A 56,368-nucleotide genomic window follows, 5' to 3' on the forward strand; every position below is an offset into this window, starting at 1 on the left:
GCGACCGGCCGACCGGTCCGCGCCGAGCGCGCGATCAGTCCTTGGCGAGCGTGAACGAGGCCGGGAGAACCTTCGCGCCCGGCATCGTCGCCTCCACGAGGTAGGTGCCGGGGGTGGCCTGGCCCGCCGGGGCGGTGGCGCACCGCGGGGCGCTGCGCCCGCGGTCCCACTCCACGGTGTGGGTGACGGTGGCGCCCGCGCGGACCCGCAGCAGGATCGGGTCTCCGGGGCGGGGGCAGTCCGCGGAGGACCAGATCTCGTCGTCCTGCTTGTCGCTGATCGTCAGGACCGCGGCGCGGGGACCGAAGTCGGCCTTGCAGTCGGCCTTCGAGGCGTTCCTGGCGACGAGGTGGAAGCGGGGCTTCTCTCCCGCCTCGTAGCTGACCTTGGTGCTGCGGAGCGTCAACTGCAGTGACCCTGAGGGGCAGTTCGGGAGCGGGGAGTCGGCCGGGACCTGCTGGCCCGCGCCGGTGCCCGCGCCTCCGTCGCCGCCCGCGCCGTCGGTGTCGCCGTTCTTGCCGCCGTCGGTCCCGGCGGCCGTACCCGCGTCCGTGCCGGCGTCGGCGCCCGAGCCCGGATCCGTACCGGAGCCGCCCGGGCCGCCGTTGCCCCCGGGGGCCTCGCCGGAGTCGCCCGACTCGTCGCGGCCGCCCGGCTGTTGGCTGATCGCCTCGCCGGTGCCCGAGGGGCCCGGAGTGATGGAGGGAGGGGTGGGAGAGGCGCCGTTGGCACCGTCGTTCGTCTTCTTCCCGCCCCCGTCACCGGAGGTGACGGCCCATACGGCGAGGAGTGCGAGAAGCGCCACCAGGCACGCAGCCACCGCCCTCCGTCGCCAGTAGATGGTGGAGGGAAGCGGCCCGACCGGATTGCGCAAAGATCCCACGACCCGAACCTTACGAGAGATCCGGGCCAACTCCCGCCCCACCCGCCGCCCGAGACATCAAGTTTTGCCGATGATCACATCCGTGGGTTCCGGGAACTTTTCCCGGAACGGTGCTCCCGTGCTCGCGCGGCCCCGACCTAAACCGGCGGGAACCGGAGCGAATCGTGAACACCCCCACTTTCGTCGGGGGTCGCTCTGGCCGTTGGCCCGGGGCGGGGCACTCCGAATTCCGGTTAGCGTCTTTCACCATGAACACCCTCCTCGACCTCTCCGACCGGCTCTATCTCGATGTCGCCGACTTCGCCCACGCGACACCCCACTGGTTCCAGTGGCTCGCCGAGGTCTGGACCGAGGCCGGACTTCTGCTGTTCGGCGTGCTGTTCCTGGCCGGCTGGTGGCGCTCCCGCGAAGGGTCGAGCCGGATGATGGCGCTCGCGCTGCTCGCCCCGCTCGCCACGGCCTTCGGGTACGTGGTGAGCGAGTCGCTGAAGTCGCTGGTCGACGAGGACCGCCCGTGCCGTGCCGTCCTCGGGGCGCCCGACGCCCTCATCACCTGCCCGCCGTACGGCGACTGGTCCTTCCCCAGCAACCACTCGGCCATCGCCGGCGCGGCAGCGATCGCGCTCGCCCTCTCCTGGCGCGGGATCGGCTGGCTGACCGTGCCGATGGCGCTGCTCATGGCCTTCTCCCGGGTCTTCGTCGGCGTGCACTACCCGCACGACGTGACCGTCGGTCTGTTGCTCGGCGGTCTGGTCGCCTTCCTCGTCATGCGGACGGCGGTCCGGCCGGTGGGCGCGCTGGTGGAGACGGCCCGGTCGAGCCGGAGCTCCGCAGTGGTCTGGTGCGCGGGGCGCGGGCCCCGCGCTCACGCCCCCGCGCGCGCCGAGGACACCCCGCGCGCCCGCCACGGCGCGTACTGATCACGTCGGGGACGTGCCAGGATCGGAGGTGCCATGACTTCCATCGACGCTCCCCACACGCCTGCCGCCCCCGCCGCCGCCGAAGCCCCCGGGGCCCTGGAGGACGCCGGGGCCCCCGCGGCGTCCGCGGCCCCCTCGCTCCCCACTCCCCCCGCCGAGCTGCACGGGCCGGTCCTCGCCTGGTTCGACCGGCACGCCCGCGACCTGCCCTGGCGCCACCCCGAGGCCGGGGCCTGGGGTGTCATGGTCAGCGAGTTCATGCTCCAGCAGACGCCCGTCGTCCGGGTGCTCCCGGTGTACGAGCAGTGGCTGGCGCGCTGGCCGCGCCCGGCCGATCTGGCCGCCGACGCCCCCGGTGAGGCGGTCCGCGCCTGGGGCCGGCTCGGTTACCCGCGCCGGGCCCTGCGGCTGCACGCGGCGGCCGTGGCCATAAAGGAACGGCACGGCGGCGACGTACCGAGCGATCACGGGCAGCTGCTCGCGCTGCCCGGCATCGGCGAGTACACGGCGGCCGCGGTGGCCTCCTTCGCCTACGGGCAGCGGCACGCCGTCCTGGACACCAATGTGCGCCGGGTCTTCGCGCGGGCGGCCACCGGCGTCCAGTACCCGCCGAACGCGACGACGGCCGCGGAGCGCCGGCTCGCCCGCGCGCTGCTGCCGTCGGACGAGGCGACGGCCTCCCGCTGGGCCGCCGCCTCCATGGAGCTGGGCGCCCTCGTCTGCACGGCGAAGAACGAGGACTGCGGGCGCTGCCCGATCTCCGGGCACTGCGCCTGGCGGCTGGCGGGGAAGCCCGCGCACGACGGCCCGCCGCGGCGCGGGCAGACGTACGCAGGGACCGACCGGCAGGTCCGGGGCCGGCTCCTGGCGGTGCTGCGGGAGTCCACCGAACCGGTGGCGCAGGCGGTCCTGGACACGGTCTGGGACGAGCCGGTGCAGCGGGCCAGGGCTCTGGACGGTCTGGTCGCCGACGGCCTGGTCGAACCGCTGGACGGCGGGCTGTACCGGCTGCCCGTGGCCTGAGCCGGGCTCGGGCCGGACGGATCCGGGGGCGTCGAGCACGCGCCCGGCCCGGCCGCCGCCGGCCGGCCCCGGACCTCCCGCAGCGCCTCCCCTCCCCTGTTACACAACCGATGGGTAGCCGTGCGTCCACCGACGGCTGCCCCGCACAACCCCGTGACAACCGCTCCGTAGCGTCATCGACGACACGAGGAACGAAGCAGGTCACGGGGTTCGGAGGCGGTTCGGATGAGGCATGGCGAGGTGCTCGATTTCGAGGAGTACGTACGCACGCGGCAGGACGCGCTGCTGCGCAGCGCACGTCGTCTCGTGGCCGACCCCGTCGACGCCCAGGACCTCCTGCAGACGGCCCTCGCCCGTACCTACGGCCGCTGGGACGGCATCGCCGACAAGTCCCTGGCCGACGCCTACCTCCGCCGGGTCATGATCAACACCCGGACCGAGTGGTGGCGCTCCCGCAAGCTCGACGAGGTGCCCACCGAGCAGCTGCCCGACGCCCGCGTCGACGACGCGACCGAGCAGCACGCCGACCGGGCCCTCCTCATGGACATCCTGAAGGTCCTCGCGCCGAAGCAGCGCAGCGTCGTCGTCCTGCGGCACTGGGAACAGATGAGCACCGAGGAGACGGCGGCGGCGCTCGGCATGTCGACCGGTACGGTGAAGTCGACGCTCCACCGGGCGCTCGCCCGGCTCCGCCAGGAGCTGGAGAGCCGTGATCTCGACGCCCGCGCCCTGGGGCGCACCGGAGAGCGGACGACCGTACGAGGCGACGAACGGGGGCGGGAGCGGTGCGCGGCCTAGACGGCGAAGCCGACGGCAGAAGACACGACGGCGAAGGCGACATCGACGGCGAAGGCGGCCCCGGCGGCGGCGACCGGTACGGAACCGGGCGGCGCCGCCGGCGCCGTACCGCCAAGGCGGCGAGCATCACGGCGGCGGCCGGGCTCGTCGCCGTCGGGCTGTCCATGGCCGCCTGCTCCACCGGCGGCACCGGCTCCCGGGACGAGGGCGCGGCCGCCACCAAGGAAGTGGCAGCGGCGGCTCCCACCCCCTCGCCCTCGGGCGACGGCGCGCAGCGGTCCGACGAGCGGGTGGACCCGATCGAGCTCCTGAAGGCCGATCCGAAGATCGAGGAGCGGTTCAAGACCGATCTGAAGCCCTGCGTCGCGGACGCGTACCCGGTGGACGCCTCGTACGGGAACCTCACGAACGCGCCCGCGCCCGATGTCGTCGTCAACGTGATGACCTGCGGTGATGCCGTCGGCATCGGTACGTACGTCTACCGGAGGCAGAGCGACGGCTACGAGAACGTGTTCATGGCGGAGGACGCCGCCGTCTACGCCACGATCGACCGGGGCGAGCTCGTCGTCACCAAACAGGTGTACGCGAAGGGCGACCCGGTCGCGTATCCCTCGGGCGAGGACGTGATCACGTACCGCTGGTCGGGGAACAGATTCACCCAGCACGACTGGGTGCACAACGACTACAGCCGGGCCGTCGGTGACGGCGAGGCCGTCCAGCCCGCGCCGAGCGAGCCCCCCGCCAACTGAGCCGTACACCCCCACCCGCAGAGAGATCCGAAGGGCACGCACGATGGCCGAAACCCATGTCCTGTTCGTCGAGGACGACGACGTCATCCGTGAGGCCACCCAGCTCGCCCTGGAGCGGGACGGCTTCCGGGTCACGGCCATGCCCGACGGGCTCTCCGGCCTGGACGCCTTCCGGGCGCAGCGGCCGGACATCGCCCTGCTCGACGTGATGCTGCCCGGCATGGACGGGGTCAGCCTCTGCCGCCGGATCCGCGACGAGTCGACCGTGCCGGTGATCATGCTGTCGGCGCGCGCCGACTCGATCGACGTCGTCCTCGGCCTGGAGGCCGGGGCCGACGACTACGTCACCAAGCCCTTCGACGGCTCCGTGCTCATGGCCCGGATCCGCGCCGTCCTCCGCCGCTTCGGGCACGCGGGCGGCGCCGGCGAGCGCGGCGAGGAGGCGCCGGACGGCGGCGGCCTCCTCGTCTTCGGCGATCTGGAGGTCGACACCGACGGCATGGAGGTGCGCAAGGGCGGCTCCCCGGTCGCGCTGACGCCGACCGAGATGCGGCTGCTCCTGGAGTTCTCGTCGGCGCCGGGCACCGTGCTGTCCCGGGACAAGCTCCTCGAGCGGGTCTGGGACTACGGCTGGGGCGGCGACACCCGGGTCGTGGACGTCCACGTCCAGCGGCTGCGCGCCAAGATCGGCCAGGACCGGATCGAGACGGTCCGCGGCTTCGGCTACAAGCTCAAGAGCTAGGGCGGCATGATCCCCACGACACCCCCCGAGACGGGCACGCACCGGTGAAGCTGCGCCCCCTCCGTACCGGCGTCCGCTGGAAGATCGCCGTGGCCATCGCGGCGGTCGGCGCGCTGATCGCCATCACCCTGAGCGTGGTCGTGCACAACGCCGCCCGGATCTCGATGCTCGACAACGCGCGCGAGGTCCAGATGGAGCGGCTGCTCTTCGCCCAGCGGATGTACGAGACGTCGAAGCCGAAGGAGCCGCGCTTCGGCACCAAGATCAACGACCCGTCGCTGCCGGGCCAGCTCGACCAGCTGATGCGGGACAAGCGGCGCGGTACGTACGTGCAGGAGCACCGGCACGGCGGGCCGCCCGACGTGTGGGCGGCGGTGCCGCTCGCCAACGGCGACGTGCTCTCGCTGCACATCCCGTTCGCCGACCGCAGCGCCACGATCATGAACGATCTGGACCGGGCCCTCGTCATCGGCTCGGTCTCGGTGGTGTTCGGCGGCTGCGCCCTCGGCGTGCTCATCGGGGGCCAGCTGTCACGGCGGCTGCGGAAGGCCGCTGTCGCGGCCGGCCGGGTCGCCCAGGGGAACACGGACGTCCGGGTCAGGGAGGCCGTCGGCGGGGTCGTACGGGACGAGACCGACGACCTGGCGTGGGCGGTCGACGCCCTCACCGACGCCCTCAACGAGCGGATCGAGGCCGAGCGGCGGGTCACCGCCGACATCGCGCACGAGCTGCGCACCCCGGTGACCGGGCTGCTCACGGCGGCCGAGCTGCTGCCGCCGGGGCGTCCGACCGAGCTCGTACGGGACCGGGCGCAGGCGATGCGGACACTGGTCGAGGACGTGCTGGAGGTGGCCCGGCTCGACAGCGCGTCGGAGCGGGCCGAGCTCCAGGAGATCGCGCTCGGGGAGTTCGTGGAGCGGCGGGTGCGGGCGCTCGATCCCGAGGTGGTCGTCCGGGTCGTCCACGACTCCTGGGTGAACACCGACCCGCGGCGCCTGGAGCGCGTCCTCGGCAATCTCCTCGCGAACGCCGCCAAGCACGGCAAGCCGCCGGTGGAGGTCACCGTCGAGGGCCGCGTCGTGCGGGTCCGCGACCACGGGCCCGGTTTCCCCGAGGCGCTGCTCAAGGAGGGCCCGAGCCGCTTCCGTACGGGGACGAGCGACCGCGCGGGGCAGGGCCACGGCCTGGGCCTGACGATCGCCTCCGGCCAGGCGCGGGTGCTGGGCGCCCGGCTGACCTTCCGGAACGTGGCCTCCGAGGTGGCGCCGAACGGGGTGGGCGGGGCGATCGCGGTGCTGTGGCTGCCGGACCACGCGCCGACGAACACGGGCAGCTTCCCGATCCTGCGGCCCGCGGACTGAGGGGTCCTGCCGGGTGGGGCCGGCAGACCGGGAGGGGCCTGCCGGGTACGGCCGACGCACCGAGGGTCTCGGGGCGGACGGGCAGCGGTACGGCGGTGGGGCCGGTCCTGTGTCAGGACCGGCCCCACCGCCGTACGCGCGTACCTCTCACGAGGTGATCAGACCGTCTCGGCGACCTTCACCTTGTCGTCGCCCTCGGCGGCCTTCGGGGCCGTCGCCGGACCGGCGCCGCGGAGCGCCACCTCCTTGACGAAGAAGGCGAGGACCAGGCCGAGGACGGAGACCGCGGAGGCGACCAGGAAGGCGCCGTGCGTGCCCGTCGCGACCGCGTGCTGGTAGGCCTCGCGGAGCGCCTCCGGCAGCTTGGCCAGGCTGGCCGCGTCGAGCTGGGCCGTCCGCTCGGTGAGGCCGGATCCGCCGCGCGCCGCCATCTCGTCCTGGACGCGGCTCGTGAAGAGCGCGCCCATGATCGCGACGCCGAAGGAGGAGCCGAGCGTCCGGAAGAGGGTGGTGGACGACGAGGCGACGCCCATGTCCTTCATCTCGACGCTGTTCTGGGCGACCAGCATGGTGATCTGCATCAGGAAGCCCATGCCGGCACCGAGGATCGCCATGTAGACGCCGGAGATCAGCCGCGAGGTGTCGGTGTCCATCGTGGAGAGCAGGAACAGACCGACCGTCATGAGCACGCCGCCCACGATCGGGAAGATCTTGTACTTGCCGGTGCTGGTGGTGAAGCGGCCGACGACCAGCGAGATGACCATCATCGACAGCAGCATCGGCAGGAGCAGCAGGCCGGAGTTGGTCGCCGAGGCGCCCTGGACGGACTGCTGGAAGATCGGCAGGTAGAGCACCGCGCCGAACATCACGAAGCCGGTGATGAAGCCGATCAGGGACATCAGCGTGAAGTTGCGGCTGCGGAAGATGTGCAGCGGCATGATCGGGTCGCTCGCGCGGGTCTCCACCCAGAGGAAGGCGGCGAGCGAGAGCGCTCCGCCGACCGCGAGGCCGACGATGGTGGCCGAGCCCCAGGCGTACTCGGTGCCGCCCCAGGTGGTGACCAGGACGATCGCGGTGATGCCGACGGTCAGCAGCGCGGCGCCGAGGAAGTCGATCCGGGTGCCCGTGGCGCGCTTCTTCTTCGGCAGGTGCAGCACGGTGGTGACCATGGCGAGGGCGACGGCGCCGAGCGGCAGGTTGATGTAGAAGGACCAGCGCCAGCCCCAGTGGTCGGTGATGGTGCCGCCGACCAGCGGTCCGCCGATCATGGCGAGGGCCATCACGCCGGCCATCATGCCCTGGTACTTGCCGCGCTCGCGGGGCGGGATGAGGTCGCCGATGATCGCCATGACGCCGACCATGAGGCCACCGGCGCCGAGGCCCTGGATGGTGCGGAAGCCGATGAGCTGGCCCATGTCCTGAGCCATGCCGCTGAGCGCCGAACCGATCAGGAAGATCACGATCGAGGTGAGGAAGACGCCCTTGCGGCCGAACATGTCGCCGACCTTGCCCCACAGGGGCGTCGAGGCGGCGGTGGCCAGGGTGTAGGCGGTGACGACCCAGGAGAGGTGCTCCAGGCCGCCGAGCTCGCCGACGATGGTCGGCATCGCGGTGCCGATGATCATGTTGTCCAGCATCGCGAGGAGCATCGCGATCATCAGGGCGAGCAGAACGACGCGAACGCTGCGCGGCTGCGGTTCCGTCTCCCCCTGTGCCGGTGTCGCTGTGGCTTGCGTCGTCATCTTCTTCCCTTACTTGCCGCCCGGCTAGTTACTACACTGGGGACGGTAGACCTGTAACTTGCCGGTCGTCAAGTAAGTTCTTTGGAAAGTGGAGGGCAGTCATGGCCCGAGGCAACACCCGCCAGCGCATCCAGGACGTGGCCCTCGACCTCTTCGCCGAGCAGGGCTACGAGAAGACCTCCCTGCGCGAGATCGCGGAACGCCTCGACGTCACGAAAGCGGCCCTCTACTACCACTTCAAGACCAAGGAAGACATCCTCGTCGGGATCTTCGAGGACCTGACCCGACCCATGGACGACCTGATCGCCTGGGCCCAGGACGAGCCCCGGACCCTGGAGACCCGGCAGGAGGTGCTGCGCCGCTACCAGGTGGCCCTGCGCGCGGCGGCCCCGCTCTTCCGCTTCATGCAGGAGAACCAGGCGACGGTCCGCGAGCTGAGCGTCGGCCTCACCTTCAAGGAGCGGATGCTCGCGCTGACCGGGCTGATCCAGGAGCCGGACTTCGCGATGGTGGACCAGGTGCGCTGCGTCAGCGCGATCTTCACGCTGCACGCGGGCACGTTCTTCCTGCAGAACCTCGAAGGCGACCCCGAGGAGAAGCACAGGGCCACCCTCGAGGTCGCCCTCGATCTGCTCAACCAGGCCCACCGGGCCTCATGAGGTCTGTTCGTACGGCTCAGATGGAGACGCCGTGGGACCGCAGGAAGGCGGCCGGGTTCACGGCGGAGCCGTAGTTCGGGGTCGTACGGATCTCGAAGTGCAGGTGGGGGCCGGAGGAGTTGCCGGTGTTGCCCGAGAGGGCGATCTGCTGACCGACGAGAACCTTCTGGCCGATGTGCACCTTGATCTTCGACAGGTGGGCGTACTGCGAGTACGTGCCGTTGGCGTGCTTGACGACGATCGCGTTGCCGTACGCGGGGCCGTCGCCGCCACCGTTCGGGCCGGCCTTCACGACGGTGCCGGTGCCCGCGGCCTTGACCGGGGTGCCGACCGGAACGGCGAAGTCCTGGCCGGAGTGCTTGTGGGCCCACATGGCGCCGCCCTGGTTGTAGCTGGCGCTCAGGGTGTACGCGGCGACCGGCTTGACCCAGGCCGCGGCCTTCTTGGCGGCGACCGGCTTCACGGTGACCTTGACCGCGGCGGCCTTCTTCGCGGCCGTGGCCTTCGCGGCGGCGGCCTTCACCTGGGCGGCGACGTGCGCCTGGGCGTCGGCCTGAGCGGCGACGGCGGCGGACGCGGTGACCGCGACCGGGGCGGCGGCGGCCTTGCCCTCGGCGGCGAAGGCGGACCCAGCTCCGGTCACCATCGTCGCCCCCAGGCCGGCGGCGGCAAGAGCGACGACGGTGACACGGGCGGCGGGGTTCATGCGCTTCGACATACGGGGGAAACCTCCGGGGAAGTACGGGACCCGACGCGAACGGTGCTCTGCGTCGGGCTTGCTCATCCTTGGTAACCCGGACCCCCATCCAGCCCAAAACACCCCATCTACGACATCAGGTCGTAGCGATCTCCACGGAAGTTCCGCCCTTGACGGCCTCCGGAGCCACCTTCGAAATCGGACATACCGGCACAAGAGAACCGGTTTATCCGCATGTCACGGAGGCCCGAACCGCGCAAAACGCCGTCCGGCGTCCGGTTCGGGACCCTCGGGGACCAAAGTCCCGGTGGTTCAGTCCTGAACGTCCCGAATCAGCACCAAAGGTCGCCACTATTCCGGTTAGTACCCCTCAAAACCCCTGTGCGCCTTGTCACCAGGCACCGGCCGCCAATGGGACCTGGGTCACGCGACCGAGCCGCCCGGAAGGCCCTTCCGCGCCGTTCCGGCCCTCCGCGCCCGTATCCCGTGACGCACGCCCAGCCCCTTCCCCCCGCCCCCGAAATACGCATATGAGCTGACCGCCCTCCCCCTCCCCCGCTACGTTCACCGTCATGACCGACATCGAGCTCGCCGACGCCATCGAATCCGTACGCGATCAACTCGTCGAAGCGGCCGGCCGCGCCACCGGCAAGCCCGTCGCCTTCGAGGTGGGCGACATCGAGATGGAGTTCACGATCGAGCTCCGCAAGGAGGTGAAGGGCGGGGCCAAGGTCAAGGCCTGGGTCGTCGAGGCCGGCGCCGACGCCTCCCGCACCCGGGGCGACACCCACCGCGTCTCCTTCACCCTCAAGCCGCGGAACGCCACGACGCACGGACCCTGGCTCGTCGGCAACGACGACGAGGCGGACCTGTCGGACTTCGACGGCCCGGCGGCACGATGAGCCTGCGGGTGTACGCGGTGATGGGCCGGCAGCAGGGCACCGGCACCCTCGTCGGCCGCGACCTCATCCTGACCAGCGCCCATGTCCTGGGCGGTGCCCACCACGCCACGGTCCTGACGCCCGGCAGCGACAGCACCCGTCGATTACGGGTCGTCTGGTCGGACGACCGCCTCGACGCCGCGCTCCTCCAGGACACCGCCAGACACTCCCCGGCGGCCCGGCTGAGCGTGGTCGCCACCGACCGTCCGGTGCCCGGCTGCGAGATCCTCGGCTTTCCCCGCGTCCAGCGGTACGACGGCCAGAAGCCGGATCTCGACCAGTTCACCGGCACCGTCCTGCCCATGGCCGGGCTCCTGCGCCGCACCCTCACCGTAGAACTCGACCATCCGCCCGCCGACGCCGACGAGGACGGGCCCTCGCCGCTCGCCGGCCTCTCGGGCGCCCCGGTCTTCGCCGCCGGCGGGCTCATCGGCATCGTCCGGGCCGTGCCGCGCCGACGCGGCCACCGCCGCCTGGAGTGCGTCCCGCTCTCCGCGATCCTCGCCGACGAGGAGGCGCACGAGTGGCTCGCCCCGTACGTCACCCTCGCGCCGGTCACCCGGACCCACCCGCACGACCAGCCCTACGAGGAGGAGTACGCGGAAGCCGTCGGAGCCGTCTACCGCCGCACCCGGATCTTCGGCCTCGACGAACTCGGGAAACGCGCCTCCGAATGGGACCTCGACACGGCCTACCTCTCCCTGGAAGCGGCCTCCAAGGACCCCTGCTCGCCCGGACCCGTGCCGCAGCGCATCGACGACCTGCTCGCGTCCCGGCCCCGGGTCCTCCTCCGAGGCGATGCCGGGGCGGGAAAGACCACCCTCGTGTGGTGGCTCGCCGCCCACGCCGCCGCCGGGACGCTCGGAGCGAACCTCGCCGAGCTGAACGGCCTCGTCCCCTTCGTCGTACCTCTGCGGTCGCTCCGCGCCCGGGGTACCGACTACCCCACCCCCACCGAGCTGGCCGGCGTCTCCGGCCTCATGATCGACCCGAGCCCCGAGGGCTGGGCCGGGCGGGTACTCTCCGCGGGCCGGGGCCTGCTCCTGGTCGACGGGCTGGACGAGGTCCCGGCGGAGGAACGCGAGGCCGCCCACACCTGGCTCTCCCGGCTCCTCGCCCGCTACCCCCGTACCCGCTGCGTCGCGACCGTTCGGCCCTTCGCCGTGGCACCGGACTGGCTCGGCTCCGAGCAGTTCGAGGAACTCAGCCTGCTCCCCCTCCGGGACGCCGACATCCAGAAGTTCGTCGCCGCCTGGCACGAGGCCGCCCGGCTCGACGGCGACCCCGACAGGAACCTCGTCGGCCTCGAACACGACCTGGCCCAGCAGTTCCGCCACAACCCGGCCCTGGCCGACCTCGCCCGGACCCCCCTGCTCTGCGCCGTCATCTGCGCCCTGCACCGGCTACGGGAGGGCTTCCTGCCAGAGACCCGCTGGTCGCTCTACTCCTCGGCGCTCCAGATGCTGCTCGGCACCCGCGACGAACGGCGCCGGATCGACGCCCCCGACGGCATCCGCATGTCGGTGGAGGAGCACACCCAGCTCCTCCAGCGCCTCGCCGCCTGGCTGGTCCGCGGCGGCCAGACCGAGTTCAGCCGGGAACAGGCCCTCCACCAGCTCACCCGCGCCCTGCCCGGCATGCCGAGGGTCGCGGAGCAGGGCGGCCCCGAGGAGATCCTCACCCACCTCCTGAACCGCAGCGGCCTCCTCCAGGAGCGCACGGACGACGTCTTCCACTTCGCCCACCGCACCTTCCAGGACTTCCTCGCCGCGAAGGAGCTCGTCGAGGACGACCAGCTCAAGGAGGCGCTCCGGCACGCCCACGACCAGCAGTGGCACGACGTCCTCGTCCTCGCGGCCGGCCACTGCACCCGCCGGGACCTGCCCGTCCTGGTCGAGGGCCTCCTCACGGCCGGATCGAGCACCCGCAGACGGGACCTCAAGACCACGCTGTACGTCCTGGCGGCCCTGTCCGCCCAGCACGCGGCCTGGCTGGACGGAAGGCTGCACGAGCGGGTCAGAAACGCCGTGCGATCGGTGATGCCGCCGCGGAACCGGGACCAGGTGAACCAGCTGGCCCGCCTCGGCGGCTACGTCCTGCCCTTGCTCCCCGAGCCCGACAGGGTGGCGAAGGACGCCCTGGACCAGACGACGCGGCTGATCTCGAGCGTCGGCGGGGCGGAGGCACTCCCCTACGCCCGCGCGTACGCCGAGTGCGGCGCGGCCTTCCTGCTGGCCGCCGACTGGAGCTTCTTCCCCACGGAGGCCTACGCCCGCGACGTGCTCTGCCACGTGCCGGACTACTGCGGGATCTTCGTGTCACGGCGTGACCAGCTGGCGCACCTTCACCATGCGCCCCAGCGCGTCGGCCTTCACTTCTGGGGCTCCTTCGAGCCGGCCGACATCGCCCGGAGTCTCGTCGGCCGAGAAGTCGGCGCGGCGCTCTCGTTCGGATCCAACACCCTGCTCGAGGACCTGACGTTCCTGCGGGACGTGGACCTGTCGGCCCTGGAGGAGCTGGCACTGCGGGTCTGCCCCGCTCTGATGGACCTGAGTGGAATCGACGGTCTGACGCATCTGAGGAAGCTCGTTCTGGTGGCGACACCCGATCCCTCGTGGCTGCCCCCGGAGGGCCGGCTCGACCTGACCCCGCTGTCCCGCCTGCCGGACCTGCGAACCACGCTCAGCGGGTTCCCGGCGCGGCGGCTCATCGGCGCCGCCGCCCTCGGTGACCGTCTCACCGTCGAATGACGAAGGGGCGGCCCCGGAACCAGCTGGTTCCGGGGCCGCCCCTTCGTGCTCAGTCGCTCCGAACGCTTACGCGTCCTTCGAAAGGTTCGGGCCCGTGCCGCCCGTCGCCTCGATCGGCGGGGCGTCCGGCAGAGCCGTCTTCTCCTCGCCGCGGAAGGTGAAGGTGCGCTCTTCGCCCTCGCCCTCCGTGTCCACGACCACGATGTGACCGGGGCGCAGCTCGCCGAAGAGGATCTTCTCCGAGAGCGAGTCCTCGATCTCGCGCTGGATCGTCCGGCGCAGCGGCCGGGCGCCCATCACGGGGTCGTAGCCCTTCTTGGCGAGCAGCTCCTTCGCGGACTGGGAGAGCTCGATGCCCATGTCCCGGTCCTTGAGGCGCTCGTCGACGCGGCCGATCATCAGGTCGACGATCTGGAGGATGTCGTCCTGGGTCAGCTGCGGGAAGACGATGATGTCGTCCACACGGTTGAGGAACTCCGGGCGGAAGTGCTGCTTCAGCTCGTCGCTGACCTTGGCCTTCATCCGCTCGTAGTTGGACTTCGTGTCGCCCTGGGCGGCGAAGCCCAGGTTGAAGCCCTTCGAGATGTCCCTGGTCCCGAGGTTGGTCGTCATGATGATGACCGTGTTCTTGAAGTCCACGACCCGGCCCTGGGAGTCGGTCAGGCGACCGTCCTCCAGGATCTGGAGAAGGGAATTGAAGATATCGGGGTGGGCCTTCTCGACCTCGTCGAAGAGGACGACGGAGAACGGCTTGCGGCGCACCTTCTCGGTGAGCTGGCCGCCCTCTTCGTAGCCGACGTATCCGGGCGGCGAACCGAAGAGACGGGAAACCGTGTGCTTCTCGCTGAACTCCGACATGTCGAGGGAGATCATCGCGTCCTCGTCGCCGAAGAGGAATTCGGCGAGCGCCTTCGAAAGCTCGGTCTTACCGACACCGGACGGACCGGCGAAGATGAACGAGCCACCGGGGCGCTTCGGGTCCTTCAGACCGGCACGCGTACGGCGGATGGCCCGCGAGAGGCCGATGACGGCGTCCTTCTGCCCGATGACGCGCTTGTGGAGCTCGTCCTCCATGCGGAGCAGGCGGCTGGACTCCTCCTCGGTCAGCTTGAAGACCGGGATGCCCGTGGCGGTCGCGAGGACCTCGGCGATCAGATCGCCGTCGACCTCGGCCACGACGTCCATGTCGCCGGCCTTCCACTCCTTCTCGCGCTTGGCCTTCGCGGCGAGGAGCTGCTTCTCCTTGTCGCGGAGCGAGGCGGCCTTCTCGAAGTCCTGCGAGTCGATCGCGGACTCCTTGTCGCGGCGGACGCCGGCGATCTTCTCGTCGAACTCGCGGAGGTCCGGCGGCGCGGTCATCCGGCGGATGCGCATTCGGGAGCCGGCCTCGTCGATCAGGTCGATCGCCTTGTCCGGAAGGAAGCGGTCCGAGATGTACCGGTCGGCCAGGGTCGCGGCCTGGACGAGGGCCTCGTCGGTGATGGAGACCCGGTGGTGGGCCTCGTACCGGTCGCGCAGACCCTTGAGGATCTCGATGGTGTGCGGCAGCGACGGCTCGGCGACCTGGATGGGCTGGAAGCGGCGCTCGAGGGCCGCGTCCTTCTCCAGGTACTTCCGGTACTCGTCCAGCGTGGTCGCACCGATGGTCTGGAGCTCACCGCGGGCCAGCATCGGCTTGAGGATGCTGGCGGCGTCGATCGCGCCCTCGGCGGCACCCGCACCCACGAGGGTGTGGAGCTCGTCGATGAACAGGATGATGTCGCCGCGGGTGCGGATCTCCTTGAGGACCTTCTTCAGGCGCTCCTCGAAGTCACCGCGGTAGCGGGAGCCGGCGACCAGCGCGCCGAGGTCGAGGGTGTAGAGGTGCTTGTCCTTGAGGGTCTCGGGCACCTCGCCCTTGACGATCGCCTGCGCCAGGCCCTCGACGACGGCGGTCTTGCCGACGCCGGGCTCGCCGATGAGGACCGGGTTGTTCTTGGTGCGGCGGGACAGCACCTGCATGACCCGCTCGATCTCCTTCTCGCGCCCGATGACCGGGTCGAGCTTGGATTCGCGGGCCGCCTGGGTGAGGTTGCGCCCGAACTGGTCGAGGACCAGGGACGTCGAGGGGGTGCCCTCGGCAGGACCGCCGGCCGTGGCGGCTTCCTTGCCCTGGTAGCCGGAGAGCAGCTGGATGACCTGCTGCCGCACCCGGTTGAGGTCGGCGCCCAGCTTCACGAGGACCTGGGCGGCGACGCCCTCGCCCTCGCGGATCAGGCCGAGCAGGATGTGCTCGGTGCCGATGTAGTTGTGGCCGAGCTGGAGGGCCTCACGGAGCGAGAGCTCCAGGACCTTCTTGGCGCGAGGGGTGAAGGGGATGTGCCCGGACGGGGCCTGCTGCCCCTGCCCGATGATCTCCTCCACCTGCTGGCGGACCGCCTCGAGCGAAATCCCGAGGCTCTCCAGGGCCTTAGCGGCGACACCCTCACCCTCGTGGATAAGGCCCAGAAGGATGTGCTCGGTGCCGATGTAGTTGTGGTTGAGCATCCGGGCTTCTTCCTGAGCCAGGACGACAACCCGCCGCGCGCGGTCGGTGAACCTCTCGAACATCGTTAATCGCTCCTCAGAGCGGTCAGTCAGTTAGGGGTCGATCCCCTCCCTGTCCTTCCGCAGCTTAGTCCCGCAAGCGGGGACCGCTCATTCCAACTGCCGACATCCGTCCGGATCACCCCCTGTTCCGCGGGGAGACCTGCTGCCGAACAGCCGACAAATGCTCCAACCCGATGGTGCGAGACGATGTTCCCGCAGGCCAAGTAGTTACCCGCGCCATCAGTACGCCGATGGCGAACGTGAGACGCCGAAGCCAGCGAGTCGCCCCTCTCCACTAGGAATGTCTTACCCGTAAGGACGGACACTCCATGCGGCGCACCCCGGTTCCCTCCGCTACCAGCGAACACCCTTGCGCTGCCGAATGCACTCGTACGCCCCATCCCGGACACCTTGCGCGTTCGGAGGGGGACCGTGCGTCACCGGGAACGGGGAGTCGGGCGGCCGTCGCGCCCTCTCGGGCGTAACCAACGCGCCCCTCCGGGAGTTCCCCGGACATGCCCTTCACCGTCCCGCTTCCCCGTACGCCGATCGACGGCGGTCTCGCACGGTGGTACGAGCAGGAGCTCGGCTGGGCCACGGTGGCCGGCCCGCCGGTGCAGCTGGTCACGGGAGTGCGCTTCGACGTCCTGGAGCTGCCCGCGACGGCCGGCCGCGGTGTACTGCGCAGGATGGGTCCGGCGATGGGTCCGGTGGCCCTGCTGGGACGCCGGATGCGCCTGCTCGTGGCCGCCGGGAGCGCGGAGGAGCTGCCGGGACTGCTCGACTGGCTCGAATGGGGCGGGATCTCGCTGGATCTCGCCGCGCTGGGCACCGACGGCCGGATGACCGCGCCCCTTCCCCCGGGGCGGGGCGGATCCGGCGCGCCGGGCGCCGCCGTGTGGCTGCGGGCCCCGGCACCGGGCCGCGAGGTCGAGTCCTCGCTGCCGGCGCTGCGGTCCACGCCCTGGGGCGAAGGGACCGCCCCGTGCTTGGTGCGTCTCGTGGCCGCCGCCGCCGCGGAGTGCCACCGGGCGCGGCTGCTGAGTGCCCGGACCCGGGGGCCGGTGGCTCAGCAGCTGTCGCCTCAGCGGTTCGCGTCCTCGTAGGCGGCCTTGATGTCGGCGGGAACGCGACCGCGGTCGTTCACGTTCATGCCGTTCTCCTTGGCCCACGCGCGGATCTTCGCGGTGTCCTGGCTGCCCGTCGCCACGGCGCGGCCCTTGCCGCGTCCACCGGTGGTGCGGCCACCGGTACGACGGCCACTCGTGGTGTACGGCTCGAGCAGGCCACGGAGCTTTTCCGCGTTGGCGGTGGTGAGGTCGATCTCGTAGGTCTTGCCGTCCAGCGCGAACGTCACGGTCTCGTCCGCCTCGACGCCGTCGAGGTCGTCGACAAGAAGGACCTGAACCTTCTGTGCCACCGGATTTCCTTTCATCGAAAATGCAGTACGCGGAAAGGAAACCGCTTTTCCCGGAAAAACACAAACCCCTGGCAGAGGTTCAGAACCCCGGCAACGCGGGAAACGTGCGCGATTCGGACATAGGGTTCCGTCGGGGTTCCCCGCGGGCTTCCGTCCGGCGTTCCACGGGGTTCCGCCGCGTTCCGCGTCACAGGTGCAGAAGCATCCGGCTGTTGCCCAAGGTGTTCGGCTTCACTCGTTCGAGACCGAGGAACTCCGCGACTCCCTCGTCATAGGAACGGAGGAGCTCGCTGTAGACATCTCCGTCGACCGGGGTCTCGCCGATCTCGACGAAGCCGTGCTTCGCGAAGAAGTCGACTTCGAAGGTCAGGCAGAATACCCGCCGCACCCCGAGCCATCGGGCCGTGTGCAACAACTTGTCGAGCACCTGATGTCCTACGCCGGCGCCCTTGAAGTCGGCATCGACGGCGAGAGTGCGGACTTCCGCGAGGTCTTCCCACATCACATGGAGAGCGCCGCAGCCGACGACGGTGGCGTCCTCGTCGCGTTCCGCCACCCAGAACTCCTGGATGGACTCGTAAAGGGTGACGGTCGCCTTGTCGAGCAGGATCCCGCGCTGGACGAAGGGATCGACGAGACGGCGGACCGCGGCGACATCTCCGGTACGCGCCCTGCGTACGGTGACGGCTTTGGCGGAGGCCGCGGAGGCGGCCGGGGAAGCGGACGGCGACATGGGGGGACGCTATCGCCCCGGAGCCGCGGTTATCGCTCCTGGGCCCCGGTACCGCCGGTTCCGGGGGTACCGTCGGCCACCCCGGTCCCCTCGCCGGGAGCGGCGGGAGCGGGGGCGGGAAGCGGGTTGTCCCGCTGGACGATGCGGATGGCGTCGTTCAGGGCCTCACGCTGGTCCTGCGACATCATCCCGAAGAAGGCGACGAGCGCGGCGGCCGGGTTGTCGCTCTGAGCCCATCCCTCGTTCATCAGCGCGGCCGCGTAAGCGGCACGGGTGGAGACCGCCGTATATCGATAGGCACGGCCTTCGACTTCTCGGCGGACCCAGCCCTTCTGATGGAGATTGTCCATGACGGTCATGACGGTGGTGTAGGCGATGGACCGTTCCTGCTGAAGGTCCTCGAGAACTTCTCGGACGGTCACCGGACGGTTCCATTGCCAGACGCGCGTCATGACGGCGTCTTCGAGCTCTCCCAAAGGACGGGGCACAACGCCACTTTAGTGCGCAAAGAGTCGATAACAGGCCATTGACGGAGGGAAACACGACAAAAAGGACGTACGACCTCGAAGGGTCGTACGTCCTGGGGTACCGCGGTGGGCCGTGGCCCGTGGTCCGTGCCGGACCTCAGCCCTTGGCGCCGTTGTCCGCCGACTGCCGCACGGCCTCGGCGCGGGCGATCGCGGCGTCCACGATCGCGTCCTCCTTGGCCTTGTTCGGCCCGCCCTGGCTCTTGATGATGATGGCGACGACACCGAAGAAGAAGATGGCCATCACGATGGGCGGCACGAGCGCGGATACGTAGTCCATGGCGACCAGACTAGCTATCCGGCGACCCGCTCCTCCGGCGGGGGCGGGGGTACGGGCCTCCGGCGTGGCGGGAAGACCTCGGACGGCTTGGGCACCGGACGCTCGCCCGGGGCCGGCGGCCTCGGCTTGGGCTCGTCGGCCGCGCGTCCGCCGGGCAGGGCGAGCAGTCGGGCCCGGGGTGCCGAGGTGGCGGCCGCGGGGGTGGCGGTGGCCTGGGAGACCCGGGCCAGGCGGGCGCGGACCGAGCGCTCGGCGAGGATCTGGCAGCGGCCGAGCAGCGCGGCGGCGGCCGGGTTGCGGCGCAGTGCGCGCAGGGCCGCGAGGTCGTCGGCCGCGGGGTCGTACCCGGCGGCGAGGGCGTCCTGGAGAAGCTCCAGGTAGCCGCTGAGCGACCCGGGCAGCGCCTCCCGATAGCGGGCCAGGTCGTCGAGGAGGAAGGCGCGCAGTCGGCCGGCCTCGCGTACGGCCTCGTCCACGGATTCGGCCAGGAGCAGCGCGTCCTGGACGTCCTCGTCCTGGAGGGGGGCGGGGTGGAGGGCGACGGCGAGGGCACGGCGGAGCACACGCAGCTCGTCCGCGCTGAACGCCATGCCGCCGCGGGATCCGTATGGCGTGGGCATGGGCCGACGATACGCGCTAATCGGACAATTTTCTCTTAGCGATCATTCCGGCGCGCCGATGCCGGGCGGGGGCCGCCGGAACGGAAGAGCGGGCGGAAGAGCGGGGGCCGGCGGGGCCGCCCCCGGCCCTCACATGCGGGACACGTTCCGCTCGTACACCAGACGCAGTCCGATCAGGGTCAGCCAGGGCTCGTGCTCGTCGATCTCCTTGGAGTCGGCGAGGACCATCGGCGCCAGGCCGCCGGTCGCGATCACGGTCACGTCCGACGGATCGCCGGCGGGGCCGACGAGCTCCCGCTTCATGCGGGCGACGACGCCGTCCACCTGACCCGCGTAGCCGTAGACGATGCCGGACTGCATCGCCTCGACCGTGTTCTTGCCGATGACGCTGCGCGGCCTGGCCAGCTCGATCTTGCGGAGCATGGCGCCCTTGACCCCGAGCGCCTCGACCGAGATCTCGATGCCCGGCGCGATCGCCCCGCCCGCGTACTCCCCGCGCGTGGTGATCGCGTCGTACGTCGTCGCCGTACCGAAGTCGACGACGATCGCCGGGCCGCCGTAGAGCTCGACGGCGGCGACCGCGTTGATCACACGGTCCGCGCCGACCTCCTTGGGGTTGTCCGTGAGGACCGGGACGCCCGTCTTGACGCCGGGCTCCACCAGGACCGCCGGGACGTCCCCGTAGTACCGCCGCGTGACCTCGCGCAGCTCGTGCAGCACCGAGGGGACCGTCGCGCAGATGGCGATCCCCTCGATGCCGTCGCTCAGCTCGACGCCGAGCAGAGGGTGCATGCCCATGAGGCCCTGGAGCAGGACCGCCATCTCGTCGGCGGTGCGGCTCGGATCGGTGGAGATCCGCCAGTGCTCGACGATCTCGTCACCGTCGAAGAGGCCGAGGACCGTGTGCGTGTTGCCGACGTCGATGGTGAGCAGCATCAGGCCCGCACCTCGCGCAGGTCGAGGCCGATGTCGAGGATCGGGGAGGAGTGGGTGAGGCCGCCGACGGCCAGGTAGTCCACGCCGGTCGCCGCGTACGCGGCCGCGTTCTCCAGGGTCAGCCGGCCCGAGGACTCCAGGACGGCGCGGCCCGCGACGAGGGCGACGGCCTCCCCGGTCTCCGCCGGGGTGAAGTTGTCGAGCAGGATCAGGTCGGCGCCCGCGTCCAGGACCTCGCCGACCTGGTCCATCGTGTCGACCTCGACCTCGATGGGCAGCTCGGGGAAGAGCTCGCGCACGGCCTTGAAGGCCTCGGCCACGCCGCCGGCCGCCACCACGTGGTTGTCCTTCACCAGGGCCGCGTCGGAGAGCGACATGCGGTGGTTGACGCCGCCGCCGCAGCGGACCGCGTACTTCTCCAGGGCGCGCAGCCCCGGCGTCGTCTTGCGGGTGTCGCGGACCTTGGCCTTCGTGCCCTCCAGGGCGTCCGCCCACGCGCGCGTGGCGGTGGCGATGCCGGAGAGGCGGCACAGGATGTTGAGCGCGCTGCGCTCGCCGGTGAGCAGGTCGCGGGTGCGGGCGGTGACGCTGAGGAGCACCTGCCCCGCCTCGACGCGCTCGCCGTCCTCGACGTGCCGCTCGACCTCGAACTCGTCGTCGCAGACGATCGAGAGCACGGCCTCGGCCACCCGCAGACCGGCCACGACGCCGGCCTCGCGGGCGGTGAAGTCGGCGGTGGCGACGGCGTCCTCGGGGACGGTCGCCACGGTCGTCACGTCGACGCCGCCGTCGAGGTCCTCGGCGATCGCGAGGTGGGCGATGTCCTCGACCTGGACGGGGTCCAGACCCGCGTCCGCGAGGAGCTCGGCGAGCGCCGGGTCGAGCCCGCACTCGAACTCCTCGCCGCCGCCACCGCAGCCACAGCCGTCGCCGCAGCCACCGGGCTCCTCGTCGGAGGAGACCGAGTTGATCTGGATGAGAGGGACGTCCACCGGCTTCGGACGGGCTTCCTCGGGCGTGGTCACTTACGGCTCCCTGGGGGCTTCGGAGGTGGGCGGAAAGTCATGCGTGGCGGTCGTCCGGACGTCGAGGGTCCGCTCCGGGGTGAGGCGTACGACGAGATGCCGGCGCCAGTCCGTGTCGTCGCGGTCCGCGTGGTCCTCGCGCCAGTGGCAGCCGCGGGTCTCCTCACGGCGGCGGGCGGCGGCGACCAGGACCCGGGAGACGCAGAGCAGGTTGGTGGTCTCCCAGGAGTCCACGCCCGGCTCGGCCGCCTTGGTGTCGTCGGTGCCGCCCGCGACGGCGTCGCTGTGCAGCGCGTCGAGGGCCTCGGCGGCCTCCCGCAGGCTGGCCTCCGAGCGCAGCACCCCGGCGCCCGCGGTCATGATCCGCTGGATACGGGTCCGGGCTCCGGCCACGGGCAGCGGCAGGGTCACCGGGGTCGCGGGCGGCACCGGGGCGCCCGCCACGCGCGGGGCGGCGGCGATGATGTCGTCGACGATCCGCTCGGCGAAGACCAGGCCCTCCAGGAGCGAGTTCGAGGCGAGCCGGTTGGCGCCGTGGACGCCCGTGCAGGCCACCTCGCCGCACGCGTACAGGCCCGGGACGGTCGTCCGGCCCCGCAGGTCCGTGCGGACGCCGCCGGAGGCGTAGTGGGCGGCCGGGGCGACCGGGATCGGCTCCGTGACCGGGTCGATGCCGTGCGAGCGGCAGGCCGCGAGGATCGTGGGGAAGCGCTCCTCCCACATCTCGGCGCCGAAGTGGCGGGCGTCGAGGTACATGTTCTCGGTGCCGTGCTCCTGCATGCGGCGCGTGATCGCCTTGGCGACGATGTCCCGGGGCGCCAGCTCGGCCAGCTCGTGCTGCCCCACCATGAAGCGGACCCCGTCGGCGTCGACCAGGTGGGCGCCCTCGCCGCGTACCGCCTCGGAGACCAGCGGCTGCTGGCCCTCGGAGCCGACGCCGAGGAAGAGCACCGTGGGGTGGAACTGGACGAACTCCAGGTCGGAGACCTCGGCCCCGGCGCGCAGCGCGAGCGCGACGCCGTCACCGGTGGAGACCGCCGGGTTGGTGGTGGCGGAGAAGACCTGGCCCATGCCGCCGGTGGCGAGGACCACCGCGGGCGCGTGGACGGCGCCGACGCCGTCGTGCTGGCCCTCGCCCATCACGTGCAGGGTCACGCCCGCCGTACGGCCCTCGGCGTCCGTCAGGAGGTCCAGGACGAGGGCGTGCTCGATGGTGCGCACGCCCCGGTCCCGTATCGCCTCGACCAGCGCCCGGGAGATCTCGGCGCCGGTCGCGTCCCCGCCCGCGTGGGCGATGCGGCGGCGGTGGTGGCCGCCCTCCCGGGTCAGCGCGATCTCGCCGTCGGCGGTCTTGTCGAAGTCGGCGCCGGTCGCGATCAGCCGGCGGACGGCGTCGGGGCCCTCGGTGACGAGGACGTGGACGGCCCGCTCGTCACAGAGCCCGGCGCCGGCGACCAGGGTGTCGTCGCGGTGCTGTTCGGGGGTGTCGCCCTCGCCGAGGGCGGCGGCGATGCCGCCTTGGGCCCAGCGCGTGGAGCCGTCGTCGAGCCGGGCCTTGGTGACGACGACCGTACGGAGCCCGGCGGCGGTGCAGCGCAGGGCGGCGGTGAGGCCGGCCACGCCGGAGCCGACCACGACGACGTCGGCGTCGATGTCCCAGCCGGGCGCGGGGGCGTGCAGCCGTATTCCGGTCACGGGGTGGCTCCGAACATGGTGGACATGGTGGCTCCGAGAAGGAGGGGGACGTTGTCGATCAGCCGGGTGGCGCCCACGCGCGCGGCGACGGCGAGGATCGCCTCCCCGTCGTGGTCGTCGGCGACCTCGGTGAAGTCGGCGGGGTCGACGAGAGCCAGGTAGTCGAGGACGAGCGGCGGCTCGGCCCTCGACGCGTCGTCGAGCACCGTACGCGCCGCGGCCCGAACGGCCTCGGCACCGCGGCCCTCGGCCGCCTGCGCGACCGCGTGGGCGTCGGCGGCGGCGCGTGCCTCGCCGAGCCGGGAGAGGGCCTCGGCGCGGCTCTGGGCACCGGGCAGGGCCGCGGCCCGCGCGCGCAGTGCCTCCTGGGCGGCGAGCCGGTCCCGGGCGGCGAACAGCGCGCCGGACAGCGCGAGGGCGGTACGGCGCTCGTCGACGGACAGGTAGCGGTTGCGGCTGGAGAGGGCGAGGCCGTCCGCCTCGCGGACCGTCGGCACTCCGACGATCTCGACCGGGAAGTTCAGATCGCGGGCCATCCGGCGGATCAGGGCCAGCTGCTGGGCGTCCTTCTGTCCGAAGAAGGCCAGGTCAGGGGCGGTGAGATGGAGCAGCTTGGCGACGACGGTCAGCATCCCGTCGAAGTGACCGGGCCGGGAGGCGCCTTCGAGGAGCTCGCCCATGGGGCCCGCGGTGATCCGGACCTGGGGCTCTCCGCCCGGGTAGACCTCGTCGACGGAGGGCGCGAAGACGACGCTCGCGCCCGCGTCGAAGGCCACCTCCAGGTCGGCGTCGAGAGTGCGGGGGTAGCGGTCGAGATCCTCGCCGGCGCCGAACTGCAGCGGGTTGACGAAGACGGTGACGACGACGAAGCCCTTGTCGCCGACGCGCTCGCGCGCGGCCCTGACCAGCGAGGCATGGCCTTCGTGGAGGGCGCCCATGGTCATGACCACGGCGTTCTTGCCGGGGGCCCCGAAGTGGGCCGCGGCGTCGTGGAGGTCCTCGGCCGTGCGCAGGAGTTCGGCCGGCCGGTGGACGGGCCGGCCGCGCGCGGCGCGGTCACGGGCGAAGGGGCTCATCGGTCGTCTCCTTGCGGCCCGTCGGCCGCTCCGGCGGCTCCGGTGGTGCCGGTCGTGCCCGCCGAGGGGTCGGCGAGCACGCCCAGCAGGTCCTCGGCCAGCTCGGGCTTGAGCAGGCCGTGCGCGAGCGCGCGGTCGGCGGTCGTGCGGGCCATCGCCAGATAGCCGGCGACCGTGCCGGGCGCGTGCTTGCGCAACTCGGCGACATGCGCGGCGACCGTGCCGGCGTCACCGCGGGCGACGGGGCCGGTGAGGGCCGCGTCGCCGGACCGCAGCGCGTTGTCCAGGGCGGCGCCGAGGAGCGGGCCCAGCATCCGGTCCGGAGCGGCGACCCCGGCCTTGTGGAGCAGCTCCATCGACTGGGCCACCAGGGTGACCAGGTGGTTCGCGCCGAGCGCAAGGGCCGCGTGGTAGAGCGGGCGGGCGTCCTCGGCGATCCACTCGGGCTCGCCGCCCATCTCGATCACCAGGGCCTCGGCCGCCAGCCGCAGCTCCTCCGGCGCGGTGACCCCGAAGGAGCAGCCGGCCAGGCGCTGGACGTCGACGGGGGTGCCGGTGAAGGTCATCGCGGGGTGCAGGGCGAGCGGCAGGGCGCCCGCGCGCCGGACGGGGTCAAGGACCCGGGCCCCGTAGCGCCCGGAGGTGTGCACGATCAGCTGCCCCGGCCGGACGGCTCCGGTGTCGGCGAGGCCCTCGACCAGACCGGGCAGCGCGTCGTCCGGCACGGTCAGCAGGACCAGGTCGGCGAGGGCGAGGACGCGCGCGGGCTCCACGACGGGGACGTCGGGCAGGAACTCCGCGGCACGGCGCCGGGAGGCGTCGGAGACCGCGGAGACGGCGACGGGGCGGTGCCCGGCGAGCCTGAGGGCGGCGGCGAGGGCGGGGCCCACGCGGCCGGCGCCGACGACTCCGACGGCGAGCCGGGCGGGTCGGTCCTCGGCTCGGGGCTCTGGCGCTGCTGATGCGTTCACGGTGGGGACGGCCTTCCGTTCCAGTCCTCGGCGGGTACCGGACGATTTCTGGTCATGCTACGCCAGCGTTTCGCGGTGCTCCGTGGCTGTCCACAGGGTGTGGGCGGTGGTGTGATGATCGGTGCATGAATCCTGTGGACCCTGTGGACGAGGAAGCGGCCCGGCTCTACCGGGCGAAGGTCTGGGCCGGCGCCGACCGCACGCTGTGGCGCCCGCAGGTGGAGGGCACGGTGGGCACCCGCCTGCGTGAACTCGCCGACTGGGCCGAATCCTCCGGTCACGGAGAGGGACCGCCGGACATCTACGGGGACGGGCCCGTCGAGGACCTGGAACGGCGCACCGCCGAGGAGCTCGGCTTCCCCGCCGCCGTCTTCTTCCCCACCGGCACCATGGCCCAGCAGGTGGCGCTGCGCTGCTGGGCCGGACGGACCGGCAGTCCCGTCGTCGCCCTCCACCCGCTCGCCCACCCGGAGGTGCACGAGGGCGGCGCGCTGGCGGCCGTCTCCGGGCTCCGCACCGTCCACCCGACCGACGCGCCCCGGCTGCCGACGGCCGAGGAGGTACGGGAGCATCCCGAGCACTTCGGGACGCTGATGCTGGAGCTGCCGCTGCGGGACGCCGGCTTCGTGCTGCCGTCCTGGGACGAACTGACCGCGGTGGTGGAGGCGGCCCGCGAGCGCGACGCCGTGGTCCATTTCGACGGGGCGCGGCTCTGGGAGTGCCCGACGCATTTCGGCCGTCCGCTCGCGGAGGTCGCGGGGCTCGCCGACAGCGTCTACGTCTCGTTCTACAAGTCGCTCGGCGGGCATTCGGGCGCCGTGCTGGCGGGACCCGAGGACGTCATGGCCGAGGCGAGGGTGTGGCGGCACCGGTACGGGGGCCAGGTCTTCCAGCAGTACCCGGCGGCGCTCTCCGCGCTCCGCGGCCTGGCCGAGGAGCTGCCCCGGCTGCCCTCGTACGTGGCGCACGCGCGCGTGGTGGCCGACGCGGTCCGGGAGGCGCTCACGGAGGCGGACACCGGGTGGTTCCGGGTCCACCCCGGGACCCCGCACACCCATCAGTTCCAGGTCTGGCTGCCGTACGACGCCGAGAGGCTGACGGCGGCGTCCCTCGCCCTGGCGGAGGCCACGGGCACGGTCCTCTTCCGCCGCTGGTTCAGCCCGGGCGCGGGCGGCCCTCCGGGGGTCGCCGTGACGGAACTGACGGTGGCGGGCCCCGGCCTGGAGTGGACGGCGGAGGACGTGCGGACGGCGGTACGGGAGTTCCTGGCGCGACTGGGATAGCAGGCCCCCTCGCGCGGCCGTCCCTGGTGCGGCCGTTCCTGGCGCGGTAGAACCCGGCACCGGAACGATCTGCCTCCCCCGGGCCGGTCCGCCTCCCGGACCGCCCGTCCGGCGGGCCCGGCGGGCCCGCGGGGCCTCAGTCGAAGCGGATGTGGGAGAGGCCGACCCGGAGCCGCCGCAGCCGGTGCCGCAGCGGCCCGTCCGTGTTCGGCTCGGGCCGCAGCCCGGCCAGCTCCGCGACCCGGTCGGCCACCTCCGGGACCGTCAGCCGGTCCGTACGGAGGTGGTGGGCGAACTCCGGAGCCGCCAGTCGCTCCAGGCACTCGTCCAGCTTCGCCACGGCGAAGCTCTCGCGCTTCAGCCCCCGCCCGAGGCCCCGCTCGGCCAGTCGCCCCAGGACCGTCTCCCGCTCGGCGAGCAGCGCGACGTGACAGACCCGGTCCGCGCCGTGGTCCGCGCGCAGCCGGCCGACGATCTCGTCGAAGTACGCCGGGTCCGTGAGCGTCATCGGCACGATCACGGGCCCCTGCCCGTACCGCCGGAGCGCCAGGTCCAGCACCTCGTGCACACCCTGCCGCCAGGCCCTCAGGTCCTGGAAGTCACCTCTGAGCGCGGGCGGCAGCGTCCGGTGCAGCCCGAAGCCGATGTGCTCCGGGTCGCACACCACGCCGCCCGGCAGCCGCCGCCGCAGTTCGTACGCGGTCTGCGTCTTGCCCCCACCGAAGGGGCCGTTGATCCACAACAGCATCGCGGGCCCTCCCCGCTCAGCCCGCCGCGCCGCCGCCCGCCCGGACCAGGCCCGTCTCGTACGCGAGGACGACGACCTGGACGCGGTCGCGCAGGCCCAGCTTGGTCAGGATGCGGCCCACGTGGGTCTTCACCGTCGCCTCGGAGAGGACGAGCCGGGCCGCGATCTCGCCGTTCGACAAGCCCTGCGCCACCAGCATCATCACCTCGCGCTCCCGGTCGGTGAGCCGGCCCAGCTGCTTGTGCTCGGGCTCCGTGCCCGACGACGGCAGCATGGACGAGAAACGGTCGAGGAGCCGCCGGGTGGTCGAGGGCGCCACCACCGCGTCACCGCTGTGCACCGAACGGATCGCGCCGAGCAGCTCCGCCGGCGGCACGTCCTTCAGCATGAAACCGCTCGCCCCCGCCTTGAGCCCCGAGAACGCGTACTCGTCGAGGTCGAAGGTGGTCAGGATCAGCACCTTCGGCGCATCCGGCCGCGAGCAGATCCGCCGGGTCGTCTCCACACCGTCGAGCTTGGGCATGCGCACATCCATCAGCACGACGTCGACCGACGTCGCACGCAGCACCTCCAGCGCCTCGACCCCGTCGCCCGCCTCCGCCACGACCTCCATGTCCGGCTGGGCGGCCAGCACCATACGGAAGCCGGCACGCAGCAGCAGCTGGTCGTCGACAAGCATCACGCGGATGGACATCAGATTCCTTCGGGGTCGTCAGTGAGCGGGCTTGAGGGGGAGCAGGGCACTGATCCGGAAACCGCCGCCGGGACGCGGGCCCGCGTCCAGCGTGCCGCCGACCATGCCGACCCGCTCCCGCATGCCGATCATTCCGTGACCCCGGCCGTCGGCGCCGCCGTCCTCGTACATCTCCTGCGGCGCTCCCCGGCCGTCGTCCTCGACGAGGAGTCCGAGGCCGTCGTCGAAGTACACCAGCCGGACGCTGGCCCCGACGTCGGGACCGCCGTGCTTGCGCGTGTTGGTGAGGGCCTCCTGCACGATCCGGTACGCGGTGAGCTCGACGCCGCTGGGCAGCGGGCGCGGGCTCCCCTCGATCGCGAAGTCCACGGTCAGCCCGGCACCCCGCACCTGCTCGACCAGATCCTCGATCTGCTGCACGTCGGGCTGCGGCACATACTCCCCGGCCTCCTGGTGCTCACCGGTCCGCAGGATGCCGAGCAGCCTGCGCATCTCGGCGAGCGCCTGCCGGCCGGTGGTGGAGATGGTGTCCAGGGCCTGTTTGGCGGTCTCCGGGGAGGAGTCCATGACGTACGCGGCGCCGTCGGCCTGCACCACCATCACCGACACGTTGTGCGCGACGACGTCGTGCAGCTCACGGGCGATCCGGGCCCGCTCGGCGGCGACCGCGACCTTGGCCTGCGCCTCGCGCTCCTTCTCCAGGCGGGTGGCCCGCTCCTCCAGCTGCGCGAAGTAGGCGCGGCGGGTGCGGAGCGAGTCGCCGAGGACCCAGGCGAGCGCGAACGGCACGGTCATGATGATCGTGAAGAAGACCTGGGCCGCGCCCGACTGCGCACCGTCCACCGGCCATCTCAGCTGCGAGAGCGTCGCGGCGGAGAGTCCGCCGACCAGCGCGAGCCGGGACGCCCAGCGGGGTCCGTCGTGCGCGGCGACCGTGTAGATGATCACGAGCATGGCGAAGTCGGCCGGGAAGGGCTCCAGGCCGAAGGCGAGCTGCGCCAGCCCGAGGCCGACCGCGAGGAGGAGCATCCTCTCCGGGGCACGCCGCCGCAGGGCCACGACCAGCGGGAAGAGCATCGCCACGACGGCGTACCCGACGGGGTGGCCCTCCACCGAGGCGCTGCCCGACGACACCACCCACAGCATGCCGATCCCCAGGAGGACGACCGCCCAGAAGGTGTCGACGCCTGTCGGGTGTCTGCGGATGAAGTCGTAAACGCGCTGCACGTCACCCAGAGTAGGGAAGGGAGATGGTCCAGGGATCAACCGTGGGGTCGATCCTTGGCTCGGGACCCGTACTCCCCGAGGTGGAGACTGGGGCCCGTGACGGATGAGACGTGTCAGTGGCAGGGGTGGCTGCGGGCCACGGAACGGGCGCTGTACGGCCCGGGTGGTTTCTATCTGCGGCCCGAGGGACCCGCGGCGCACTTCCGCACCTCGGTGCACGCCTCCCCGCTCTTCGCTGCGGCGGTGGCCCGGCTGCTCGCCGAGGTCGCGGAGGAGCTGGGGACCTCCGAGGTCGACCTCGTCGACGTGGGCGCGGGACGGGGGGAACTCCTCACGGGTGTGCTCGCCGCGCTCGGGAACGGCGACGGCGGCGTCCCGGGCGGCCTGAGGGTCCGGTCGTACGCCGTCGAGCGCGCGGACCGGCCCGCCGGGCTCGACCCCCGGATCGAGTGGACCGGTCGGCTGCCCCGGGGCGTGCGGGGACTGGTCTTCGCGAACGAGTGGCTCGACAACGTGCCGGTGGACGTCGCCGAGGCGGATGCGGAGGGCACGGCCCGGTACGTGGAGGTCCGCGCGGACGGCACCGAACGGCTCGGCGGTCCCGTCTCCGGCGCGGACGCGGAGTGGCTGGCCCGCTGGTGGCCGCTGCGGGAGCCGGGGGCGCGGGCCGAGATCGGCCGGCCGCGCGACGAGGCCTGGGCGTCGGCGGTGGCCTCGCTGTCGGCGGGCCGCGCGGTGGCCGTGGACTACGCGCACGTACGGGACGCCCGCCCGCCCTTCGGCTCGCTGACCGGCTTCCGGGCGGGCCGCGAGGTCCCGCCGGTCCCGGACGGCAGCTGCGATCTGACGGCCCACGTGGCGCTGGACGCGTGCGCGGCGGCGGGTGGGGGTGCGGCCGGCGCGGGCGCGGGTGGGGTGCCGGGGGCCGAGCTGGTCACGCAGCGGGATGCCCTCTGGCGGCTCGGGGTGTCCGGCGGGCGGCCGCCGCTCTCCCTCGCCTCGACCGACCCCCTCGCGTACGTCCGCGCCCTCTCCTCCGCCGGGGAGGCCGCCGAGCTCACCGCGCGCGGTGGTCTCGGCGACTTCCTCTGGCTGAGCCAGCGGGTCCCGGGCGGGGCTACGAGGCCTTGGGGGCAGGGGGGATACTGACCGCATGACGGAGACGACGGTCGGCATCGGCGGCGCGGCGGAGAGCACCGACATGGTGCTGAACATCGGGCCGCAGCATCCCTCGACCCACGGTGTGCTCCGGCTCCGGCTCGTGCTCGACGGCGAGGTCGTGCGGCAGGCCGAGCCGGTGATCGGCTACATGCACCGCGGTGCCGAGAAGCTCTTCGAGGCGCGGGACTACCGGCAGATCATCATGCTGGCCAACCGTCACGACTGGCTCTCCGCCTTCTCGAACGAGCTCGGCGTGGTCATGGCCGTCGAGCGGATGCTGGGTATGGAGGTCCCGGAGCGCGCGGTGTGGACGCGCACGCTCCTCGCCGAGCTGAACCGGGTCCTCAACCATTTGATGTTCCTGGGCTCGTACCCCCTCGAACTGGGCGGCATCACCCCCGTCTTCCACGCCTTCCGGGAGCGGGAGGAGCTCCAGGCCGTGATGGAGGAGGTCTCGGGCGGCCGGATGCACTACATGTTCAACCGGGTCGGGGGCCTCAAGGAGGACCTGCCCGCAGGCTGGCTGGGCCGGGCCCGCCAGGCGGTCGCCGACGTCCGCTCGCGGATGGACGTGTACGACCGGCTCGTCCTCGGCAACGAGATCTTCCGGGGCCGTACGCGGGGAGTCGGTGTGCTGTCCCCGGCGGCGGTCCACGCGTACGGGGTGTCGGGGCCGATCGCCCGCGCCTCGGGCGTCGACTTCGACCTGCGCCGCGACGAGCCGTACCTGGCCTACGGGGAGCTCCAGGACACGCTGCGGGTCGCGGTGCGCGAGGAAGGCGACTGCCTGGCCCGGTTCGAGTGCCTGCTGGAGCAGACGCACAACTCCCTGGACCTCGCGGACGCGTGCCTGGACCGGATGGCGGGGCTTCCGCCGGGGCCGATCAACCAGCGGCTGCCGAAGGTGCTGAAGGCTCCGGAGGGCCACACGTACGCGTGGACCGAGAATCCGCTCGGTGTGAACGGCTACTACCTGGTCTCCAAGGGCGAGAAGACGCCGTACCGGCTGAAGCTGCGGTCGGCGTCGTTCAACAACATCCAGGCGCTGGTGGAACTGCTGCCGGGCACGCTGGTGGCGGACATGGTGGCGATCCTGGGCTCGCTGTTCTTCGTCGTGGGCGACATCGACAAGTAACACCCCCGGCCCCGCCGGACCTCACGCGGCGGGCCCCCGTCCCTGCCGGGGCCCCGCGCCGGACGACCGGCCCCGAAGCGGGGTGCCGGTACCGCACCCCCGCGGGCAGAGCGCTGCCCGCGGGCGCGCCCCCGTCGCGTCAGGAGTTCACCGCTCCGCGGAGTTCCGCCACGTCCAGTTGTTCCGTCTCGTCGTGGGCCGTCAGATCGATGACCTGGCCCACCGCCTGCTTCTGTGCCTGTACCTGCCCCGGCGCCAGCGGGCTCCCCGGCGCCCCCGTGGGGCTGATCGGGGTGAGGAGCGGGGCGCCGAGCGCCGTCCGGGCCTCTTCGAGGACCTCCTCGCCGACGACATCGGCGAGGTCCGTGTGCTGCACCGCCTCGATCGCGGCCGCCGCCTTCTGCGTACCGAAGAAGTCGAAGTTGCCCTCGGGGCGCTGGACGGGCCTGCGGGCCGCGTACGGGACGATCGCGGACGCCGTCGGCACCGCCGGGACCTTCGTGGCCGCAGGCGGGAGGGCGAGGGCGGGGGCGGCGGCGGCCGGTCGGCTGTGCTCGGTTCCGGCGGCCGCCGCGTGCTTCCCCTGCGGTTCCTCCGTCTCACGGGCCCGCTCGGCGAGGTCGCGCGCGCGGGCGGCCTCGATGGTGCGGCGGGCCTGCTGGGCCGCCGCGTTGCGCGGGAGGTCGCGCAGCGCCTGGGCGGCGCGGCGGTAGGCCTCGGGAGTGGGAGTGGAGCCCCCGGCGGGCAGCGCCTTGACGTCGCCCGCCGCGCCGTTCGCCGACTCGAGCGCCAGGACGCGGGCGCCTTCCAGCGCACTGGCCCGCTCGGTCTCGGCCGTGGCGTACCGGCGGAGCAGATCGGCGTGCTCGCCGCGGAGCCCGGCCAGCTCCACCCGCTTGGCGCGGAGCTTCGCGTCGAGCCGGGAGCGGAGCGCGCGCGCCTCTTCGAGGTCGGACTCCAGCTCGGCGACCCGCTCCTCGGCCTTCCACTGGTCGGCGGTGCGGGCCCGGTGGAGCTCTGCGACCCGCAGTCCGGCGCTCCGGTCCCAACTGCGCATGAGGACGGCACCGGTGACGGCGGCGGCCGCCGCGGCGGCCGCGAGCAGCCGTACGACGATCAGGTCACCGGGCAGCCAGGCGGCCGCGGCACACACGACCGCGGCGCCGGCGACCGCGGAGGGCGGCAGCAGCTTGTGCAGAGGCGGGGAATGGCGGTGGCGTCCACGTGGCATGGCCTGAAATTTACCGTGCGTAGGCGTCGTGTGGGGCGTCGGCCCGGCAATCTCTTGGCCACTTCTCGCCATCAGAAGTGGATATCCACCGTTCCGGTTCCGTTTCGGGCCGACTCCCCTCACCCGATGCCTACTTCTTGAGCAGCCCCTTCGTCTCCAGATACTCCTTGGCGACGTCCGCCGGCTTCGCCCGCTCGGCGTCGACCTTGCGGTTGAGTTCGGCGAGATCCGCTGTGGTCAGCACCTTGGTGATCTTGTCGAGGGCGGCGGCGATCTCGGGAGAGCCGGCGTCCTTGGCGTTGACCACGGGGAGCACGTTGTCGGCGTTCTGCAGCTTCTTGTCGTCCTCCAGGAAGACCAGGCCGTAACTGTCGACCGTCGCGTCCGTGGTGGTCGTCAGGACCAGCTGGTCCACCCCGTCCTTCACCGCCTGCTTGGCCTGCGGGGTGCCGACGCCCTTGGGGTCTATCCCGGTCACGTCGATCCCGTACGTCTTCTTGAGACCGGGCGCGCAGAAGGGCCGCACCGCGCATTCGTCACCGGCGGCGATCTTCACCTTCAGCTTCGAACCGCCGAGATCGGAAAGCGTCTTCAGCTTGTTCTTCTCGGCGAATTCCTTCGTCACCGCGAACGCGTTCTGATCGACCGCCTCACCGACCGCGAGCACCTTCAGGCCGCGCGGTTCGGCGAGCTTGCGCAGCGCCTCGACCGTGGTCGTCGCGTCACCGGAGGCGACCGGCTTGTCCTCGGGCGCCTTCGGGCCGTTCACCTTGGCGTTGAGGAATTCCGCGATGGTCGCCGCGTATTCGGGGACGACGTCGATCTCCCCCTTCTCCAGCGAGGGCTCGTACAGCTCGCGATTCTTCACGGTGGTGATGGATACGGAGTATCCGGCGTCCCGCAGCGACTGGGCGTACAGCTCGGCGAGCACCTTGGCCTCGGTGAAGGCCGCCGCGCCGACGACCAGCGAACCCTTCTCCGCGCCGCCCGAGTTCCCGGCGTCCCCGGAGCCCCCCGAGTCCTTCTTCTTGCCCTCTTCCAGGCTGTCACCGCCGCACGCGGCCAGCGCGACGGTCAGAGCCGCCGTCCCCAGCACCGCGCCCGCGATACGCGAGACCCTGTTCACGAGATCACCCATCCCCAGTCAGCGTTTGCTCAGTTGATCGAATCGTTGGTCGAGCCGTTGCTCGAAGCGTGGAAAGAGGAGCCGGTCGGCGCCCACCAGGGCGCCCTCCACCAGGAGGGCGAGCAGAGCCACCAGGACCGCGCCCGCGACGACCTGCGCCGTGTCGTAGGTGGCGAAGCCGGCCGTGATGATCCGGCCCAGGCCGCCCTGGCCGACCATCGCCGCGACCGTCGCCGTGGCCACCACCTGCACCGCCGCCGATCGCACCCCGGTCATCACCACGGGCCGTGCCAGCGGGAGTTCGACCTGCCGGAACAGCTGCCCGCCGGTCATCCCCATGCCCCGCGCGGCCCGTACCGCCGCCGGGTCCACCTCCCGCACCCCCACGTACGCGTTGGTGAGGAGCGGGGGTATCGCGAACAGCACGAGGGCCACGACGGTCGGCACGTATCCGGCGTTCCGCAGGGGGGACACCATGAACAGGGCGAGGACCGCGAAGACGGGGATCGCCCGCCCCACGTTCGACACGTTCACCGCGAGGGCCCCGCCGCGGCCGAGGTGGCCGAGCCAGAGGCCCAGCGGCAGCGCGAGCGCCGCGGCGATCAGCAGTGCCGCCCCGCTCACGTACACGTGCTCGGCGAGCCGCTGCCCGATGCCCTCCTCGCCCGTCCAGTGCGCGCCGGTGGTGAGCCAGCCCCAGGCATCCGTCACTATGCCCATCTCACCCACCTCCCGGCGCGGTCCGTATCCGGGTCCACGGCGTGAGCAGCCGCTGGAGTCCCAGGAGCAACAGGTCGGCGGTGACGGCGAGCAGCACGCACAGCACGGAGGCGGCGAGCATCTGCGCCTTGAAGAAGGTGGGCAGCGCGTCCTCGATGAGGTTGCCGAGGCCGCCGCGGCCGACGACCGAACCGACCGTCGTCAGCGCGATGGTGGAGACCGTCGCCATCCGTATCCCCGCCATCAGCACCGGGAGCGCCAGCGGCAGTTCGACCTGCCACAGGAGGCGCAGGGAGCCGTACCCCATGCCTCGGGCGGCCTCCCGGGTCTCGGCGGGCACGGCGGCGAGTCCCGCGAGCGTGTTCCGCACGAGGATCGTCAGCGCGTACAGCACGAGGCCGGTGACCACGAGCGCCGACGAGAGCCCGAAGAGGGGCAGCAGCAGGGAGAACATGGCGAGCGACGGCACCGTGTAGAGCAGGGTGGTCAGTCCGAGGACGGGTCCCGCGAAGCGCGGCCTGGCCCGGACGAGCAGCGCGAGCGGCACCGCGACGGCGAGCGCGATGAGCACGGAGACGACCGTGATTCCCACATGCTGGAGGGTGGCTTCGGTCAACTCCGTGGAGCGGGTGCGCAGATATTCGCCGCAGATCCAGTCGTTCGTGACCAGACAGTTCGGTGCGCTCATCCGTCCCTCCCCCCGGGTCGTCGATCTTCCGAACGCATGTCTGACGACCCTAACCCCCGGCACCGACAATCCCCGAGACCCGCCACAATGCGGCAACACGCCCTTCACACACCCCCGGCATCCAGGGGCCAGAATGGGGAACCATGATCCGGTTCGAGCACGTGACCAAGCGGTACCCGGACGGCACCACCGCCGTCGACGACCTCTCGTTCGAGGTGGCGGAGGGCGAACTCGTCACCCTGGTCGGGCCGTCCGGCTGCGGCAAGACGACCACGATGATGATGGTGAACCGGCTCGTCGAGCCGACCTCAGGCCGTGTCCTCGTCGACGGCGAGGACATCGCCGGCGTCGACCCCGTCGCCCTGCGCCGCAAGATCGGCTACGTCATCCAGCAGGTCGGGCTCTTCCCCCACCGCACGGTCCTCGACAACACCGCGACCGTGCCCGCGCTCCTCGGCTGGAAGAAGGCGGCCGCACGCGCGCGTGCGGCCGAACTCCTCGACCTCGTCGGCCTCGACCCGGCCGTCTACGGCTCCCGCTACCCCGCGCAGCTCTCCGGCGGTCAGCGTCAGCGCGTCGGGGTGGCCCGCGCGCTCGCCGCGGATCCGCCGGTCCTCCTCATGGACGAGCCGTTCGGCGCGGTCGACCCGGTGGTCCGCGAGCGCCTCCAGAACGAGTTCCTCGCGCTCCAGGCCACCGTCCGCAAGACGGTCCTCCTCGTCACCCACGACATCGAGGAGGCCGTCCGCATGGGCGACCGCATGGCGGTCTACGGGCAGGGCCGCATCGAGCAGTTCGACGCGCCCGCGACCGTCCTCGGCGCCCCCGCCACCCCGTACGTGGCGGACTTCGTCGGCAGCGACCGGGGCCTGAAGCGGCTCGCGGTCACGCCCGTCACGGAGGCCGACCTGGAGCCCGTACCAACGGACGAGGCCGTACCGACGGACGGGGCCGCCCCGGCGGAAGGGTCCGCGGCGACGGACAGGTCCGGGGCGACGGAGGGTCTTGTGGCGACGGAGGGCGGGCCGACGAACGCGCCGGGGAGCCGGGACGGCGCCCCCGACCCCGTCCCGCTCGGGACCTCGCTCAAGGACGCCCTCGCCGTGCTCCTCCAGCACGACACGGGCCGGCTCACGGTCACCGGCGCCGACGGCCGGCCGCTCGGCGTCCTCACCCCGGAGGGCGTCCACCGCGCCCTGCGCCGGGCGTCCGCCTCGGCCCCGGCCTCCTGAGCGGGGCTCAGGTCGCGCTGAGCTTGCCGCTCATCCAGACCAGCCCCGGCGGGATCTCGCGGTTCCACGTGTTGAAGTTGTGGCCGCCGCTCTCCAGCGTGATCGACGAGACCTTCGCCGGGCTCTTCACCTTCTTGATGAAGTCGAGCGTGCCCCGCCGGTTGCCCTCGCCCCGCTTCGACGTCGTCACCAGGAACGACGACGCCCCCTGCGGCCGGTGGTCCAGGCTCCACAGCAGGTCGCCCCGCTTGCGCAGGCCGTCGTCCCCGTGGAAGAGGTCGCCGGTCGTCACGTCCTCCGCCGCCCGGTAGTACGCGGAGAAACCCGCCCCGGCGGCGAAGCGGTCGGGGTGGTGCAGGGCGATCTTCAGGGCGCAGTACCCGCCGGTGGAGTTCCCCATGAACCCCCAGTTGCGGGGCTTCGTGCCCACCCGGTACGCCTCCGAGACCGCCTTCGGCACGTCCTCCGCGAAGAAGGTCTCCGTCTTCGGGCCGCCCGGAACGTCCACGCACTCGGTGTCCCGCGGCGGCGCCACCGTCGGGCGGAGCATCACCAGGATCATCGGCTGCATCCGGCCCTCCTTCGCCTGGAGGTAGGCCGTCTTCGGGTACTTCAGCCCTTTGATCAGGTTCTCCGCCGTGCCCGGGTACCCCGTCAGCACCACAGAGGCGGGGAAGGTGCGCTTCGCGTACTTCGCCTGGAAGTACTCCGGCGGCAGGTACACGTAGGCCGGGGAGACGATCCCGGACCGCTCCCCCGCCACGACGACCTTCTGTATCTGGCCGGCGACCGCCGGACGGCCGCCGCCGGGCACGTCGAGCCCCTGCGTCCCCACCACCTTGAGGTCCTTCGAACCGGCCGCGTGGTCGACGACCACCCCCATGTCCTGCTCCTGCCCGAACAGGTCGGCCCACGAGCCGTAGAAGAGGAAGGAACGGTTCGCCGCCAGACCCACGGCGGCGAAGAGAGCCACCTGCGTCACCAGCAGCAGCCCGATCCGCCCCACCACCGCCCGCCAGCCGCGACGCGCGAGCCGCGGCCAGAGCCAGACCGTGGCGAGGAACAGCGCCACGGCCAGCACGACCGCCACCACGAGAACTTTGTTGCTGGTGAGACCCATGGGACGACCGAGCCTTCTTTCCGAGAATTTCCTGTGAACCGATGAACCCGACCCCGTACGGCTCCGTCCTAGAAGGAGCACCAACCGGAACGGCCCGCCGAACGCGCCGCAGGGCCCGACCGGAGTCAAGGACCCTTCGCAGGACCACGGGAAGCACGGGAAGCCATGTCTGTCACAGTAGATGGGGACAAATCAGGATTGGTTCCGGTTCGAGTACGCCGGATTCTCCGCGGCCCCAGCCCCGAGAAGGTCCCGTCGCTCGTCGGCACCGCCTGCACCCTGATCGGCCTCATCGACATCGCCGCCGGCGTCTTCCCCCGCTTCCGCGCCAGCCGGATGCACGCCGTGGCGGAGGTCCTCCCCGGCACCCTCGGCCCGCTCTCCGCCGCCCTCTCCCTCAGCGCCGGCGTCCTCCTGCTCCTCCTCGCCCACGGCCTCAAGCGCCACAAGCGCCGCGCCTGGCGCGCCGCCGTCGTCCTCCTCCCCGTCGGCGCGGTCGCCCAGTTCGTCTGGCGCCACTCCGTCCTCGGCGCCCTCCTCTCCCTCGTCCTCCTCACCCTCCTGCTCCGCCACCGCGGCGAGTTCGCCGCCCTGCCCGACCCGCGCAGCCGCTGGCGCGCACTCGCCAACTTCGTCGTCATGGGCGCCGGATCCATCGCCCTCGGCCTCGTCATCGTCAGCGCCCACCCGCGCCGGGTCATCGGCAGCCCCAGCCTCGCCGACCGCCTCGAACACGTCCTGTACGGACTCTTCGGCGTCGAAGGCCCCGTCGGCTACAGCAACGGCGTCGACTGGACCGTCGGCTACTCCCTCGGCGCCCTCGGCATGCTCACCGCGCTCACCACCATCTACCTCGCCTTCCGCCCCGAGCACCCCGCCGCCCGCCTCACCGACGAGGACGAGGTCCGGCTGCGCGCCCTCCTCGACCAGCACGGCGGCCGCGACTCCCTCGGCCACTTCGCCCTCCGGAGCGACAAGGGCGTCGTCTTCTCCCCCAGCGGAAAGGCTGCCGTCTGCTACCGCGTCGTCTCCGGCGTCATGCTCGCCAGCGGCGACCCCATCGGCGACGTCGAGGCCTGGCCCGGCGCCATCGAACGCTTCATGGACGAGGCCAAGGCCCACTCCTGGACCCCCGCCGTCATGGGCTGCTCCGAGACCGGCGGCCAGGTCTGGACCCGCGAGACCGGCCTCGACGCCCTCGAACTCGGCGACGAGGCGGTCGTCGACGTCGCGGATTTCTCCCTCTCCGGACGGGCCATGCGCAACGTCCGCCAGATGGTCAAGCGCATCGAGCGCAACGGTTACACCACGCAGGTCCGCCGCGTACGTGACCTCGACGACGCCGAACTCGCCCACGTCCGCCGCGCCGCCGCCGACTGGCGCGGCACCGACACCGAACGCGGCTTCTCCATGGCCCTCGGCCGCATCGGCGCCCCGGGCGACGGCGACGCCGTGATAGCGACCGCCCACAAGACCGACGCGGACGACGTCCACGACTCCGCCTACGGCGACCTCAAGGCGATCATCCACTTCGTCCCGTGGGGCCGGGACGGCATGTCCCTCGAACTCATGCGCCGCGACCGCTCCGCCGACCCCGGCATGAACGAGCTCCTCATCGTCGCCGCCCTCCAGGCCTCCCCCGGCCTCGGCATCGCGCGCGTGTCCCTCAACTTCGCCATGTTCCGCTCGGCCCTCGCCCGCGGCGAGAAGATCGGCGCCGGACCCGTCCTGCGCGTCTGGCGCGGACTCCTCGTCTTCCTCTCCCGCTGGTTCCAGATCGAGTCGCTGTACAAGTTCAACGCCAAGTTCCGCCCCCGCTGGGAACCCCGCTTCGTCGTCTACCGCAAGAGCCGCGACCTCCCCCGCATCGGCTTCGCCGCCATGCAGGCCGAGGGCTTCGTGAACCTCGCGCTGCCCCGCCCCTTCACCCGCAGGCGCCCCGCCCCCGCCCCGCGCCCCTGCGCCCACATCGTCGCCGCCCCCGCGGACCGCGAGGTCCGAGCCGCCTGATGCCCCGCCCGGGCCCTACGCTGGACACATGAGTACGACGATCGACCGGGGTACGGCCCGGGGCCTGCCGGAGTGGGACCGCTGCGCGGTCATGGGCGTGGTCAACGTGACCCCCGACTCCTTCTCCGACGGCGGCCGCTGGTTCGACACCACGACGGCCGTCAAACACGGCCTCGACCTCGTCGCCGAGGGCGCCGACCTCATCGACGTCGGCGGCGAGTCCACCCGGCCCGGCGCCAGCCGCGTCGACGAGGACGAGGAACTCCGCCGGGTGATCCCCGTCGTCCGCGGCCTCGCCGCCGAAGGCGTCACCGTCTCCGTCGACACCATGCGCGCCCGCGTCGCCGCCCGCGCCGTCGAAGCCGGCGCCCTGCTCGTCAACGACGTCAGCGGCGGCCTCGCCGACCCCGGCATGATCCCCGCCGTCGCCGCCGCCGAGGTCCCCTTCGTCGTCATGCACTGGCGCGGATTCAGCCAGGACATGAACAGCCTCGCCGTGTACGACGACGTCGTCACCGAGGTCGTCGGCGAACTCCGCACCCGCCTGGAGGCCGTCGTCGACGGCGGAGTCGACCCCGAGCGCATCGTCGTCGACCCCGGCCTCGGCTTCGCCAAGCTCGCCCCCCACGACCTCGCGCTCGTCGCCCACCTCCCCGCGCTCCGCGCCCTCGGCCGCCCCCTCCTCGTCGCCGCCTCCCGCAAGCGGTTCCTCGGCCACGTCCTCACCCGCGAGGGAGCCGCACCGCCCCCGGCGCGGGAACGCGACGCGGCCACCGCCGCCGTCTCCGCCCTCGCCGCCCACGCGGGCGCGTGGGCCGTCCGCGTCCACGAGGTCCGGGCCACCGCCGACGCCGTACGGGTCGCCCGCGCCGTCGAGGGAGCCGCGTGAGCCACAGCGCCGACGAGGCGGCCGTCGAAGCCGCCAACACCGCCTTCTACGAGGCGATGGAGACCGGCGACTTCGAAGGCGTCTCCGCCCTCTGGCTCGACGACGGAGCCACCCCCATCACCTGCGTCCACCCCGGCTGGCCCGTCCTCACCGGCCGCGGCGAGGTCCTCCGCTCGTACGCGCTGATCATGGCGAACACCGAGTACATCCAGTTCTTCCTCACCGACCTCAAGATCTCCCTCGCCGACGGGACCGCCGTGGTCACCTGCACCGAGAACATCCTCAGCGGCGGCCCCGCCGAGGACGGCGCCGAACTGGGCCCCCTCGTCGGGCAGCTCGTCGTGGCCACCAATGTGTTCCGCCACACACCCGACGGCTGGCGCATCTGGTCCCACCACGCCTCCCCCGTCCTCACGGACACCGAGGAATCAGCGGACGAGGAGCCCCGAGGCGACACCCCGTGACGCCTCGGTGACCGCTCCGCCACCGCCCCTCCGGACCCGCCCACGCCCCCCACGGGCATGTTCTGTCGGTCCCCGCAGGTAGATTCGACGCAGGACACCCGGCCGTCCGCACCCGGCTGCGTGGCCACCGAACTACGACAGCAGGAGTGATTCGCGTGGATCGTGTCGCGCTGCGCGGCCTCAAGGCCCGGGGCCATCACGGCGTCTTCCCCAAGGAGCGCGAGGAGGGCCAGACCTTCATCGTGGACCTGGTCCTCGGCCTGGACACCCGCCCGGCGGCCGCCGACGACGACCTGACGAAGACCGTGCACTACGGAATCGTCGCCGAAGAGGTCGTCGACGTCGTCCAGGGCGAACCCGTCGACCTCATCGAAACGCTCGCCGAGCGCATCGCCCAGCAATGCCTCAGCCACACCGGGGTACAAGAGGTGGAGGTCGTCGTCCACAAGCCGGACGCGCCCATCACCGTGCCGTTCGACGACGTGACCATCACGATCACCCGGAGCCGACGATGAAGCCGATGCAGAGCGACCCCACCGTCCAGCCCGTACCGGCCTCCGTCGTCGCCACCGTCGACGCCGCCGACACGACGCTGTCCAACCCCCGCTGGGCCGTCGTGGCCCTCGGCGCCAACCTCGGCAACCGCCTGGAGACCCTCCAGGGGGCCGTCGACGCCCTCGCCGACACCCCGGGCCTCCGGGTCAAGGCCGTCTCCCCCGTGTACGAGACGGAGCCCTGGGGCGTCGACCCCGACACCCAGCCCTCGTACTTCAACGCCGTCGCGCTCGTGAAGACGACCCTGCCGCCCTCCTCCCTCCTGGAGCGGGCCCACGCCGTCGAGGAGGCCTTCCACCGCGTCCGCGAGGAGCGCTGGGGTGCCCGCACCATCGACGTCGACATCGTGGCCTACGCGGACGTGATCTCCGAGGACCCCGTCCTCACCCTCCCGCACCCCCGCGCCCACCAGCGCGCCTTCGTCCTCGCCCCCTGGCACGACGTGGACCCCGAGGCCCAGCTCCCCGGCCACGGCACCGTCGCCACGCTCCTCGCCACCGTCGGCGACGCGGGCATCGCCCGCCGCGCCGACCTGGAACTCCGTCTGCCCGAGTAGTCGTTACGCTTCGTGGCAGACCCACAGCGGGCCACGACCGACGACCAGGAGAAGGACACCCGGTGAAACAACTGCGGCTGAAGGTGCTCGCCGGACTGTTCCTCGTGGCCGGCGTTCTCTCCTGGGGCGCCGCGAAGCTCTGGGACGCGGTCGGCACCCTGCCCAGCGTGCCGATCGCCGCGCCCATCGTCCTCGCCGTGATCGCGGTCGTCCTCACGGCGACCGCCCTGTCGATCCGCGCCCGTCTCAAGGCTCAGCGCGAGCGACGCCCCGGCGCCAAGGGCGTCGAGCCCCTGATGGCGGCCCGCGCGGTGGTCTTCGGCCAGGCGAGCGCCCTGGTGGCCGCCCTGGTCGCCGGCATGTACGGCGGCACGGGCGTCTTCCTGCTCGGCTCCCTCGACGTCCCGGCCCGCCGCGACCAGGCCCTCTACGCGGCCTTCTCGGTGGCGGCGGGCATCGCCGTCATCGCGGCGGCCCTCTTCCTGGAGCGCGTCTGCAGGCTCCCGGAGGACGACGACGAGAACGGCCCGGGCAAGGCCCGGGTCTGAGAGCCCCGCCGACTCAGCGGCAGAGCGCCTCGATGTCGTCGGAGAAGCTCGCGAACTCGGCCCGGGCCTCCTCGACGATCTCCCGAGCACCCCGGCGCGGCGTCGTCGCGAACCGCCCGGCCAGCTCGGCCAGGTCCGCATCCGGGCGCGCTTCCCGCTCCACGTACAGAGCGGCCTCCATCGGCCCGAAGCCGTCGGCGAGCACCCACAGGAAGTCGGACAGGTTCCCGGCGACGACACCGCGCTCGCCCTCCGACCCCATGAACACCACGGGCTGCTCGACAAGCGGCTGCCCGGGCCGCACACACCAGATCGCCGCGAGACCGCCGGTCCCGTCCTGCCCGAAGACGCGGTAGTCACCGCCGTCGAGCGCGTGGTTGCCGGTCCAGTGCCGGAGCCAGTCGGTGGTCTCCTCGGCGGAGTCGAAGACGCCGTACGGCTCGAAGTCGACGCCCTCGCCCTCGTCGCCGTAGTCGAACTCGACCCGGGCGACGGCGGCCAACGCGTCAGGAAAGCGGCGGTCGCCGCCGAACGTCTCGATCATGGACGCAGGCTAGCCGCCCCCACTGACACCACCAGGCGCCGGCCCAGCGGTCCGAGACGCAAAGCTGTGAGGCCCCTTTGGCCTTCGGAGTGTCACGTCGACGGCTGCACGCGCCTTTACCGCCGTCACGTCCACGACCGTCGTCCGCACCGCACGGTCCCCGTCCAGCGTCCACATCGCGCTGCCCGGAGTCACGGTCTTCGCCTGAACACAGCCGCCCACCAGATTCACCAGCATCTTGCCGGTCAGCCCGTACCCCATACCGATCCCCCTTGATCAGCGATCAACTCCACTGATCGGGGACGGTATGGAGCAAGGCGGGCACCTCGCGACTAACGGGCCAATATCAGGGACATGGCCTCAGCGCGGGTGGTGGCGTCACGAAGTTGTCCACGTACCGCCGAGGTCGTCGTCTTGGCGCCCGGCTTGCGGATGCCCCGCACCGACATGCACATGTGCTCGGCCTCGATCACGACGATCGCGCCGCGCGCTTCGAGAATCCGCATCAGCGAATCGGCGATCTGCGTCGTCAGACGCTCCTGGACCTGCGGGCGCCGCGCGAAGACGTCGACCAGCCGCGCCAGCTTCGACAGGCCCGTGATCTTGCCAGTCTCCGCCGGTATGTAGCCCACATGGGCCACGCCGTGGAACGGGAGCAAATGATGTTCACAGAAGCTAACGAGTTCGATGTCCTTCACGAGCACCATTTCATCGTGCCCGAGATCAAAAGTCGTGGTCAGGACGTCCTCGGGTTCCTGGCGCATCCCGGCCAGCAGTTCGCGATACGCACGTGCGACACGCGCAGGCGTCTTCTGCAAACCCTCGCGGTCCGGGTCCTCGCCGACCGCGATGAGGAGCTCGCGCACGGCCGCCTCGGCGCGCTTCTCGTCGAACTCGCCGATCGTCGCCTCGCAGTCCAGCGTCACCGGGTCGGTCATCTCAGTGCCTCGTTCCGTCTGCCTCATGTGCGCGGAAATGCCGCGCCCCCACAGGCTAAAACCTGTGGGGGCGGGGCAGCCATTCCGGGGGTGCCGGGACGGTCAGTCCTCCGGGGTGTCCACCGGGGCGATCTCGATGCCCTTCGTGGTGTCGACCGCGGGGGTCGCCGAGCCGTTCGCGCTGTTCGTCAGGGCGAGCTCCCGGGGGGAGAGCACCGGCGGACGCGTGGACGGGGTACGGCGGGAGGAGCCGGTCCAGGCCGGGCGGGCCGGGCGCTTGACGAGCGGGGTGAAGATCTCGGCGATCTCCTCCTTGCCCAGCGTCTCCTTCTCCAGGAGGGCGAGGACCAGGTTGTCGAGAACGTCGCGGTTCTCGACGAGGATCTCCCAGGCCTCGTTGTGGGCGGTCTCGATGAGCTTCTTGACCTCTTCGTCGACCAGCGCGGCGACCTCTTCCGAGTAGTCGCGCTGGTGCGCCATCTCACGGCCGAGGAAGGGCTCGGTGTTGTCGCCACCGAACTTGATCGCGCCGAGACGCTCGGTCATGCCGTACTGCGTGACCATCGCGCGGGCGGTGGCCGTGGCCTTCTCGATGTCGTTCGCCGCGCCCGTGGTCGGGTCGTGGAAGACGAGCTCCTCCGCCGCGCGCCCGCCCAGCATGTACGCCAGCTGGTCGAGCATCTCGTTGCGGGTGGTGGAGTACTTGTCCTCTTCCGGCAGGACCATCGTGTAGCCCAGGGCACGGCCGCGGGACAGGATGGTGATCTTGTGGACCGGGTCGGAGTTCGGCAGGGCCGCCGCGACCAGGGCGTGTCCGCCCTCGTGGTACGCGGTGATCTTCTTCTCCTTGTCCGACATGATCCGGGTCCGCTTCTGCGGGCCCGCGACCACTCGGTCGATCGCTTCGTCCAGAGCGTTGTTGTCGATCAGCTTCTGGTCGCCGCGAGCGGTGAGGAGCGCCGCCTCGTTGAGGACGTTGGAGAGGTCCGCTCCGGTGAAGCCGGGGGTGCGTCGGGCGACGGCGCCGAGGTCGACGTCCGGTGCGACCGGCTTGCCCTTCTGGTGGACCTTGAGGATCTCCAGACGGCCCTGCATGTCCGGGCGGTCGACGGCGATCTGCCGGTCGAAGCGTCCGGGGCGCAGGAGCGCCGGGTCGAGGATGTCGGGCCGGTTCGTGGCGGCGATCAGGATGACGCCGCCCTTCACGTCGAAGCCGTCCATCTCGACGAGGAGCTGGTTGAGCGTCTGCTCGCGCTCGTCGTGGCCGCCGCCGAGGCCGGCGCCGCGGTGGCGTCCGACGGCGTCGATCTCGTCGACGAAGACGATGGCGGGCGCGTTGGCCTTGGCCTGCTCGAAGAGGTCGCGGACCCGGGAGGCGCCGACGCCGACGAACATCTCGACGAAGTCGGAGCCGGAGATCGAGTAGAACGGCACCCCGGCCTCGCCGGCGACGGCGCGCGCGAGGAGCGTCTTGCCGGTTCCGGGCGGGCCGTAGAGCAGGACGCCCTTGGGGATCTTGGCGCCGACGGCCTGGAACTTCGCCGGCTCCTGGAGGAACTCCTTGATCTCGTGGAGTTCCTCGACGGCCTCGTCCGAGCCCGCGACGTCGGCGAAGGTGGTCTTCGGCGTGTCCTTGGTGATGAGCTTCGCCTTGGACTTGCCGAACTGCATGACGCGGGAGCCGCCGCCCTGCATCTGGTTCATCAGGAAGAGGAAGACGACCACGATGAGGACGAAGGGGAGGAGGGAGAGCAGGATCGAGACGAAGGGCGACTGCTTCGTCGGGGAGACGGTGTAGCCCTTCTCGATCTGCCCGGCCTCGAACTTCTCCTGCAGCTTGTCGGCGACGTCGACGCCCTGGGAGCCGATGTAGCTGGCCTGGACCTTGCTGCTGTTGTCGATCTTCTGACCGTCGACGAGCTCGATCTTGATGATCTGCTCGTCACCGGTGGTGACCTTTGCCTGCTTGACCTGGTTCTTGTCGATCGCCTGGACGACCTTGCCGGTGTCCACCGTCTTGTAGCCCTCGGACGAGCCGACGACCTGCATCAGCACGACCACGGCGAGGACGGCCAGCACGATCCACATGACCGGCCCACGGAAGTATCGCTTCACGTCCATCCATACGGAGCGAGAACGCCCCGTCCCTCCTGCCCGTAGGAAAATGCTGCTGTGAGTGCTGCTGTGTGAAAAAGCTGTTCTTCGGACGGTACCTCAGCATCGTCGCCCGCGACCGCCTTCCCGTGGTTCAACGGGGGGAAGGCGGTGCGGGTTCCCCGTATGCCGGGACTGTCAGCGTGCGCTGTCAGCCGCCGTAGACGTGCGGGGCGAGCGTGCCGACGAACGGAAGGTTCCGGTACTTCTCGGCGTAGTCGAGGCCGTAGCCGACGACGAACTCGTTGGGGATGTCGAAACCGATCCACTTGACGTCGATCGCGACCTTCGCGGCCTCGGGCTTGCGCAGCAGGGTGCAGACCTCGAGCGAGGCGGGCTCGCGCGAGCCGAGGTTCGACAGGAGCCAGGACAGCGTCAGGCCGGAGTCGATGATGTCCTCGACGATCAGGACGTGCTTGCCCTTGATGTCGGTGTCGAGGTCCTTGAGGATCCTGACGACGCCCGAGGACTGGGTGCCGGCGCCGTAGGAGGACACGGCCATCCAGTCCATGGTGACGGGGGTGGAAAGGGCGCGAGCCAGATCCGCCATCACCATCACGGCGCCCTTGAGGACTCCGACGATGAGCAGGTCCTTGCCCGCGTATTCCGCGTCGATCTTCGCGGCCAGCTCTGCCAGCTTGGCGTCGATCTCTTCCTTGGTGATGAGCACCGACTGGAGGTCGGTGCCCATGTCCTTCTCGTTCACCCGGGTCACTTTCGTTGCAGCGTGCGTCAGCCTTGCCGGATGACCAGTCTGCCACCCTGGCGACGGGCTTCGACGCGACCGGGCAGGTTGATGGCCCCTTGGCCGCGCCAGCCGGTGATGAGCCGGTCGACTTCTTCGATGTGGCGGGCGAAGAGGGAGCCGGCGGGTGCGCCCTCGGCGATCACGGCGCGGCGCAGGACGCGGCGGCGTACGGCGGGGGGCAGGCCGTGGAGTTTGGCGCATTCCAGGGTGCCCGCCTCGTCGCGTACGCGGGACTCGGCGTCGGCGGCCCAGGTGTCGAGGGCGTCGGCGTCGTCGCGGGAGAGCTGGGCCGTTCGGGCGAGGGCTTCGACGACGCCCTTGCCGAGGGCTTTCTCGAGGGCGGGGAGGCCTTCGTGGCGGAGCCTGGAGCGGGTGTAGGCCGGGTCGCTGTTGTGGGGGTCGTCCCAGACGGCGAGTTCCTGTGCGACGCAGGCCTTGCGGACGGTCTGGCGGTCGAGCTGGAGGAACGGGCGCCGGTAGCGGCCGGAGGCGCCGGAGATCGCGGCCATGCCGGAGAGCGAGCGGATGCCGGAGCCGCGGGCGAGCCCGAGCAGGACGGTTTCCGCCTGGTCGTCGCGGGTGTGGCCGAGGAGGATCGCTGCGGCTCCGTGGCGCTCGGCGGCGGCGTCGAGGGCCGCGTACCGCGCGTCGCGTGCGGCGGCCTCGGGGCCTCCTTCGCGGCCGACGGTGACGGCGACGGCCTCGGAGGGGGTGAGGCCGAGTGCGGTCATGCGTCCGACGACCTCGCCCGCGCGGGTGTCGGAGCCGTCCTGGAGTCCGTGGTCGACGGTGATGCCGCCGGCGCGCACGGGAAGCTTGCGGGCCTCGAAGGCGAGGGCGGAGGCGAGCGCCATGGAGTCGGCGCCTCCGGAGCAGGCGACGAGCACGAGGGGGGTGGTGTGTGCGTCGCGTGCGGGGGCGAGGTCGGTCTGGTGCTCGGTGAGAACGTCGTGGAGTACGCGGCGGACCGCCAGGCGTATCGCCGCGACCGCAGGATGGGGACCCATGTCCGGTGCCCTTCGTGAATGGGGTGGGGTGCCTCGGTCGGAGTCTTAACGGTCGGAAAGGGGGGTTCGGTCACTCAGAGTGCGTCGATGGTGACAGAAACCCGGCCGTTACCCGAGCATTGCACGCCTCACCCCATGCCCAGGGTCCCTCGGATGGGTGATTGGTGGGGCGTTCCGACGTGTTCCTGTGCCGTGTGCCGCACCTGTCTCACGAGTCTGCCTTACGGTGCACCCTCGCGATCCAGTCGGCGGGGGCGGCGATCTCGGTCTTGGTGGGGAGCGTGTTGGGCGAGGTCCAGACGCGGTTGAATCCGTCCATGCCGACCTGGTCGACGACGGCGCGGACGAAGCGCTCGCCGTCGCGGTACTGGCGGAGCTTGGCGTCGAGGCCGAGGACCTTGCGCAGGGCGAGGTCGAGCCGGGAGGCGCCGCGGGCGCGGCGCTGCTGGAACTTCTCGCGGATCTCGGCGACGGAGGGCACGACCTGGGGTCCGACGCCGTCCATGACGTAGTCGGCGTGGCCTTCGAGGAGGGACATGACGGCGGTGAGGCGGCCGAGGATCTCGCGCTGTTCGGGGGTCTGGACGAGTTCGACGAAGGAGGGGGCGGGTTCGCCCTCCTCGCCTTCGGGGCGGCCCCCCGCGAGGGTCTGGGCGGCCTCGCGGAGGCGTTCGACGACGGTGCCGGGGTCGACGTCGGTGGCGGCGAGGAACGACTGGATTTCGCCCTGGAGGTGGTCGCGGAGCCAGGGGACGCCGGTGAACTGGGTGCGGTGGGTCTCCTCGTGGAGGCAGACCCAGAGCCGGAAGTCGTGCGGGGAGACTTCGAGTTCGCGTTCGACGTGGACGATGTTGGGCGCGACGAGGAGGAGGCGTCCGCCGCCGTTCGCGCCGGCGGGGAGGTCGCGGGTGGCGGGGGCGAAGGTCTCGTACTGGCCGAGGATGCGGGAGGCGAGGAACGACAGCAGCATGCCGAGTTCGACGCCGGTGACCTTGCCGCCGACGGCGCCGAGGACGGCGTTGCCCGGGGTGGTGGAGCGGCGGTCCTGCATCTTGCCGAGGAGCGGGGTGAGGAGTTCGCGGAAGCCGGCGACGTTGGCCTTGATCCAGCCGGCCCGGTCGACGACGAGGACGGGTGTGTCGTGCGGCTCCGTGCCCTCGGGGATCATCCGGGTGTACGCCCGGACGTGTTCCTCCGAGGCCTTGGCGTGCTTGCGGAGTTCGGCGACGACCTCGCGGGCCTCGTCGCGGCTGACTTCGGGTCCGGGCCGCACGAGGCGGGTCGCGGTCGCGACCGCGAGGTTCCAGTCGACCATCCCGGATGTGCCTGCGCCACCGATGCTCGTCATGCGTCAACCGTACGGTCTCGAAGGCTGTTCGGGGTGGGTTCGGGACGGCTTCCGTGCGGGTCGGGGCGGGGTGCCCGGCGGGGCGGGCGGTGGTCAGTCCTGTGCGGCGAGGGCGGCGGAGAGGCGGTCGAGGGCGGGCTGTGCCTCGTACGGGGAGAGGGTGCCGTCGGCGAGGAAGGCGAAGGCGAGGAGGCGTCCGTCGGCGGTGACGACGGTCCCGGCGAGGGTGTTGACGCCCGTCAGGGTGCCGGTCTTGGCGCGGACCAGTCCGGCGCCCTCGGTGGCGGGCTCGGTGTCGAAGCGGCCCGCGAGGGTGCCGGTGAAGCCGCCGACGGGCAGTCCGGTGAGGAGCGGGCGCAGGGCGGGGCGGGCGGGGTCGGCCGCTCGGGTGAGGAGCCCGGTGAGGAGGGCGGCGGAGACGCGGTCGCGGCGGTCGAGTCCGCTGCCGTCGGCGAAGCGGGCGCCGGCGACGGGGAGGCCGAGGCGGGCGAGTTCCTCCCGGACGGCCTTGGCGGCGCCTTCGAAGCTCGCGGGCTTCCCGCGGGCGAGGGCGGTCTGCCGGGCGAGGGCTTCGGCGAGGTCGTTGTCGCTGTGGGTGAGGGTGCGCTCGACGAGGTCGGCGAGGGGGGCCGAGTAGGTACGGGCGAGGGGGGCGGCCTTCGGGGTGCGGCCGGGGGCCGGGTCGCCGGTGACCTTGACGCCGGCCGCGGTGAGGTGGCCGGCGAAGGCGGCGGCGGTGTCGCCCGCGGGGTCGCCGGTGCGGGGCGCGGGGCCGCTCCGGCTGTCGTCGAGGCGTCCTTCGCCGGTCATGAGGGCGACGACGGGGGCGATGTTCTCGTTGGGGCCGATGGGGTGGACGGAGGGGCCGGCGTAGAGGTGCGTGTCATAGGTGAGGCGTACGGAGGTGTGGCCGCGGGCGGTGAGGGCGCGGGCGGTGTCGGTCGCGAGGGCCTTGAGGCGGGCGGGGTCGAGCGTGGGGTCGCCGCCGCCGGTGAGGGTGACGGTCCGGCCGTCGGGGGCGGCGGTGACGGTGGTGGCGATGCGGTGGTCGGGGCCGAGGGCGGAGAGCGCAGCCGCGGTGGTGGCGATCTTGACCGTGGAGGCGGGGGTCATGGGGGTGCCGGCGCCCTCGCCGTACAGCTGTCTGCCGGTGGCGGTGTCGACGACGGAGGCCGTGCGCAGCGGGCCGAGTCCGGGGTCGGCGAGGAGCGGGACGAGGCGGGCGGCGAGGTCCGCGGGCCGGCCGGCCGGGGCCGGGGCGTGCAGGGCGGTGAGGACGCCGGGGGCGCTCGGGGCGGGTGCGGGGCGCCTGGGCGGCGCGGGCGCGGGGGGCGGGGCGTGACGCGCGCCACCCGCCGCCGGGGCGGCGGCGCGGGCCCGCTCCGCCGTACGCTGACCCGAGTCCCACGGACCGGCCGCGGTCACCGCCACGGCGGCCAGGGCCAGTCCGAGGGCGGCGGAGCCCGCCGTGAGCTGCCACATCCTCGGCTCGGGCATTGCTGACCAGCCCCTTTCGCGATCACACACGTGCGTGAGGGACACTTAATCACCGCGCGTCGTCGCGAGCATTCAGTTGTGTTGATTCAGGAGGAGCCACCCGTGGAGTTCGACGTTCTCATCGAGATCCCCAAGGGATCGCGTAACAAGTACGAGGTCGACCACGAGACGGGTCGCATCCGTCTGGACCGTCGTCTGTTCACGTCGACGGCCTACCCGACCGACTACGGCTACGTCGAGAACACCCTGGGTGAGGACGGCGACCCGCTGGACGCACTCGTCATCCTCGACGAGCCCACCTTCCCGGGCTGCCTGATCAAGTGCCGTGCGATCGGCATGTTCCGCATGACGGACGAGGCGGGCGGCGACGACAAGCTGCTGTGCGTCCCGGCCACGGACCCGCGCATGGAGCACCTGCGGGACATCCACCACGTCGCGGAGTTCGACCGCCTGGAGATCCAGCACTTCTTCGAGGTCTACAAGGACCTGGAGCCGGGCAAGTCGGTCGAGGGTGCCGACTGGGTCGGTCGCGCCGAGGCCGAGGAAGAGATCGAGAAGTCGTACGCGCGCGCCAAGGAGCAGGGCGGCCACTGAGCCGGTTCTGTTCTGAGCGTGTGAAGGCGGTGCACCCGTTGGGTGCACCGCCTTTCGCACATCCCTCGCACGCTCATACTGGAATCCACGGTTCCCAGGGAGTGAGGAGGAAAGAGTGGTGGCGGAGCCGGACGGCTCGAAGGACGGTGCCGGGGACGGTACGGCGGGGGTCCCCGAGGACGTCCCGGTGAACTTTCCGGTGGACTCTCCCGAGGACCGGAAGCCGTTGTCGGACGAGGCACGGAGCGCTTTCGTGCCGCCGGTGGGGGTGGAGCAGCCCGCGCCGTCGGAGGAGGAGCACCCGACCTCCGAGTTCGCCCTTCCGCCAGGACTGACGACGGAGCCGCCGGCCGAGCAGGAGGGTTCGGCGTTCGCGCCGCCCGCCACGTACTCGGCCAGGAACTCGCCGCCGGCCTTCACCCCGGCGTACGGGGTACCGCTGGTGCGGCTCTCGCAGAACGCGCCGTGGCAGGACCGGATGCGGACCATGCTGCGGCTGCCGGTCGGTGAGCGGCCGGTGCCCGAGGCGCCGCGCAAGGAGGACGAGAGCGGTCCCTCGGTGCCGCGTGTGCTCGACCTGACCCTGCGTATCGGCGAGCTGCTGCTCGCGGGCGGGGAGGGTGCGGAGGACGTCGAAGCGGCGATGTTCGCGATCTGCCGCTCGTACGGTCTGGACCGGGTCGAGCCGACGGTGACGTTCACCCTGCTGTCCGTGACGTACCAGCCGTCGCTCGTGGACGACCCGATCACGGCGAACCGGACGGTACGGCGCCGGGGCACGGACTACACGCGACTCGCGGCGGTGTACACGCTGCTGGCGGACATCAACGCGCGGGCGCACGAGGTGACGCCCGAGGAGGCCTACGGACGGCTCGCGGAGATACGCCGCAACCGGCACCCGTACCCCGGCTGGGTCCTGACGTCGGCGGCGGGTGTGCTCGCGGGCGCGGCCTCGGTGCTGCTGGGCGGCGGTCCGACGGTGTTCTTCGTGGCGGCGCTGGGCGCGGTGCTGGGCGACCGGCTGGCGTGGCTGTTCGCCGGGCGCGGGATGCCGGAGTTCTACCAGTTCCTGGTGGCGGCGATGCCGCCGGCGGCGATGGGGGTGCTCCTGACGATGCTGCACGCGGATCTGCGGCCGTCGGCGGTGATCACCGGTGGTCTGTTCGCGCTGATCCCGGGGCGGGCGCTCGTGGCGGCGGTGCAGGACGGTCTGACCGGCTTCTACATCACGGCCTCGGCCCGGCTCCTGGAGGTCGCGTACTTCTTCGTCGCGATCGTGGTGGGCGTGCTGTCGGTGCTGTACATCGCGGTGCAGTTCGACGCGCAGCTGAACCCGGAGGGGGCGCTGGAGGCGGTGGAGCGGCCCGTGACGCAGATCCTGGCGTCGATGGTGCTGTGCGCGACCTTCGCGATCCTGTTGCAGCAGTCGCGGTCGACGGTGCTCTTCGCGACGCTGAACGGCGGCGTGGCCTGGGTGATCTACGCGTCGATAGCGGTGACCGCGGAGGGGTCGACCGTCATGGCGACGGCGGTGGCGGCGGGTCTGGTGGGACTCTTCGGCCAGCTGATCGCCCGCTACGAGCACACGTCGTCGCTGCCGTACGTGACGGCGGCGATCGGACCGCTGCTGCCCGGTTCGGCGACGTACTTCGGGGTGCTCGCGATCGCCCAGAACAATCTGGACCAGGGCTTCGCCTCCCTGGCGAAAGCGGCGGCCCTGGCCCTGGCGATCGCGATCGGGGTGAACCTGGGAGGCGAGCTGGCCCGCCTCTTCATGCAGGCCCCCGGTGCCGCCGCGGCCCGTCGTGCGGCCAAGCGGACCAGGGGCTTCTAGGTCGTCTCTTCCGGTGCCGGTGCGGGATGCCGGTGCCGGTGTCGGTGCGGGGATGCCGGTGCCGGTGCGGTGCTGCCGGTGCCGGCGCGGTGCTGCCGGTGCGGCTCAGCGCTTGGCGTGGCGGCGGCGGGAGCCCTGCGGGTTCGGGGTGCCGGGGGCGTCGTGGTCCTCGCCGCCCTCCTTGGCCTGCGCCTTCTTCGACTGGGAGCGGGCCCGGAGGAACTCGATCACGATCGGGACCACGGAGATCAGGACGATCCCGACGAGGATCATCTCGATGTGCTTGTGCACGAAGTCGATCTTGCCGAGGGAGGCTCCGAGCAGGGTCACGCCGGCGCCCCACAGCACGCCGCCGATGATGTTGAACGTGATGAACGAGCGGTAGTTCATCCGGCTGACACCGGCGATGATCGGCGTGAACGTCCGCACGATGGGGACGAAGCGGGCCAGGATCAGGGACTTCGGGCCGTGCTTCTCGAAGAACTCGTGCGCCTTCTCGACGTTCTCCTGCTTGAACAGCTTGGAGTCCGGGCGCCTGAAGAGCGACGGGCCGACCTTCCGGCCGAAGAGGTAGCCGACCTGGTCGCCGATGATCGCGGCGGCCACCACCAGGGTGCACACCAGCCAGAGCGGTGTGTCGAGCTTCCCGGTGGTGACGAGCAGGCCGGTGGTGAAGAGCAGCGAGTCGCCGGGCAGGAAGAACCCGATGAGGAGTCCGGACTCGGCGAAGACGATGACCAGGACACCGATCAGACCAAAGGTCCCGATCAGATAGTCCGGGTCCAACCAGCTCGGTCCGAGGGCAAGCGTGTTCACGGGTTCCGGGCTCCTGCGGTCGGTGGGGGCATGGGGGACGGCTGGCCCCAAGCTATCAACGTGAGCCGAACGCGGCTGGTTCCACCCGGGGCCCACGGGATGCGGAGAGGGCCCGCGCCCCCGAGGCTGTGGGCCAGGAGGTGTATGCCGATGGGCATCGACGACTACGGAGGCGGCCAGGGGTCGCATCCCGACGTGCTGGTCGTGACGACGAACGACGTGCCGGGCTTCGAGGTCCGGCAGGTCATCGGTGAGGTCTTCGGGCTCACCGTCCGCTCCCGCCATCTGGGCAGCCAGATCGGCGCGGGTCTGAAGTCGATGATCGGCGGGGAGCTGAAGGGTCTGACGAAGACCCTCGTGCAGACCCGGAACCAGGCCATGGAGCGCCTGGTGGAGCAGGCGCAGGCGCGCGGCGCGAACGCCGTGCTGATGTTCCGCTTCGACGTGACCGACGCGGCGGACGTGGGCACGGAGGTGTGCGCGTACGGCACGGCGGTGGTGATCGCACCACGCGCCTGAGGCCGGCGGCGGGCCCTCGCGGGACCCGGGTGGCGGTGGTGGGCCTCGGCGAGGTCCACCACCGCCGCGGCCGCGCGCCCGTCCGCCGTTCTCCTCGCTGCCGGTACGCGGGGCGGCCTCGCCGGTACGCGGGGCGGCCCCGGGGCCTGACGCGATGTGAGGTGCACGTCCGTTCGACCCGAATTTCGGGATGTTGTGCGGCATTTGCTCACTTATGGTGGGTCGGTGGCCACCGATCATGCTCCGCCCCCTCCCCCCGCCGACACGACACCGCTGCGGGTCCTGCTCCCCCAGGTGCTCCCCGCGCTCGTGGTCGGCGTCGCGGCGAGCCTGCTGTTCCTCGGGATCGAGGTCCTCTCGGAGCAGCTCCAGGACGTCCTCTGGCACGACCTTCCGGGCGCCCTCGGCATCGGCGACTACTCCGCCCTCTGGACCATCAGCATGCTCACGGCGGCCGGCATCGCCGTGGGCCTCGTCATCTGGAAGGTCCCCGGGCACGCCGGGCCCGACCCGGCCTCCCTGGGCCTCGGCGGCAAACCGCTCGCCCCCGGCGTCGTACCGAGCCTGCTGCTCGCGAGCACGCTCACGCTCGCCGGAGGGGTCAGCCTCGGCCCCGAGAACCCGATCATCGAAGCCAACATCGCCCTCACCTACTGGCTGGGCCGCAAGGCCGCCCCCGCCGTCCCGGGCGCCTTCTGGGTCGCCCTCGCCTCGGCCGCCACCATCGGCGCCCTCTTCGGCACTCCCGTGGCCGCCGCCCTCGTCATCTCCGAGGCCCTCGTCGGCAAACCGGGCCGCGGCTCGCTCTGGGACCGGCTCTTCGCCCCGCTCGTCGCCGCCGGCGCCGGCGCCATGACCACCCAGCTGCTGGCCGAACCCAGCTTCGACATGGGGCTCCCGCCCCTCACCGACCCCGGCTGGGGCGACCTGCTCGCCGCCCTGGTGATCGCCTCCGCCGCGGCCGTCTTCGGACTCGCCGCCTGCTACCTCTTCCCCTACGTCCACGCCGCCTTCCAGCGCCTGCGCCACCCCATGCTGATGCTGCCCATCGGCGGCCTCGTCCTCGGACTCCTGGGCGCCATCGGCGGGCAGCTGACCCTCTTCAAAGGCCTGGCCGAGATCAAGGAGCTCGCCGCCTCGATCGGCAGCTGGTCCTCCGGCGAACTGGCCAAGTTCGCCGTGATCAAACTCCTCGCCCTCCTCGTCGCCGCCTCCTGCGGCTTCCGGGGCGGCCGGATCTTCCCCGCAGTCTTCATCGGCTCCGCCTTCGGGCTGCTCGCCCAGGCCCTCGTCCCCGAGGTCCACCCCGCGGTCGCCGTCTCGTCCGCCGTCCTCGGCGTCCTGCTCGCCACCACCCGGCAGGGCTGGATCAGCCTCTTCGTCGGCGCGGTCCTCGCCGCCTCGCCCGCGATGCTCGCCCTGCTCTGCCTGGCCTCCCTCCCCGCCTGGCTGATCGTCACCGGCCGCCCCCAGCTCGAACTCGACGCCGAGGGCACGTCCCTGCACTGACCCCGCCCCACGGGGGAACCTCCCCGCCGCGCAGAAGGAGTCCCCCATGCCGCTCCACAAGGGTCCCGGCGCCCCCGCCGAGCCCGCCCGCCGGCTCGCCCTCAACCCCTTCTTCGGGGAGGCCGCCAACCCGGTGGGCGGCATGACCGAGGCCCCGCCCCACCACCGGCTGCCCGAGGGCCCGCTGCCCCCGGCGAGCGCCTACCAGCTCGTCCACGACGAACTGATGCTCGACGGCAACTCCCGGCTCAACCTCGCCACCTTCGTCACCACCTGGATGGAGCCCCAGGCGGACGTCCTCATGAGCGAGTGCCGCGACAAGAACATGATCGACAAGGACGAGTACCCGCGCACCGC

General features: G+C 71.8%; 55 protein-coding genes (1 of these 55 cut by a window edge). 25 read left to right on the forward strand and 30 right to left on the reverse strand.

All coding sequences use genetic code 11. The features are described from left to right. Nucleotides 1-34: 34 nt before the first annotated feature. The gene (locus tag OG392_RS16420) at nt 35-883 is read right to left on the reverse strand and encodes a hypothetical protein (protein ID WP_329280022.1); all 849 of its coding nucleotides are present in this window, start codon (nt 881-883) and stop codon (nt 35-37) included. A 248-nt stretch (nt 884-1,131) separates the two neighbouring features. On the opposite strand from OG392_RS16420, the gene OG392_RS16425 reads away from it, so the two are divergent. The 6 genes from OG392_RS16425 to cseC all read left to right on the forward strand — a co-directional run bounded on the left by OG392_RS16425 (nt 1,132) and on the right by cseC (nt 6,476). Then, entirely contained in the window at nt 1,132-1,803 is a 672-nt protein-coding gene (locus OG392_RS16425; protein WP_329280024.1) for a phosphatase PAP2 family protein, read from the forward strand. A 33-nt stretch (nt 1,804-1,836) separates the two neighbouring features. Beyond that, complete coding sequence (locus tag OG392_RS16430; protein ID WP_329280026.1) at nt 1,837-2,826, forward strand: A/G-specific adenine glycosylase; 990 nt, start codon at nt 1,837-1,839, stop codon at nt 2,824-2,826. 225 nt (nt 2,827-3,051) lie between these two features. After that, nucleotides 3,052-3,624 carry a SigE family RNA polymerase sigma factor gene (locus OG392_RS16435; protein WP_329280028.1) on the forward strand — a complete coding sequence of 191 codons (573 nt, stop codon included), beginning with the start codon at nt 3,052-3,054 and terminating at the stop codon, nt 3,622-3,624. Beyond that, nucleotides 3,612-4,373, forward strand: a complete 762-nt coding sequence (locus OG392_RS16440) for a hypothetical protein (RefSeq protein ID WP_329280030.1) — start codon at nt 3,612-3,614, stop codon at nt 4,371-4,373. Before OG392_RS16435 ends, OG392_RS16440 begins: the two co-directional genes overlap by 13 nt. 43 nt (nt 4,374-4,416) lie before the next feature. Beyond that, nucleotides 4,417-5,115 carry a two-component system response regulator CseB gene (gene cseB, locus OG392_RS16445; RefSeq protein WP_329280031.1) on the forward strand — a complete coding sequence of 233 codons (699 nt, stop codon included), beginning with the start codon at nt 4,417-4,419 and terminating at the stop codon, nt 5,113-5,115. 44 nt (nt 5,116-5,159) lie between these two features. Then, complete coding sequence (cseC, locus tag OG392_RS16450; protein WP_329280033.1) at nt 5,160-6,476, forward strand: two-component system sensor histidine kinase CseC; 1,317 nt, start codon at nt 5,160-5,162, stop codon at nt 6,474-6,476. 158 nt (nt 6,477-6,634) lie between these two features. Here the strand turns inward: cseC and OG392_RS16455 are convergent, their stop codons facing one another. Then, nucleotides 6,635-8,218: an MDR family MFS transporter gene (locus tag OG392_RS16455; RefSeq protein WP_329280035.1), complete on the reverse strand. Its 1,584-nt coding sequence runs from the start codon at nt 8,216-8,218 to the stop codon at nt 6,635-6,637. A 101-nt stretch (nt 8,219-8,319) separates the two neighbouring features. On the opposite strand from OG392_RS16455, the gene OG392_RS16460 reads away from it, so the two are divergent. After that, nucleotides 8,320-8,877, forward strand: coding sequence for a TetR/AcrR family transcriptional regulator (locus OG392_RS16460; protein ID WP_329280036.1), 558 nt, complete (start codon nt 8,320-8,322; stop codon nt 8,875-8,877). A 16-nt stretch (nt 8,878-8,893) separates the two neighbouring features. Here OG392_RS16460 and OG392_RS16465 read toward each other — a convergent pair whose 3' ends face one another. Further along, a complete protein-coding gene (locus OG392_RS16465) occupies nt 8,894-9,595 on the reverse strand; it encodes a M23 family metallopeptidase (protein WP_329280037.1) in 702 nt (233 codons plus the stop codon). Nucleotides 9,596-10,146: 551 nt separating this feature from the next. On the opposite strand from OG392_RS16465, the gene OG392_RS16470 reads away from it, so the two are divergent. Beyond that, complete coding sequence (locus OG392_RS16470) at nt 10,147-10,476, forward strand: trypco2 family protein (RefSeq protein WP_329280040.1); 330 nt, start codon at nt 10,147-10,149, stop codon at nt 10,474-10,476. Next, nucleotides 10,473-13,265, forward strand: coding sequence for an NACHT domain-containing protein (locus OG392_RS16475; protein WP_329280042.1), 2,793 nt, complete (start codon nt 10,473-10,475; stop codon nt 13,263-13,265). Before OG392_RS16470 ends, OG392_RS16475 begins: the two co-directional genes overlap by 4 nt. A gap of 66 nt (nt 13,266-13,331) precedes the next feature. Here the strand turns inward: OG392_RS16475 and OG392_RS16480 are convergent, their stop codons facing one another. Next, entirely contained in the window at nt 13,332-15,854 is a 2,523-nt protein-coding gene (locus OG392_RS16480) for an ATP-dependent Clp protease ATP-binding subunit (protein ID WP_329280044.1), read from the reverse strand. A gap of 494 nt (nt 15,855-16,348) precedes the next feature. On the opposite strand from OG392_RS16480, the gene OG392_RS16485 reads away from it, so the two are divergent. Then, entirely contained in the window at nt 16,349-16,939 is a 591-nt protein-coding gene (locus OG392_RS16485) for an SCO3374 family protein (protein WP_329280046.1), read from the forward strand. On the opposite strand, the gene OG392_RS16490 is transcribed toward OG392_RS16485, so the two are convergent. The 10 genes from OG392_RS16490 to OG392_RS16535 form a co-directional block, all read right to left on the reverse strand. Further along, nucleotides 16,918-17,253, reverse strand: coding sequence for a histone-like nucleoid-structuring protein Lsr2 (locus OG392_RS16490; RefSeq protein WP_030324199.1), 336 nt, complete (start codon nt 17,251-17,253; stop codon nt 16,918-16,920). The genes OG392_RS16485 and OG392_RS16490 overlap by 22 nt on opposite strands. 187 nt (nt 17,254-17,440) lie before the next feature. Further along, nucleotides 17,441-17,986, reverse strand: a complete 546-nt coding sequence (locus tag OG392_RS16495) for an amino-acid N-acetyltransferase (protein WP_073907834.1) — start codon at nt 17,984-17,986, stop codon at nt 17,441-17,443. 29 nt (nt 17,987-18,015) lie between these two features. Next, complete coding sequence (locus tag OG392_RS16500) at nt 18,016-18,474, reverse strand: BlaI/MecI/CopY family transcriptional regulator (RefSeq protein ID WP_329280049.1); 459 nt, start codon at nt 18,472-18,474, stop codon at nt 18,016-18,018. A gap of 136 nt (nt 18,475-18,610) precedes the next feature. After that, complete coding sequence (locus tag OG392_RS16505; protein WP_329280052.1) at nt 18,611-18,793, reverse strand: hypothetical protein; 183 nt, start codon at nt 18,791-18,793, stop codon at nt 18,611-18,613. A 14-nt stretch (nt 18,794-18,807) separates the two neighbouring features. Beyond that, on the reverse strand, nt 18,808-19,383 hold the full coding sequence (locus OG392_RS16510; RefSeq protein WP_329287311.1) for a hypothetical protein: 576 nt from the start codon (nt 19,381-19,383) through the stop codon (nt 18,808-18,810). A gap of 159 nt (nt 19,384-19,542) precedes the next feature. Further along, nucleotides 19,543-20,349 carry a type III pantothenate kinase gene (locus OG392_RS16515; protein ID WP_055599529.1) on the reverse strand — a complete coding sequence of 269 codons (807 nt, stop codon included), beginning with the start codon at nt 20,347-20,349 and terminating at the stop codon, nt 19,543-19,545. Continuing rightward, nucleotides 20,349-21,374 (reverse strand): carboxylating nicotinate-nucleotide diphosphorylase, encoded by a 1,026-nt coding sequence (nadC, locus tag OG392_RS16520; RefSeq protein WP_329280054.1) that lies wholly within the window; start codon nt 21,372-21,374, stop codon nt 20,349-20,351. The genes OG392_RS16515 and nadC overlap by 1 nt, the downstream gene beginning before the upstream one ends. Then, nucleotides 21,375-23,069 carry an L-aspartate oxidase gene (locus tag OG392_RS16525; RefSeq protein WP_329280056.1) on the reverse strand — a complete coding sequence of 565 codons (1,695 nt, stop codon included), beginning with the start codon at nt 23,067-23,069 and terminating at the stop codon, nt 21,375-21,377. Beyond that, complete coding sequence (panC, locus tag OG392_RS16530) at nt 23,066-24,145, reverse strand: pantoate--beta-alanine ligase (RefSeq protein ID WP_329280058.1); 1,080 nt, start codon at nt 24,143-24,145, stop codon at nt 23,066-23,068. The genes OG392_RS16525 and panC overlap by 4 nt, the downstream gene beginning before the upstream one ends. Then, nucleotides 24,142-25,116, reverse strand: coding sequence for a Rossmann-like and DUF2520 domain-containing protein (locus OG392_RS16535; protein ID WP_329280060.1), 975 nt, complete (start codon nt 25,114-25,116; stop codon nt 24,142-24,144). The genes panC and OG392_RS16535 overlap by 4 nt, the downstream gene beginning before the upstream one ends. A 125-nt stretch (nt 25,117-25,241) precedes the next feature. Between OG392_RS16535 and OG392_RS16540 the strand changes: the two genes are divergently transcribed. Further along, nucleotides 25,242-26,399 carry a threonine aldolase family protein gene (locus tag OG392_RS16540; protein ID WP_329280062.1) on the forward strand — a complete coding sequence of 386 codons (1,158 nt, stop codon included), beginning with the start codon at nt 25,242-25,244 and terminating at the stop codon, nt 26,397-26,399. 136 nt (nt 26,400-26,535) lie between these two features. Here the strand turns inward: OG392_RS16540 and OG392_RS16545 are convergent, their stop codons facing one another. From OG392_RS16545 to OG392_RS16555, 3 genes are read right to left on the reverse strand one after another with little or no spacing between them, the layout of a single operon-like run. Continuing rightward, entirely contained in the window at nt 26,536-27,147 is a 612-nt protein-coding gene (locus OG392_RS16545; RefSeq protein ID WP_329280065.1) for an AAA family ATPase, read from the reverse strand. 16 nt (nt 27,148-27,163) lie between these two features. Then, entirely contained in the window at nt 27,164-27,841 is a 678-nt protein-coding gene (locus OG392_RS16550; RefSeq protein ID WP_329280068.1) for a response regulator transcription factor, read from the reverse strand. Nucleotides 27,842-27,859: 18 nt separating this feature from the next. After that, a complete protein-coding gene (locus OG392_RS16555) occupies nt 27,860-29,068 on the reverse strand; it encodes a sensor histidine kinase (RefSeq protein ID WP_329280070.1) in 1,209 nt (402 codons plus the stop codon). A gap of 96 nt (nt 29,069-29,164) precedes the next feature. On the opposite strand from OG392_RS16555, the gene OG392_RS16560 reads away from it, so the two are divergent. Both OG392_RS16560 and OG392_RS16565 read left to right on the forward strand, forming a co-directional pair. Next, on the forward strand, nt 29,165-30,217 hold the full coding sequence (locus OG392_RS16560) for an SAM-dependent methyltransferase (protein ID WP_329280072.1): 1,053 nt from the start codon (nt 29,165-29,167) through the stop codon (nt 30,215-30,217). A gap of 4 nt (nt 30,218-30,221) precedes the next feature. Then, nucleotides 30,222-31,364, forward strand: coding sequence for an NADH-quinone oxidoreductase subunit D (locus OG392_RS16565; protein WP_329280074.1), 1,143 nt, complete (start codon nt 30,222-30,224; stop codon nt 31,362-31,364). Between the two features lie 139 nt (nt 31,365-31,503). Here OG392_RS16565 and OG392_RS16570 read toward each other — a convergent pair whose 3' ends face one another. The 4 genes from OG392_RS16570 to OG392_RS16585 all read right to left on the reverse strand — a co-directional run bounded on the left by OG392_RS16570 (nt 31,504) and on the right by OG392_RS16585 (nt 35,129). Next, nucleotides 31,504-32,595, reverse strand: coding sequence for a hypothetical protein (locus tag OG392_RS16570; protein ID WP_329280076.1), 1,092 nt, complete (start codon nt 32,593-32,595; stop codon nt 31,504-31,506). A 130-nt stretch (nt 32,596-32,725) separates the two neighbouring features. After that, nucleotides 32,726-33,733 carry an ABC transporter substrate-binding protein gene (locus tag OG392_RS16575; RefSeq protein WP_329280078.1) on the reverse strand — a complete coding sequence of 336 codons (1,008 nt, stop codon included), beginning with the start codon at nt 33,731-33,733 and terminating at the stop codon, nt 32,726-32,728. Nucleotides 33,734-33,739: 6 nt separating this feature from the next. Further along, nucleotides 33,740-34,441 carry an ABC transporter permease gene (locus OG392_RS16580; RefSeq protein ID WP_329280081.1) on the reverse strand — a complete coding sequence of 234 codons (702 nt, stop codon included), beginning with the start codon at nt 34,439-34,441 and terminating at the stop codon, nt 33,740-33,742. A 1-nt stretch (nt 34,442) separates the two neighbouring features. Further along, nucleotides 34,443-35,129: an ABC transporter permease gene (locus tag OG392_RS16585; RefSeq protein WP_329280084.1), complete on the reverse strand. Its 687-nt coding sequence runs from the start codon at nt 35,127-35,129 to the stop codon at nt 34,443-34,445. Between the two features lie 143 nt (nt 35,130-35,272). Between OG392_RS16585 and OG392_RS16590 the strand changes: the two genes are divergently transcribed. Continuing rightward, the gene (locus tag OG392_RS16590; protein WP_329280087.1) at nt 35,273-36,361 is read left to right on the forward strand and encodes an ABC transporter ATP-binding protein; all 1,089 of its coding nucleotides are present in this window, start codon (nt 35,273-35,275) and stop codon (nt 36,359-36,361) included. 7 nt (nt 36,362-36,368) lie between these two features. Here the strand turns inward: OG392_RS16590 and OG392_RS16595 are convergent, their stop codons facing one another. Beyond that, nucleotides 36,369-37,481 carry an alpha/beta hydrolase gene (locus tag OG392_RS16595; protein ID WP_329280089.1) on the reverse strand — a complete coding sequence of 371 codons (1,113 nt, stop codon included), beginning with the start codon at nt 37,479-37,481 and terminating at the stop codon, nt 36,369-36,371. A 165-nt stretch (nt 37,482-37,646) separates the two neighbouring features. On the opposite strand from OG392_RS16595, the gene OG392_RS16600 reads away from it, so the two are divergent. From OG392_RS16600 to OG392_RS16625, 6 genes are all read left to right on the forward strand, one after another. Continuing rightward, entirely contained in the window at nt 37,647-39,491 is a 1,845-nt protein-coding gene (locus OG392_RS16600) for a phosphatidylglycerol lysyltransferase domain-containing protein (protein ID WP_329280091.1), read from the forward strand. Nucleotides 39,492-39,519: 28 nt separating this feature from the next. Further along, nucleotides 39,520-40,380 (forward strand): dihydropteroate synthase, encoded by an 861-nt coding sequence (folP, locus tag OG392_RS16605; protein WP_329280093.1) that lies wholly within the window; start codon nt 39,520-39,522, stop codon nt 40,378-40,380. Next, nucleotides 40,377-40,844 (forward strand): nuclear transport factor 2 family protein, encoded by a 468-nt coding sequence (locus tag OG392_RS16610; RefSeq protein WP_329280096.1) that lies wholly within the window; start codon nt 40,377-40,379, stop codon nt 40,842-40,844. Before folP ends, OG392_RS16610 begins: the two co-directional genes overlap by 4 nt. A gap of 155 nt (nt 40,845-40,999) precedes the next feature. Beyond that, nucleotides 41,000-41,359 (forward strand): dihydroneopterin aldolase, encoded by a 360-nt coding sequence (gene folB, locus OG392_RS16615; RefSeq protein WP_190155727.1) that lies wholly within the window; start codon nt 41,000-41,002, stop codon nt 41,357-41,359. Next, complete coding sequence (gene folK, locus OG392_RS16620) at nt 41,356-41,955, forward strand: 2-amino-4-hydroxy-6-hydroxymethyldihydropteridine diphosphokinase (RefSeq protein WP_329280101.1); 600 nt, start codon at nt 41,356-41,358, stop codon at nt 41,953-41,955. The genes folB and folK overlap by 4 nt, the downstream gene beginning before the upstream one ends. Nucleotides 41,956-42,017: 62 nt before the next feature. Then, entirely contained in the window at nt 42,018-42,503 is a 486-nt protein-coding gene (locus tag OG392_RS16625) for a DUF3180 domain-containing protein (protein WP_329280103.1), read from the forward strand. 13 nt (nt 42,504-42,516) lie between these two features. Here OG392_RS16625 and OG392_RS16630 read toward each other — a convergent pair whose 3' ends face one another. From OG392_RS16630 to dacB, 7 genes are all read right to left on the reverse strand, one after another. Then, nucleotides 42,517-43,047 carry an SMI1/KNR4 family protein gene (locus OG392_RS16630; protein ID WP_329280105.1) on the reverse strand — a complete coding sequence of 177 codons (531 nt, stop codon included), beginning with the start codon at nt 43,045-43,047 and terminating at the stop codon, nt 42,517-42,519. A gap of 332 nt (nt 43,048-43,379) precedes the next feature. Further along, nucleotides 43,380-43,985, reverse strand: coding sequence for a GTP cyclohydrolase I FolE (folE, locus tag OG392_RS16635; protein ID WP_329280107.1), 606 nt, complete (start codon nt 43,983-43,985; stop codon nt 43,380-43,382). A gap of 102 nt (nt 43,986-44,087) precedes the next feature. Further along, nucleotides 44,088-46,106, reverse strand: a complete 2,019-nt coding sequence (gene ftsH, locus OG392_RS16640; RefSeq protein WP_329280109.1) for an ATP-dependent zinc metalloprotease FtsH — start codon at nt 46,104-46,106, stop codon at nt 44,088-44,090. A gap of 184 nt (nt 46,107-46,290) precedes the next feature. Beyond that, nucleotides 46,291-46,830 (reverse strand): hypoxanthine phosphoribosyltransferase, encoded by a 540-nt coding sequence (hpt, locus tag OG392_RS16645; RefSeq protein ID WP_030219931.1) that lies wholly within the window; start codon nt 46,828-46,830, stop codon nt 46,291-46,293. Nucleotides 46,831-46,871: 41 nt separating this feature from the next. Further along, entirely contained in the window at nt 46,872-47,894 is a 1,023-nt protein-coding gene (gene tilS, locus OG392_RS16650; RefSeq protein WP_329280111.1) for a tRNA lysidine(34) synthetase TilS, read from the reverse strand. Nucleotides 47,895-48,102: 208 nt separating this feature from the next. Next, nucleotides 48,103-49,242, reverse strand: a complete 1,140-nt coding sequence (locus tag OG392_RS16655) for a zinc-dependent metalloprotease (RefSeq protein WP_329280113.1) — start codon at nt 49,240-49,242, stop codon at nt 48,103-48,105. A gap of 93 nt (nt 49,243-49,335) precedes the next feature. After that, nucleotides 49,336-50,739, reverse strand: a complete 1,404-nt coding sequence (gene dacB / locus OG392_RS16660; protein ID WP_329280115.1) for a D-alanyl-D-alanine carboxypeptidase/D-alanyl-D-alanine endopeptidase — start codon at nt 50,737-50,739, stop codon at nt 49,336-49,338. Nucleotides 50,740-50,841: 102 nt separating this feature from the next. Between dacB and OG392_RS16665 the strand changes: the two genes are divergently transcribed. After that, entirely contained in the window at nt 50,842-51,333 is a 492-nt protein-coding gene (locus OG392_RS16665) for an inorganic diphosphatase (protein WP_024758444.1), read from the forward strand. Nucleotides 51,334-51,448: 115 nt separating this feature from the next. After that, entirely contained in the window at nt 51,449-53,167 is a 1,719-nt protein-coding gene (locus tag OG392_RS16670; RefSeq protein WP_443054790.1) for a threonine/serine ThrE exporter family protein, read from the forward strand. Between the two features lie 105 nt (nt 53,168-53,272). On the opposite strand, the gene OG392_RS16675 is transcribed toward OG392_RS16670, so the two are convergent. Then, nucleotides 53,273-53,983, reverse strand: a complete 711-nt coding sequence (locus tag OG392_RS16675; protein WP_329280118.1) for a DedA family protein — start codon at nt 53,981-53,983, stop codon at nt 53,273-53,275. A 150-nt stretch (nt 53,984-54,133) separates the two neighbouring features. On the opposite strand from OG392_RS16675, the gene OG392_RS16680 reads away from it, so the two are divergent. The 3 genes from OG392_RS16680 to OG392_RS16690 all read left to right on the forward strand — a co-directional run. After that, a complete protein-coding gene (locus OG392_RS16680; RefSeq protein WP_329280121.1) occupies nt 54,134-54,502 on the forward strand; it encodes a YbjQ family protein in 369 nt (122 codons plus the stop codon). Nucleotides 54,503-54,727: 225 nt separating this feature from the next. Beyond that, complete coding sequence (locus tag OG392_RS16685) at nt 54,728-56,011, forward strand: ion channel protein (RefSeq protein WP_329280122.1); 1,284 nt, start codon at nt 54,728-54,730, stop codon at nt 56,009-56,011. Nucleotides 56,012-56,057: 46 nt separating this feature from the next. Beyond that, nucleotides 56,058-56,368, forward strand: the 5' end (the start) of a protein-coding gene (locus OG392_RS16690) for a glutamate decarboxylase (RefSeq protein WP_329280125.1). The gene runs 1,108 nt beyond the window's last position; only the first 311 of its 1,419 coding nucleotides appear in the window; its start codon is at nt 56,058-56,060; its stop codon lies off the right edge, out of view.

It is taken from the genome of Streptomyces sp. NBC_00691, assembly GCF_036226665.1.
In the GTDB taxonomy this organism is placed as follows: Bacteria; Actinomycetota; Actinomycetes; order Streptomycetales; family Streptomycetaceae; genus Streptomyces.

Coding starts and splice junctions, on each gene's coding strand:
- OG392_RS16425 (WP_329280024.1), top strand. CDS start 1,132: ATGAACACCCTCCTCGACCTCTCCGACCGGCTCTATCTCGATGTCGCC.
- OG392_RS16430 (WP_329280026.1), top strand. CDS start 1,837: ATGACTTCCATCGACGCTCCCCACACGCCTGCCGCCCCCGCCGCCGCC.
- OG392_RS16435 (WP_329280028.1), top strand. CDS start 3,052: ATGAGGCATGGCGAGGTGCTCGATTTCGAGGAGTACGTACGCACGCGG.
- cseB (WP_329280031.1), top strand. CDS start 4,417: ATGGCCGAAACCCATGTCCTGTTCGTCGAGGACGACGACGTCATCCGT.
- OG392_RS16455 (WP_329280035.1), bottom strand. CDS start 8,218: ATGACGACGCAAGCCACAGCGACACCGGCACAGGGGGAGACGGAACCG.
- OG392_RS16460 (WP_329280036.1), top strand. CDS start 8,320: ATGGCCCGAGGCAACACCCGCCAGCGCATCCAGGACGTGGCCCTCGAC.
- OG392_RS16465 (WP_329280037.1), bottom strand. CDS start 9,595: ATGTCGAAGCGCATGAACCCCGCCGCCCGTGTCACCGTCGTCGCTCTT.
- OG392_RS16470 (WP_329280040.1), top strand. CDS start 10,147: ATGACCGACATCGAGCTCGCCGACGCCATCGAATCCGTACGCGATCAA.
- OG392_RS16475 (WP_329280042.1), top strand. CDS start 10,473: ATGAGCCTGCGGGTGTACGCGGTGATGGGCCGGCAGCAGGGCACCGGC.
- OG392_RS16480 (WP_329280044.1), bottom strand. CDS start 15,854: ATGTTCGAGAGGTTCACCGACCGCGCGCGGCGGGTTGTCGTCCTGGCT.
- OG392_RS16485 (WP_329280046.1), top strand. CDS start 16,349: ATGCCCTTCACCGTCCCGCTTCCCCGTACGCCGATCGACGGCGGTCTC.
- OG392_RS16495 (WP_073907834.1), bottom strand. CDS start 17,986: ATGTCGCCGTCCGCTTCCCCGGCCGCCTCCGCGGCCTCCGCCAAAGCC.
- OG392_RS16505 (WP_329280052.1), bottom strand. CDS start 18,793: ATGGACTACGTATCCGCGCTCGTGCCGCCCATCGTGATGGCCATCTTC.
- OG392_RS16510 (WP_329287311.1), bottom strand. CDS start 19,383: ATGGCGTTCAGCGCGGACGAGCTGCGTGTGCTCCGCCGTGCCCTCGCC.
- OG392_RS16515 (WP_055599529.1), bottom strand. CDS start 20,349: ATGCTGCTCACCATCGACGTCGGCAACACGCACACGGTCCTCGGCCTC.
- panC (WP_329280058.1), bottom strand. CDS start 24,145: ATGAGCCCCTTCGCCCGTGACCGCGCCGCGCGCGGCCGGCCCGTCCAC.
- OG392_RS16540 (WP_329280062.1), top strand. CDS start 25,242: ATGAATCCTGTGGACCCTGTGGACGAGGAAGCGGCCCGGCTCTACCGG.
- OG392_RS16545 (WP_329280065.1), bottom strand. CDS start 27,147: ATGCTGTTGTGGATCAACGGCCCCTTCGGTGGGGGCAAGACGCAGACC.
- OG392_RS16550 (WP_329280068.1), bottom strand. CDS start 27,841: ATGTCCATCCGCGTGATGCTTGTCGACGACCAGCTGCTGCTGCGTGCC.
- OG392_RS16565 (WP_329280074.1), top strand. CDS start 30,222: ATGACGGAGACGACGGTCGGCATCGGCGGCGCGGCGGAGAGCACCGAC.
- OG392_RS16570 (WP_329280076.1), bottom strand. CDS start 32,595: ATGCCACGTGGACGCCACCGCCATTCCCCGCCTCTGCACAAGCTGCTG.
- OG392_RS16575 (WP_329280078.1), bottom strand. CDS start 33,733: ATGGGTGATCTCGTGAACAGGGTCTCGCGTATCGCGGGCGCGGTGCTG.
- OG392_RS16580 (WP_329280081.1), bottom strand. CDS start 34,441: ATGGGCATAGTGACGGATGCCTGGGGCTGGCTCACCACCGGCGCGCAC.
- OG392_RS16585 (WP_329280084.1), bottom strand. CDS start 35,129: ATGAGCGCACCGAACTGTCTGGTCACGAACGACTGGATCTGCGGCGAA.
- OG392_RS16590 (WP_329280087.1), top strand. CDS start 35,273: ATGATCCGGTTCGAGCACGTGACCAAGCGGTACCCGGACGGCACCACC.
- OG392_RS16595 (WP_329280089.1), bottom strand. CDS start 37,481: ATGGGTCTCACCAGCAACAAAGTTCTCGTGGTGGCGGTCGTGCTGGCC.
- OG392_RS16600 (WP_329280091.1), top strand. CDS start 37,647: ATGTCTGTCACAGTAGATGGGGACAAATCAGGATTGGTTCCGGTTCGA.
- folP (WP_329280093.1), top strand. CDS start 39,520: ATGAGTACGACGATCGACCGGGGTACGGCCCGGGGCCTGCCGGAGTGG.
- folK (WP_329280101.1), top strand. CDS start 41,356: ATGAAGCCGATGCAGAGCGACCCCACCGTCCAGCCCGTACCGGCCTCC.
- OG392_RS16630 (WP_329280105.1), bottom strand. CDS start 43,047: ATGATCGAGACGTTCGGCGGCGACCGCCGCTTTCCTGACGCGTTGGCC.
- folE (WP_329280107.1), bottom strand. CDS start 43,985: ATGACCGACCCGGTGACGCTGGACTGCGAGGCGACGATCGGCGAGTTC.
- ftsH (WP_329280109.1), bottom strand. CDS start 46,106: ATGGACGTGAAGCGATACTTCCGTGGGCCGGTCATGTGGATCGTGCTG.
- hpt (WP_030219931.1), bottom strand. CDS start 46,830: ATGGGCACCGACCTCCAGTCGGTGCTCATCACCAAGGAAGAGATCGAC.
- tilS (WP_329280111.1), bottom strand. CDS start 47,894: ATGGGTCCCCATCCTGCGGTCGCGGCGATACGCCTGGCGGTCCGCCGC.
- OG392_RS16655 (WP_329280113.1), bottom strand. CDS start 49,242: ATGACGAGCATCGGTGGCGCAGGCACATCCGGGATGGTCGACTGGAAC.
- dacB (WP_329280115.1), bottom strand. CDS start 50,739: ATGCCCGAGCCGAGGATGTGGCAGCTCACGGCGGGCTCCGCCGCCCTC.
- OG392_RS16680 (WP_329280121.1), top strand. CDS start 54,134: ATGGGCATCGACGACTACGGAGGCGGCCAGGGGTCGCATCCCGACGTG.